Origin of the sequence: Dyadobacter sp. UC 10 (genome assembly GCF_008369915.1) — a bacterium.
Taxonomy (GTDB): domain Bacteria; phylum Bacteroidota; class Bacteroidia; order Cytophagales; family Spirosomataceae; genus Dyadobacter.
This window is the reverse complement of sequence record NZ_VSRN01000001.1, coordinates 1830001-1887671: the sequence shown is the minus strand read 5'-3', so window position 1 is coordinate 1887671 and position 57671 is coordinate 1830001. Positions and strand designations below refer to the sequence as shown.

Here is a 57671-nt window from a genome sequence, read left to right as displayed (position 1 = left end):
GCGAATTGTGATGTAAGCCTGACTTACCACATGAAAGCCAGGGAGTTGCGTTGTCACTATTGCGGACATAAAGAGGAAGTACCGCGAACCTGCCCCAACTGCGGTTCTCCGAAAGTGAGGACGATCGGGTTCGGTACGGAAAAGATCGAGGATGAAATTAACCTGATGTTTCCCGAAGCGCGGGTGCAGCGGATGGATATGGATACTACGCGCGCGAAGAATGCATACCAGCAGATCATTCAGGATTTTGAGGTAGGTGGGATAGATATTTTAGTTGGTACCCAGATGGTCAGCAAGGGTTTGGATTTTGATAATGTAAGTATCGTAGGCATATTCGACGCTGACAGAATGATCCATTTCCCCGAATTCCGTGCGACCGAAAGGGCTTTTCAGATGCTCACGCAAGTGAGCGGGAGAGCGGGCAGGCGGGCCGATAAACCTGGAAAAGTACTGATCCAGACAGCAAATCCGGGGCAGAAGTTGCTGGAAAGGGTCATCCAAAATGATTATGAGGGAATGTACGAATCAGAAATTGCAGAACGTGAAAAATACAATTATCCACCGTTTTCCAGATTGATTAAGGTAACTGTAAAGCATATCGATGAGTCAACTGCAAACCGCGCCGCAAAGGTACTGGCCGAAAAACTGGCTGGAAATCTGGGTTTGAGCCGGGTTTTGGGACCTCAACCGCCACTCGTGGAAAGAGTAAGAAATCTGTTTTTGTTCGACATTCTCATCAAACTTGAGCGAGAAAAGATTAATTTTAAGGCGGCAAAGTCATTTATACAGGAAAAAGTAATTGACACATTGACCGATAAAACTTTGAAAAGCATCCAGGTCGTGATCGACGTGGACTGTTTATAAAAATCATTTCTTACTGCAAAATCCCCTATGTCTTCCAAAAAAACCAGAATTGTTGCAACAGTAGGTCCGGCCTCAGAAACAAAAGAAACTTTATATGCACTAGCAAAAGCCGGAGTAAACGTATTTCGCCTTAATTTTTCTCACGGAACCCACGCCGACCATCTTGCAAGACTAAATACGATCAGGGAGATCAATGAAGAATATGGACTGAATCTCGCGATCCTGCAAGATTTACAGGGACCTAAAATCCGCATTGGTCTCGTGGCTGAAAAGGACGGAGTTTTGATCGAGCCGGGGAAGAAGCTGATACTGTCTAATACAGAAGTATTGGGAACCGCCGAAAAGGTAAGTACTCCTTACGATGGAATGTACAATGATGTCAAAATTGGCGATCGTATCCTGATGGATGATGGAAAGCTGGAAGTGCTGGTAACGGGACTTGATGGGAGCGACGTGGTAACAGAAGTTATTTACGGAGGCTATCTTAAGTCTAAAAAAGGGGTTAACCTGCCAAATACCAGAGTTTCGATGCCTTCTGTAACTACTAAAGACTACGAAGATCTTGATTTTGGACTTGAAAATGATGTGGAGTGGGTTGCCTTATCGTTTGTACGTACTGCGGCGGAGATCATCAAGGTAAAAGAATACATTGCTAATAAAGGCAAAACAGCGCGACTGGTTGCGAAAATTGAAAAGCCGGAAGCGATCGTCAACATCGACGAAATCATTGAAGCGACTGACGCGATCATGGTAGCCCGTGGCGACCTGGGCGTTGAGCTTCCTGCTGAGGAAGTTCCGATGATCCAGAAAATGATCGTGGACAAATGTAATAAAGCCGGTAAACCGGTAATTGTTGCTACTCAAATGCTGGAAAGCATGATCGACAGCCCACGTGCAACCCGCGCCGAGCTGAATGACGTTGCTAACTCGGTATTGGATGGGGCTGACGCAGTGATGTTGAGCGCTGAAACTGCATCAGGTAAATATCCGATCCTTGCGGTTGAAAGCATGACGCGCACGATTGAAAAAGTGGAATCTTCTACCAACAGCATTTATTTCAGACATCACGCATTTGTGAACGAAAGCCCGGGTACTTTCAAGCTGAATGATAATGTGGTGATGAGCGCCTGCCGTTTGGCACGTGATACACAGGCTTCGGCGATTATCGGGATTACCCGGTCGGGCTACACTTCCTTCCGCCTGTCTCACCACCGACCGAAGGCGAGTTTGATCATTTTTACATCCAACAAAGTGTTAATGAACCAACTGGCACTTTATTGGGGTACGAAAGTTTATTTCTACGACCGCGATCAGGACGTTTCAACAGACGATCTGATCGAGGATATCAAGACATTCCTTGTTGAAAAAGGTGAATTACAGAAGGGGGATGTATTTATCAATACCCTCAGTATGCCGGTTTCGAGACAACGCAAAACGAATACTGTGAAACTAAGTGTGGTGGAGTAATCGTTCGAAATTTAATGTGAAGAGACTGCCCTGGACCGGGCAGTCTCTTTTTGTTAGTGTACTTTTGAAAAAGCATCGATCGCGATATAATTATCTGCCCCGTCCCCACTCATTTTATAAATTGTCGTCTCAGGCTCTAAAAGACTAAGAACCAATTTGAGGTAATTGATTGAAATATAGGAACCGGGCAGCAGGAATTTTTTGATTACATTCTCTGTAAATTCTTTATTTAACAAATCCTGTGGGGAAGAAATGACGAAACAAGTTCTGCTGTCGACCAGATAGTGAATCTCCTCTCGGAAATTATTGTGATTTAATATACAGACAGTCCCTTCCTTTGACTTCTTATCCAGCAGGAAGAGATAATAGTTCATTGGCTTTTCAAAAAAGAATAACCGGCAGAGATATTCAGAACATTCCTCGAAAAGCGCATTGTAATCCGCATCAATTCCAGGTCCATGGAAAGCATATTGTGTGCATCCTATATTCAATGCCACTTTCCTTTCATGTTCTGTAATGGGAGTAGCAGGGTAGAACGAGTTGCCGGATGTGTAGAGGTATAGATTTTCAGCGAGGATATTTTGATAGTGGTGTATTTGCATTTGGTGAACGGTTTTGAATTGCTCAATTATGTCGGTGTATGGATATTTGAGAGGGCTCAATTTCATTAAATACGACCTTGCTATTATACAAATTACGATTCACCGCATTCCGGGTATTCTGAGGTAAAGCACGATCCGGGGATAGCTCTATAGCAAACGGATTATTATCCGTTTGCTGCAAAGTACTTCCAAGTTCATTAAAAACAACGCGCACATTGCCGAGATGGTCTTTCAGGAAATAATCAAACCTCAGCGTATCGCCGCTCCGAACTACCTGGCCTTCGGTGGTATGAACGCGTTTGACGACATTATTCTTATCATATTCAAACCGCCCCGCATATTTGATATGCACCGTATCCGCCGCATTTACCGCATAGTATTTGTGCTTCGTTCCGCTGGCGTCGTAATCGTAGAGTTTGCCGGCAACTCGTGTAGTAAAGTGTGATTTTTGACAAGCGCCCCCTGAACCGCATGCAGGAAGTTTCCAAAATCTCCCATGCTGACCGCAGACAGATTTTTTATGGTTATTGATACACTCATTAGGGATTTTAATGCCAAAAGGCAGTATGCCGTATAACAAACCAGGCTCCGGATAGGAGCCTGGTTTGTTAGTTTAGGGGATACAAATTACTTGTCGGTCTCATTTGATAATAACTTCATTTTCATATTTTCCGCTACTTGTTTCCCTTTAAGTGCTAACATTATTCTTGAAGACGGCAAGCCAAAAGGATAGGATTTGTTGTCATTAAAAACTATCGAATACAAATTAAGGTATGGCCTTAGTGGCTTTACTGTCAACAGTTCATCCTTTGGATAGTGTATTTCTCCCATGATATTTTGAATTACTATTTCGCTGGAGTTATATTTTACCGTTGAAAAACGTGACAAAAAATAAGTATTTAACAATCCTATTAATCCAAGGAAAATTTTTACTATGTACTTCTCGTCCTCCCAAAAATATGAAATTATCAATAGTAGGGAACAAATAACTGGAAGGCAAATAGTCAATCTTATTTGCAAAACAGAGCCTTTGGTGCTTATATATTTGTATTTCATGGTTCTTTACTTTGTGGTATTTTAAATTTAATTCCAAAATCGAAAAAGTTTGCATCTACTACTATACCTGCACCCGCTTTATATGACGAATTGATGCCAACTTGAACGGACGATTGTCCAGTAAGTTTATCTGTTTCATACTTACCATAGATTGCGAAAGTGGGAATTGGCAATGCGGCCGCAACTTGAACTTCTGAACTTACTTCGCCTGAAGCTTTGCCACTGGAATTTAGTTGATATTCCATTTTAGCACCACCGCCCACACCTGCCGCATAATCAACGCCATGAGAAACTGTCATTGCCTTTCTGCCTTTTTCATCTGGCTTGGTAACATAATCTAGGCTGACTTTTCCTTTTTCCTTAGTATCATATGAAGCCTCTCCCTTTACCAATCGTATAGAAGCAGCATTCATGTCTCCGCCAACTCCTTCACCTATCTTCAGGGCTACTCTTGACCCTGCCGTAACTTCAACACTACTTTTTCCATATACGCTTGCATTCTTTGTCAAGTAGTTTTTTGTCGCATTAAATAACTTTTTAAAATCATCACAAATAGGGCAATCCCCGTTTGGATCAGAATATCTAATCGGGCTATTCCAGCCATACTGATAAACGCTTAATTGCTCCTGACTTTTTGTGACCGGATCCACTTGCATGAACCTGCCAATAGTCGGATCGTAAAAGCGTCTCGACAGATCAATATACCCAGTTGCAACCTGTGTTTCCTTGCCCAGGAAGTTATAACGATTAACACCATTCCGCGCATTCTGTGGCATGGCCCCATCCCGGGATATCTCCAATCCAAACGGATAATAATCCGTTTTTTGCAAAGTGCTCCCCAGCTCATTAAAAACAACCCTAACATTGCCCAGATGGTCTTTCAGGAAATAATCAAACCGAAATGTATCGTGCGGTGCGGACGACTCTTATTGAAAATTGTTTCTTGTTGTTTTGGCTCGTTGATAAAATGCTCAGCAACAAGAAGTTTAAGGAATTATTTAATCAAAATGTGGTGGCGTTATAAGTACAAGAAGCCCCGGATTGGCTTAACCCGGGGCATGAGACTCAATGCTTCAAAAATTTTAAATCATTTTTCAGGCGAATATGCTTCTGTTAGATAAAATTAGAATGGATTGAAATCTCCATTGGAATAGATATAGACTGCTAGTGTAAGAATAGCAATACAAAGTGACAGCCATTTTAATTGCTTCACTCTTAATGCAATAAATAGAACATGACACAGAATAAAAATAAATACAACGCCTACAATATCGATAATTGTTAACCTCTCCGAAACGGTAAAGTAACCTTGATGAGTCAAAACCAACAAAATCAAATATGAAATTAGCCAAAATGCATTTATTATGACATGAATATATTTTTTCATTTGTTCCAGTTAGCAAAGTTGAAGGCTTTGTAAATTAGGCGTTCTTGTTTTGAAAAATTAAAGGTTGTGGATCCTCTGCTAATATTCCTCCAAGTATCTGTTTGCCTGTTATAGGTCCCTGTTTGTATTGAAGTTCCTAAATAACGCATAGAGCTTGGATCGCCAGATCCCCAAACTCTTTGTGCAGGCAAAATGTCTGTGAAATTCCCCTGCTTAATTAACAAACTGTTCCCGTCATTACTTCTTCCCATTATCATTTGAACATGGTGGGCCCTGCCGGTGCTTTGTTTCACATTCAAAAGCATTGAACCCGTATTTGCATCCTTGGGGTTGACGGAAACGGTATTTTTACCGTTTTGAAAATCTGGGGCTCCGGAAGTTGCTTTTACGTCATGCGAAAAAGTGCTAAAGTCGGAGTATTCGGCTGATGCAGCGTCAAAACTTTTGGATTCAGTCTCCCACTGGAATGGCAGTTGATTATCTTTTGCAAAATCCATTGCCACTGAAAGACCTAAATCATCACAAGTGCACTTATCTTTTCTGGCTTCATATTTTTGAATATAAGATGCCAGCTCTTTAGTAAACTGCTTCATGAATGCCGCATTCCATTGGTTCGTTATTTTCCAGGCACTATCCCCATTCACATCAATGTTGATGACAGGGTTATTTAGTGCATATTGGTAACCAGAAACATTAGCATACTTTTCAGTAAACCTATCGACCGTTGTCATTCTTCCTATTGAAGGGTCATACGTTCTCGCTCCAAAGTCTAAATACCCAGTTTCGGATTGAAGTTCTTTTCCGTTGAATAAGTATCTATTGATGCCGTTTCTTACCGCCTGTGTCTGAATCGGACTATTCCTGTCAATCTCCAACCCAAACGGATAATAATCCGTTTTTTGCAAAGTACTGCCTAGCTCATTAAATACAACCCGCACATTGCCGAGATGGTCTTTCAAAAAATAATCGAAACGCAGCGTGTCGCCGCTCGGGACTAGCTGGCCTTGATACGTGATTTAAATGCCAAAAGGTCATATGCTGTATAACAGAACAGGCTTTGGTTCCGGAGCCTGTTCTGTTATACAATAAGTTTGTAAGTATCAATAGTAAATTACATTATAATGCGTAACTACAATGATCCTATCCATTACTGGGAAGAATATACCAATAGCTTCATCAGACACACTAAACCAAATATCCTCCCAATATTTTAGCAAATAGCTTAGATCAAACTTGTCCATGTCACCAGGATAATTCCAGATAACAAATACCTCTGAGTCATTTTGTAGTGCTAAATCTTGAAAAACAGCCTCTATTTCAAGAGAAGTGTCAACGCCATCATATTCTTTTTTATAGGACAACTTCTTTAGTAAAACTTTAAAGAAATTGCCATTGATGGAGTTATTTATACCATATCGCTGCTCCAAAAAACCATTTAAAAATAGCATTTCGCTATTAGATATTGGTTGACAGGAGATATGAGCGTTATGTTCTTGGAAAAACAGTTCTTTTTTAAAATGTTCCATGACTTTAACCAAATTTATTTAGGATCTACCAAAGGTATAGCACCATATTTGCCACCTCTATCTTTTTTTCCAGCAGTCCAATCCCAATAATTTATATGAGGTACAGATTCATCATGTCCCTTTCGCCTGTCGGGATGACCAGGATCAAGCCTATATCCTTTTTTTGAATTACCAGCAGTTGGACTACCAAATTTCCCTTTTTCCCCTTTTGGTAATGCCCCGGGAATTCCAAGTTCGGCGTAAGCCTTTCGTAAAGCGTCCTTTATATTAGATATTTTGATTTCGCCAGCAACTTGAATTGCATCTTTTCCTGCTTTCGCAACGGTGCTTGTTACAACGGCGTTAGGTGCGGTTTTAGCCACTAGGCTACTGGTAGTTCCACCAGCTGGCGAAACGGCAGACATTGCATTCACCCCATCCAATAAATGTCCTCCGGCATCCTTCAAAAATCCTTGCCGGGGTACTTGCTCCATTGTGGTCTCGTAGCTGTCGCCGACTCTTTTTTCGACTGCCTCCCACTTCATACCCTTTCTGGCAGGAGTAATACCTAATGCGTCACCAGCATTATATGCAAGGGTCCTAATTGAGTTCCCAACGCTCATCACTACTGGTCCAATCATCATGCCGATTTGACCGGCTTCGTCATCACATTCAGGACAATCCCCGTTTGGGTCACTCCGCAAGATAGGATTATTCCAGCCGTATTGGTATGTAGAGTAGTTTTCCTGACCAGCAATAACAGGGTCAACACTGGTGAACCTGCCAATGGCCGGATCATAGAACCGCTTCATCAAATCCATATACCCCGTTTCCGGCTGGCTCTCACGGCCCAAGAAGTTGTAGCGGTTGACAGAATTTCTTGCGTTCTGAGGCTGTACCGGATTATTCCTATCAATCTCCAACCCAAACGGATAATAATCCGTTTTTTGCAAAGTACTTCCAAGTTCATTAAATACAATCCGCACATTGCCAAGATGATCTTTCAGGAAATAATCAAACCTCAGCGTATCGCCGCTCCGAACTACCTGGCCTTCGGTGGTATGAACGCGTTTTACTGTGTTGTTCTTGTCATATTCAAACCGCCCGGCATACTTGATGAGAACGGTGTCTGCTGCATTGACCGCATAATATTTATGCTTCGTGCCGCTGGCATCGTAATCGTAGCGATATGCCTTGCCGGCTACGGTGACGGTTCTGGGCAGGTTCAGATAACTGTAGGTGAGGGTGGCGGCGTGGGTTTCGTCCGTAGTCGTGTTCCCGTTTGCATCATAAATGTAATTGCTTGTCCCTGTCTTCACGCCTGCGGCTGTTCCCGCATCTGCTACCGAGCTCAGCCTGTTACCTGTGTAATTGTAAGTCAGGTTATCGATGGTTGCGCCGGCTGCATCCTTGCGGGTCAGCTTTTTGATATTGCCGTTCAGGTCGTACTGGATGCCCGATTCGGTTTCTTTATACGTGCCGATCCCTGTCGAGCCGAGCAGCCGGTTGGCGCCGTCGTAGGAAAACGTGAGGCCTTTGGTAAACGCAGCCTCATCCCTGCCTTTCCAGGACATGGAAGTGATATTACCATTGGTATAAATAGTCCCGCTCAGGTAATCGACCGTGAAAGCAAAAAATGGCAAATCGGGCCCTTCCAGTTTCTTTCGATACACATTGGCGCCGTCGGTAAGCCATCCCCTGATGTTGCTGGTGTAATCTGTGCGGGTTCGGTAGGCAAGCCCGTTGCTGGCGGGGTAAGCGTGGAACCACTTGCTTTTCAGCGCTCCCAAAGGCGTGTAGCGCTGCGCCAGGGTGTAGGCTTCTTTGGTTTTCGCACCAATGGTAACTTTTTCTTTGACCAACAGCAGCCGGTCGGCATGGTCGTACGTATAAATGGCCGTATGTGCATTGGCGACTACGCCTGCGGGCGCCTGCTCCGTCTTTTGTTCGGCGATCACCGGCGCCAGGTCATATTTGTATTGGGTGGATAACCGCTCAAATGCATTGGCCCCCAGGTCGTGCAGCTGCCTTGTTACCTGTATCTGCCGGTATTCGGGGTCGTAATAGGTCACGCTGGTGAGCCAGCCTCCCGCGCTGCCGTCACCGGGCAATACGCGCACCCGCCCGCCGGTGGTCTGGCCTTTCACATTCGCATTGTTGGAAGTATAGTAGGCCGCTACGTAATTCAGCTGCGCTGGCTTAGAAAATGTATAATTGTCGTAAAAAGTGATCGTCAGCAAATGCGCCTCCGTGGTCGAAGCGGGCGCCGTCAGGTTAAGCGAGTATCCGGCGGTCACGGCATTGTTCCGGTTTTCGTGGTGCTGCGCGCCGATATCCACTTTCGCGGCCCAGTCGGAACGCAGTTCGCTGCCGGGGATTTCCCCGGTTGCGACCGGCCGGTTGAGCGCATCGTATTTGGTAAAACCCCATACATTCCGCGACAGCTGGTTGGCATCGCGCGTGAGCGCCGGCCGGTCATACTGATCGTATACGATTTCGATTTTGCCCCCGCCAGGGATATTTTTTACGATCACCCGCCCACGCGCATCGTAGTCATAGGTAAAAGCCTGGTTGGCCAGCGAATTTTCAGATTGAAACCCGGGCTGTAAAACTGCGCGAAGCAAGCCGATGTTGTCGTAAACATAATAAGTGAACAAGGTAACATTCCCTGGACCAGGCGCCGGATCGACCAGCTGCTGGCGGCAGATCAGCCTGCCCGACAAATCGTAGTATTCTTTGGTTTGTTTATAATTCTCATCAGTTTTGAAAATATAGGTGACTGTTCCGGGAGCATACCCGCCATTTTCTACAATGGTATTACCCGCCTTGTTGTAATCGTACCTTTTCAGCTCACCGCAGCAGTTAGTCTTGTACTTGATGACTGCGGTATTGCTTCTGGCTCCCGGAGCCTGGTCGCCGATCACCCGGCTGAGAGGCGATGTTTCGAATGTAAAGTCGTTCTGCGGAGCGCTGACGTCCAAAAGTCCGTAGTTAGTCAATCCTGCGGGATTTGAAGGGTCAGCATACCAGGCGGCAGCGTCCGCGACCGCGTTGCTTTTGAATGCTCCGTTGCCACCTGCGACATAAGACAAAAATTGGGCAGGCTGCCTGCCCGCCGCGTCAAATGCGATGGGCTGTATCAGGTCCGTACCAGCCGGGCTTTGCCCGACGGCTACATTCTGAAGCGGCCTGCCCAGCCCGTCCAGATACCGGACCTGCGTGGTCACTTTACTCACATCATTCGCATTGGCACCAGCTTGTTTATAGGTTCTTGAAATAATGTAGTTTCTGGCATTTGTCTGCTGCCCGTGTGCTCCGCTCGGGATAGTGAGCATTGTTAGGAAAAATAGGACGATCTGTTTCATTTCAGAAAAGATAATTTTAGACTAATGTGTGATAATTACTGTTTTACAACCCGATGCGTGCTGACGCTTCCATCCAGAAAAGTGATTTGCATGATGTAGAGGCCGGGGATAAGCCGGTCTGTATCGATTGTGCGGGCCACGGGGGATTGCAAAACCATCTTGCCGGCACTATCAAAAAATTGAATACTGCGCACCGTGCCCAGGTCGCCGATCGTCAGGTTCAGTTTCTTTCCTACACTCACTGGGTTGGGGTAAATCTCTGCTTCACTGTCGCTGAACACCAGGCTGCGTATCTGGCTATACGCAAAGGTGTCGTCACGGTCCACCATTTTAAGCCTGTAAAGGTTTTCTCCTTTTAGGGGCTTGCTGTCATCAAATGAATAGGTATGATCGTCTGTACTTTCTCCGGCAGCCATGACGATCCCGAGTTGTTTCCAGGTTTTGCCATTTTCACTATGCTCGATTTCAAACCTGTCCGCATTGGTTTCGAAAGAGGTGGTCCAGGTCAGCACAGCTATGGCTTCCTTTTTTACTGCCTCGAAACGGATCAATGTAACAGGCAGCGGCAACTCGCTCGCGATGAGCACCAGGCTGGACGCCGCAATGCTTCCCGTCGGTGCAAGGGCTGTGCAAGGAGTAGGCTGACCGGCGTAATTGTAGCAGTAAGAGGCCCGCACCACGCCGCCGGCATTATTGTCCCGGATATTGGCAAGCCTGCCCAACTCGTCATATTCATAGAACGTTGCCTTGGAATTCGGGTCGGTGATGCTTTGGATGCCCGCCAGGGTTTTGTGATCGTAGCTCACCGCCTGAGCCTCTGCCGCTCCGTCAGAAACGGTCCTTTTCTTCAAAAGGTCGGTTTTCCCTACATCAGCCGGGCCAAAATATTCCAGCTTGGTGTTCATCCCGTTTCTTTCCTTGTAAGTAAGCAGGTTGCCCCGTATGTCATAAGTTAAAAAGTCGATATCGCTGCTCAATGTGACCGGCAGCACCGTGCCGACGCCGGAAGAGACCTTTTTGGGTAAATAAAAACCATTAAATAATCCAAAGTCCACCTGTTGCTGCCTGAGCGTGACAGGCGCGTTGTCTGGTCCGGTATAAGTCAATGTTGAACTGGCTGTGCCAATCTGATTCCGGGACGTCATCGCCACATGGACCGCATCCGGGAAATTCGGCGGGTACTGGTAGCGCGTTTTGATCTCTTCCCCGCGACTGTCTGTTTCACTTTGTATATGCAGTTGCCCATTCGGCCAGTATTTATAGTTTTTGGTAGTCGCCGCACTATATTGAGCAGGATTATCCTGATCATATATCGTATAAACTTCCTGGGAAGGCAGGAATGGACGTACATCGATCAGATAGGCAGTACCTTCATAAACCCGGTGATCACCGTCGCATAAATAGGTGAGCAATGTCCTTTCGGCACGGGCAGAATAGTCCGCAAGCGCTCCGGTTAATGCATATTGGTAAACGTTTTTACTTACCCTGCTTCCATTTGCATGATATTTTTCTTCTGAAAGCTTTTTCCCGCGCTGGTTAGCCGTGCTATTGTAAGGCTGATAAGCTGTAAAACCTGTTTGCAAAGTCCCTGAAGCCTGCGTATCCAGGTATCCGTTGTCGAAATTTGAAAATTTATGGACTGTCCAGCCCCCGGTCGAGGTAGCTTCTACCACTTCCGAATAGCCGATGTGCGATCCGTAACTATTTTCCGAGCCGGGAAGTACCGACTGCGTCGAGAAAATATTTTGGGTATACGTAAAATTGTCATTGGGCTTTGGCGTGTAGCCCGTAAAATAATATTGGGCTTTTCCACCTAAAACCCCGCTGGAAAGCAAAGCAGCATTAGGTATCAACGGATTAAAGCCAGCAACGTAGCTGTATGTTTTTACTACTTCCGATCCGGCGATGTTTGGGTCATAACTTTTGATTTCCCGGACCCGCAAGCCACCCGCCAGCTTGTTGGAAGGATAGGAATCAAGGCCGGTCCACCTCGCCAGTTTTACCTCTTTGGAATACGTATGAGGCTCAAAAACAAAGTCCGTCATGCCTCCGGTCGGGTACTTGATCCTGGTTAGCGAACCTGCTTTTACATATTTGCTGTCGGCATCTGGCGAGCGAAAGGTATCTCCATAGGCGGTATAAAAGTTCGGTATCGAAAAATCAGGGGCGGTGATCGGTTTACCATTATTGAATCCCCAATGATCGGTATGCGAGCGGGCATAAAATGGAAGGGAGACCCCGGGCGAACTGAAATAACTGAATACATAAGGCGGAACCACTTTCGCTCCCGACTTCTCCTGAACGCTTTGCAGCATCAACCGTTCGTTGGGTAAATTATTGTAAGTAAAACCGAATTCTTTAACGGTGACCCCACCTGGTGTCTGGATTTCGATTTTGTCCAGCTTGCGCCATTGCAGCGTGGCCAGCAGATCGGCCAGCGGCGGGTCAGTCTCGACACAGGATGGCGACCTGACCGGATAGTAACAGGAATATAAATACAATAAAATATTGTGTGTCTGATTGTTATTTCCAAGAGGGCTTTTATTCCAATTCACATAGGGAGCAAAAATTGCTTCGTCGTAGCGCAGATCCATACTTTGAGTAGATGTGAATTTAACCTTATAATTTGTCCCGGAAATTTCTTTTAAATAGATAGGAGAGATTAGTTTTCCATTGACAGGGCCATTCACCGGAAAGAGCGAGGGGTTGTTTTCGCATTCGGCATCCAGAAACCCGCCGCCACCGACTTTGTACTGGCCCTGGTAAAGAGAAAAATACATTTGCGCCACCATTGCGCCTCTTTCGTAAGTAAAATTCGTGACCTGGCCGGTGACCTGGGTAATAGATTTGAGATACCAGGCATTGCAATTCCACGTTTCGGCACCTTGAGCGAAAAAGTCTATACCGTACTCGGCAAAAGCATTGCTGCCGCCAAACTCGTATTTATTGCCGGATTCATCCGTTATAATAAACCCTTTCGCATGCAGCCGGTAATTCGGCTCGTTTCGCCAGACGCTAAAATAGTTGGCAGTGATATGTGTGTTGGAAGGGGGAATAAATGGGGGCGCGGTGTCGATAACATTGGAACTCAGTTTGACTTTGACGGGCCTGTCACAGAGTACTTTGAATTTTCCGTCGTGGCCCCAATAAAATTTCCCCGAAATGCCGGGCAGGTTAAATGCAAATTCATCCGGTTCCAGGTCACGGCCGAGAAAGCTGTTGTCTACGATGGATTTGATGCCGGCAGATGTATTCCAGTTATTATCATTAACAAGGCCGGCTGCAAGAAAATACCCCAATTTCCCCCGGCTATCCTGGTATGGGCAATCATCCGGCCCATCCCTGATGGTGCGGGTTACCGCGTAATGTGTTGACAAGTTGAAATTCAGTCCGACCCAACCTGGATGTGCATCCGGTCGCACGCCGGAAGCATCGTAGTTTAATGCGATCGGAATTTCCAGCTTGTGGTCGGTAATCGTATGCAGGTTGACATTGATATCGGGCTTTCCCGTGAAAAGGGAAACCGGAATGTCTCCATGAGTGCTAAATGCAGCGGCTGCCGGACTTTGGAGGGTTTTGGGCGCGGCCGGAATTTGTGCCAGAATGGATGGTGAAATGCTAATAACCGCCAGGAAAACAAGCAACTTGCGAGACCTTCGAGAAAGGGTAAATGTGTCCATTTGAAAAGTTTTGCCATTTAGACGTAGGCTTTTCGGATTGGTCACATATTTTTTGAAATTTTTTATGACTGGTAAATCGAATCTCGCATCCAGAAAACAAAAAGAGCAGCAAGCCCCGGAAGAAACAAAATGTGCCCATTTGGAAAGTTCTTGTCGCTTGGACATAAACTTTCAAATGGACACATTTTTTTAACCTATGATAACTTACTTACAGCCTCTAAAGGCGACAGGCTGTGGCTAAGTATAGAAATGTCAATCTTTCATGTTGCCGGATTGCGCTTAGCTTCCGCAAGCCTCACAGCCCTCCGGATCATCCAGTGAACATTGCATGTCAGAACGATTGTCACGCGGCATCACAGGTTTCGCATGCTCTTCCGCATACTGAATATAGTTCAGTTCTTTTTCTGTAACAACCTCAGTCGCAGGTTCCAGGAGTACTTCTGCCTGCTTGCTTACGGTGAACTGAACCGGATCAGAAGCAGCACGTGTACGTAAATAATACATTCCTGTTTTAAGTCCTTTTTTCCAGGCATAGAAATGCATGGAGGTAAGCTTACCAAAGTTTGCCTCCTCCATAAAGATGTTCAGCGACTGTGACTGGCAAATGTATGCACCACGATCCGCTGACATGTCCAGCAGGCTTCGCTGCTTGATCTCCCAGGCCGTTTTATAAAGTTCTTTGATGTTCTGGGGGATGTTTGGAATTGCCTGCACTGATCCGCTTGCACGTACCAGGTTGTTTTTCATTTCTTCATTCCAAAGATTCAGCCGCACCAGATCTTTTAACAAATATTTATTCACTACTACAAATTCACCCGAAAGAACCCTTCTTACATAAATGTTAGAGGTGAACGGCTCGAAGCATTCATTATTACCCAGGATCTGGCTGGTGGAAGCAGTCGGCATAGGTGCCAATAACAATGAGTTGCGAACACCATACTTGATGACATCCTTTCTCATTTTACCCCAATCCCAGCGGTTGCTGTCCGGAGTAACATTCCACATATCAAATTGGAAAATACCTTTCGAAATCGGGCTGCCTGCCCAGGTTTCGTACGGACCATGCTGGATCGCGAGCTCCATGGATGCTTCCATTGATCCGAAATAAATGGTCTCGAAAATATCCTTGTTCAACTGACGTGCTTCATCCGAATCAAATGGCATACGCATCAAACAGAATGCATCTGCCAGACCTTGCACGCCGATACCGATCGGTCTGTGTCTTTTATTGCTTTTTTCAGCTTCCGGAATAGGATAGTAGTTCAGATCAATGATTTTGTTCAGGTTGCGTGTGATCACTTTCGTGATTTCATACAATTTCTGGTGATCGAACCGCATATAACCATCTGCACCTTGCTCAACGAATTTGGGCAACGCAATGGAAGCAAGGTTACAAACCGCTACCTCGTCCGGTGCGGTATATTCAATAATTTCAGTACAAAGGTTGGAAGACTTGATCGTACCCAGGTTTTGCTGGTTGGATTTGCTGTTTGCGTGATCTTTGTACAACATATAAGGAGTACCTGTCTCGATCTGCGATTCCATGATTGCAAACCAAAGGTCTTGCGCTTTAATCGTTTTACGCGCCTTTCCTTCCAGTTCGTATTGCTCATACAGCTTTTCAAACTCTTCACTGTGCGTATCGGAAAGCCCGGGGCATTCGTGCGGGTCAAACAGGGACCAGGTATCATTGGCCTCGACGCGTTTCATAAACAAATCGGGAATCCAGAGCGCATAGAAAAGGTCGCGTGCACGCTGTTCTTCCTTGCCATGATTTTTCTTAAGATCAAGGAAATCGAAAATATCGGCATGCCAGGGTTCCATATATATTGCAAAGGAGCCTTTGCGCTTCCCGCCGCCCTGATCTACATATCTCGCAGTATCATTGAAAACCCGGAGCATAGGGACAATACCATTTGATTGTCCATTTGTTCCTTTAATATAAGAACCGGTTGCACGCACATCATGTATGCTCAATCCAATGCCACCGGCAGACTGAGAGATCAACGCACAATTTTTGAGGGTATCATATATTCCGCTGATACTGTCTTCCTTCATGGTCAGAAGAAAGCACGAAGACATTTGGGGCTTCGGAGTTCCAGCATTGAATAGGGTAGGTGTTGCGTGCGTAAACCATTTTTCAGAAAGCAAATGGTACGTTTCGATCGCAGCCTGCACATCTTCCTGATGAATACCGACAGCCACACGCATCAGCATATGCTGCGGACGCTCTACAATTTTTCCGTCAACTTTCAGTAAATATGATTTCTCCAGGGTTTTATAGCCAAAATAGTCATAGGCATAATCCCGGTCATATATGATAGTAGAATCAAAAAGGGAAGCATTCTGACGGATTACCTCATAAACATCCTTGGAAATAAGTGATGCGTTTTCGCCAGTCTTCGAATCAATGTATGTAAACAAGCGCTTCATTGTCGCCGAAAACGACTTCAATGTGTTCTTATGAAGATTTGAGATAGCGACGCGGGCAGCAAGGATAGCGTAATCCGGGTGCTTGGTTGTCATGGAAGCAGCTGTTTCAGCAGCCAGGTTGTCCAGCTCCGCAGTGGTTACGCCATCGTAAATGCCGGACACAACCTTCTTAGCAACCTCTACCGGCTGAATGTACTTGGTGTCCAGGCCGTAGCTCAGTTTTTCAATGCGGGCTGTCACTTTGTCGAATTTTACGGATTCGCGGCGACCGTCTCGCTTAATTACATACATTGACATAGTAATGTGGTGTTTTAAAGGACGTTAGTGATGAAAAATCGGGGGACTGTCTTGGAAGATTATTCTTAAAAATCTCTTGAAATAACATTAAATTAATCACAATCACAACCTGCTTTTTACTCAAAAATCGCGCCTTACCGGCATAGTACAAATTATAAAATTGTTAAGAATCTTATAACTAGTTATTTAACTCCCGATCGGACTTGGGAGAGTCAATGAAAAAAAATCATATAAATAATGATCGCAAAATTTGTAAACTTTTTTCCGGTCATCAGTTCAAGATTAATTCGAATATATCAATACCCAATCTGAAAATCAATGATTTATGACAAGAAGATTCTTTATACATAATCTAAATTTGTAAACTTTTATTTTTCTAAGTCAATTTAGCATTCAATTTTTTAAAACATATAAACAAAAAAACCTGTCAATATGAGCGAAAAAGTAGATCAAGCTACCAGAAGAACTTTCCTGAAACGGACTTCCGGGGTATTTGCAGGAATGGCGGCGGGATCGGTGTTTCCGGAAGCATTTGCGATGCACGGAACAAAGCCAGAATATATGATCCCGCTGGGCGTTTATGCCGCATACAACAAAGCCAACTTTCTGAAAGAATCGGGGTGCTCTTATATAGAGGAGTCTGTTACAGGCTTTCTGATTCCTGAAAAAGGCGACGAGCAATACGAAAAGAATTTGGAGCAGCTCAAACATGAGAACTTTCCGATCAAATCCTATGTGATCCTTTTGCCGGCAGCATTGAAGACACTTGGCCCTGATGCCAATCACGAGGCTATTCTTCAAAGGACCGAACTTGTTTTGAAAAGAGCGAAGGAGTGTAAATCTCAGTATGTGGTGTTTGGAAGCGGCGCCTCCCGGATCATCCCGGAAGGTTTCGACCGGGCCACTGCCAAAGCACAGCACATCGACCTGACCAAAAAAATGGCCCCGCTGGCTGAAAAATATGGCGTCACCATCGCCGTAGAGCCACTTAATAAAGGTGAAACCAATTTTATTAACAGCCTCGCGGAAGGCGTGGAGATCATCGATGCAGTCAAAAGTCCGTCGATCAAGCTGCTTTGTGACATATATCATATGTTAAAGGAAGACGAACCCGCGACTGAGATCGTGAAATATGGTAAGCATATTGTGCATTGCCACATCGCGGAAAAAGAGAGCCGCACACCTCCCGGGGTCAAAGGCGACGATTTCAGGCCTTACCTGGGCGCATTAAAAAAGATCAATTACAAAGGCGGGCTTTCGATTGAGTGCTTTGTGTATAACGATTTTCATAAAGAGGCCAAGAAAGGGATCGAGGTTCTGAAAAAGCAACTGAGCGAGGTTTAGTGCTGAAAACGTTCGTATGGTATTAATATTTAAAAAGATACAGTTTTAAAACTTGGTTTGAAAAATTAGAATACTTACTTTTGCAATCCTTTTTGAGAATTGTACAGAAACAAATAATACCATATACCAATGAAAAAAGATATTCATCCCAAATACAGAGAGGTAGTTTTCTGGGATCTGTCGAGCGATTATAAATTCATTACACGTTCTACGATCGAAACCACTGAAAACATCACTTGGGAAGACGGTAAATCTTATCCTGTTTATAAAGTAGAGGTTTCTTCTCAGTCACACCCTTTCTATACCGGTAAAAATGTGCTGGTTGATACTGCGGGACGTGTTGACAAGTTCAGAAAACGTTACGGACAGAAAGAAGCATAACAAGCACTTCGCTTTTTGCTTTAAAATAATTATTGAAGCAGTCTCCTGACAAATGCACAGGAGACTGCTTCTTTTTTTGTCCTAACCAATAAAATGACCGAACTTTGATCATACATACTGAACAAATATGCCCGCTGTAATTCTATTTGATGATCCGGTACTTCGTACGCAGCTATTACCACTTACATACACCAGGCCGACCAGCCAAATCCGTTGCGGTATTTTAACGATTGCAGAAAAGTGGTCAGGCTGCCTGGATTCGCAGGTTTCTTTCCAAACTGTCCCGTATTTAAGTACGAGGTTCCCTTCCGTTACTTCGCAGGATAATCTGTTTATCAATGGCAGCCTCTGTCCCGACGATCAGCTTATAACGTCAATAAAAAATCTGGAAATCAATTCTGTTTTAATATCGGATAGTAGTGAAATATTGGCGTTACGAACAGACAAACCGTGGGCAACTACCCAGGGATTCGAGCGGTTGAATGCCATAACCTATTCCAGATCATTTACGTTAATCCGGAATGTATGGGACATATTTACTTTCAATGGAGCGCAGATTAGTGCTGATTTTGAGAGTATTACCAGGAACAGAACTTCTGAGCCTGTTTCCGACCCTTTTACGCATTGCTATAACCAGGGTCAGATTTTCATAGAGAAAGGCGCAGTTATTAAAGCTGCCATTTTGAATGCGGAAAACGGCCCTATTTATATCGGCAAAAATGCGCTTATCCAGGAAGGTTCAATGGTGCAGGGACCATTTGCGATCGGTGAGAATTCCACGTTGGCACAGGGTACTAAAATCAGGCCCAATACTACTATCGGGCCATTCTGTAAAGCTGGCGGCGAAATCAGTAACAGTATATTAACAGGATACAGCAACAAAGGCCATGACGGTTATCTTGGCAATTCCGTTTTAGGGGAATGGTGCAACCTTGGCGCAAATACCAATAATTCGAATTTGAAAAATGACCATAGTATTGTAAAGCTACATAGCTACGCGACAAATCAGCTGGAGAATACCGGACTCACAAACTGTGGCCTGATCATGGGCGACTATTCCAAAGCAGGTATTTCGACCATGTTCAACACCGGAACGGTTGTTGGCGTAAGTGTGAATGTATTCGGTAGCGGCTTTCAGCAAAAACATATTCCGTCATTTTCCTGGGGGGGGGCTCTCGAAGGGTTTTGCGAATATCGTTTGCAAAAGGCAGCGGCCGTCGCAGCTGATACCGTAGGCAGGCGTAATGTAGTTTTTGACGATGTGGATCATTCCATTTTGCAAACCTTATTCGAACTTACACGGAACCAGCGTAACTACTAACTACACACTCCGATTGTAAAAAGATTAACTCCGATTTACCGTGCTTTTCAAAGATATTCCGGGTCTCGAACCGATCAAATCCACGCTGAGGCGCTCGGTGAAAAATAGTCACCTGGCCCATGCCCAGTTGTTCGACTTTCCCGCAGGCGGAGGCGGGCTGGCGATGGCACTCGCTTTTTCGACCTATATCAATTGTGAAAATAAGCAGGAAGAGGATGCGTGCGGGACTTGCGCCTCCTGCTTCAAAATGAGCAAACTGATCCACCCGGATTTTCATTTCATCTTTCCAATCGCAACCTCGAAGAAAACGGATGGTAAAAACAGCGAAGCCTTTCTCCCGCTCTGGCGCTCGTTTTTGCTTGAAAATCCTTACAGAATACTGCCCGACTGGCTCGATTTTATCAGTGCGGAAAATAAACAGGGCAATATATCGGTCGAAGAAGCAAGAGGCATTCTTCGTAAGCTCTCTGTGAAGGCTTATGAAGGTGAATACAAAATCCTGCTGATCTGGAAGCCGGATATTATGAATGCCGCTTCTTCCAATGCAATACTAAAAATTTTGGAAGAGCCGCCGGAAAAAACACTTTTCCTGCTGGTAAGTGACCAGACGGACAAGTTGCTGACGACCATCATATCCCGAACACAGCGCATTACAATTCCGGCCTTTTCCGACGATGAAATTCGCAGCTATCTAAAAAAGCAGGAAGTCAGTGAAAATATCGTCAACCAGGTTACCTATTTGAGCGACGGCAATTTGTCGGAAGCATTAAAATTGGTTCAGGAAGACGAAGACGATCGCTCGGGCTGGTTTGCCGGCTGGATGCGTTCCTGCTACAAATACGACGTTTCGCACCTTGTTAAGCTGGCTGACGGATACGACGTAATGTCCAAAGAGCGGCAAAAAGGTTTACTGGAATATGCATTAAGGCTTTTCAGAGATATGCTGATATGGAGTAACGGGGCCGGGGAGTTACTGAGGGTACCGCAGGAAGAGCTCACATTTGTCCAGAATTTCTCCAAAACCGTCAATTTTGATTCTCTCGAAAAGATGATCGGCGAGGTTAATACCGCTCATTATCATATTGAGCGCAACGTGCGGGCCAAAATGGTTTTCCTGGATCTTTCATTAACCATCGCCCATTTCTTCCAGCGTAAATGAAACATGCAATACAAGTAATCGGGGCCACTGATTTGGTTGATCTCCCAGAACTGGGCTGGCTGAATGTACCTGTAAGGATCGATTCCGGTGCCGCTACCTCTGCTATTCACTGTTCCAGGGTTCGGTTGATCAAAGACGGAGAGCAAACTTTTTTGCAGTTTTATCTCGACAAAAAGAAAGGTGCCCCGCAACAGTCTTTTATCGTCGAAGATTTCAAGGAAACCGTAATAAGAAATTCATCGGGTAAAGAAGAGAAACGGTACGTAATCAAGACAAAAGTCCGGATTTTTGGCAAAAAGATCCGGACAGAATTTTCTCTCGCCAACCGCCGGAAAATGCAGTATCCCATCTTAATAGGTCGGAAATTGCTGAAAAACCGGTTTATCATCGATGTTTCTCAAAAAAACCTGTCTGCCGCCAGGCATTCATTGGCACCAAACCGTTTAAAGTCTGACGACTAATTCCCTCACAAGCTGTGCTAATTTTTCCTGTTATATGAAAATCGCCGTTTTATCCACCAATGCAGACCTTTATTCGACGCGACGTTTGGTGGAGGCAATCAAGCAAAAAGGCCATCAACCTATTGTTATTGACCATACTAAATGCTTTGTGATGATCGAGGGCGGCAAGCCTTCCATTGTATATAAAGGAAAACCGGTTCCGGAAATTGACGCAGCCATTCCAAGGATCGGCACGTCGGTAAGTGCATTTGGCTGCGCGGTAGTGCGCCAGCTTGAACTGATGAAAATTTTTACTACCGTCAAATCGCAGGCGATATTGCGTTCCCGGGATAAGCTCCGAAGTATGCAGGTCCTGGCGAAGGCCGGTATCGATATTCCAAAGACTGTTTTTGCAAAAAATCCCTCACAGGTCAATGAACTGATTCATATGGTAGGCGGGCCGCCGGTGGTGATCAAACTGCTGGAAGGAACCCAGGGCGTGGGAGTGGTTCTGGCCGAGACGATCAAAGCAGCCAAATCTACGATTGAGGCCTTTTACGGGCTAAGGGCTAATTTTTTGATACAGGAATATGTCGCCGAATCCAAAGGTGCGGATATTCGTGCATTTGTAATCGGGAACAAAGTAATCGCCGCAATGCGCCGCCAGGGTGCGGACGGAGATTTCAGAAGTAACCTGCACCGGGGAGGCCAGGGGAGCCTGGTCGAACTTACTCCGGAGGAAGAGGAAACTGCTGTAGCCGCCGCAAAAGCGCTGGGCGTCAAGATTGCCGGAGTTGACATGCTGCAATCCGATCGCGGCCCGCTCGTGATGGAAGTTAACTCATCACCTGGTCTTAGGGGCATTGAAGAAATCAGCGGAATTGACATTGCGGCATTGATTGTTAGTTATATTGAAGACAAGATTGTTACCGACGAAGGAGATACTGTTGGAGTTTAAAATAGATTACATATTATCATGCATATAAAAATAGGAACGCGCGGAAGCAAGCTGGCTCTTTGGCAGGCATATTATGTCAGAGATCTTTTGCAGGCCGGTGGAATAGCCTCGGAAATAGTAATTATTGAAACAAAAGGAGATAAGATCCTCGACCGGTCTTTATCAAAAATAGGCAGCAAAGGCGTCTTCACAGAGGAACTGGAAGATCAATTAAGGACAGGTGAAATAGATATTGCTGTCCACAGCGCGAAAGACCTGCAATCTCAGCTCGACGATGCATTCGAAATCATCGCATTCACCGAACGCGAAAAAGCGAACGATGTGCTGGTAAGCCACAATACGGCATTGTCACTGAAGACCGGCGAACCATTTGTCGTCGGAACCTCTTCTACAAGACGCATTGCTATTTTAAAACACTTTTATCCGCAGATTAAGACCGTCGATATGCGCGGAAACCTGCAGACGCGGCTAAGAAAGCTGGAAGAAGGACAATGCGATGCATTATTGCTGGCTTATGCAGGTGTGCACAGAATGGAATATGACGACAAGATCGCAGAGCATTTATTACTAGACGAATTTACGCCGGCAGTGGGGCAGGGGAGTGTGGCGATTGAATGCGCTGTTGCGCTGGACGAAACGAAAAAGAGCATTTTGAAAGATCTGCTGAATCACAAAGAAACCGAGATCTGCCTGCTGGCTGAACGCGCCTTCCTGAAAAGATTACAAGGCGGGTGCAGCATTCCGGTTTTTGCAATGGCAACTTTGAATGGTGAACAAATCCATATTACCGGCGGTATCGTCAGCCTCGATGGATCGGAACTTATCCGAAAAACCCAAACCGGTGCCCAGGTGTTCCCTGAAGAGCTCGGCCTGGCCCTCGCCGACGAACTTCTTGAAGCCGGTGCCGACAGGATATTGCAATCGATCCGGTCCCAAAGTGGAAATTCTTAAAAGCAAAAGCCCGGCACTGAGTCCGGGCTTTACTTCGGTTAACGGGTTTTATATTACTCTTTCTTCGGCAGTGAATCTGCCGGAACTGCGGGTTTCGCAGGAATTGAATCTGATCTCACAGGAAGTTCAGTACTGTCAGGTTTCATCGTCGAATCTGCGGGAACTACCGCAGGACGTTGTGTGGAATCCGGCCGCATCGTCGAGTCGCGCTTTATGGTAGAATCTGGCGTGGTACCTTGCTGCACTGGCATTCCCTGACGAGCCGGTCTTGCGGTACTATCGCTGGCTGGACGTGCGCCTTGTGGCCTGCCAGCTGCGCCTCCTCTTGCCGGAGAAACTGCCGGAGCCGATATTGCCGGTGCAGCTTGTCCGCCGCCGCCGCCATCCATTCCGCCTCCATCGCTTTTCTGGTCATCGTTATTAACCGATTTTCTTCTACGCGTCCTCTGTTCAACAAACGTCATTTTACCCAAACGGTAAGAGAAATTCAGCCTGAACCCTCTGTTGAAAAGATAGTTGGTGTTGGTTTGCGTAAATGTATTCGATTCAAGACTTGTGCGCATTTTGAAGGACGGCGCCAGGAAGTTTTCCATTCCGAAACCGATGCTTCCGCGTTTATTCTTGAAATCCTTCCTGATACCCAGGTCATACATTCTGAAACCTGCCTGCGTACCCTGCAGCTGAACTTCTCGGCCACGTGCAAAACCGCCTGCCTGCAATCCCCAGCCATTTTTAATGTTCAAACTTGTCCGGAAACGACCGCTTACAACAATGCCACTGTTATTGGATTGAAGCGAAGGATCGATGCTGTTGTTTTTCAGATTGGCATAATAGGCATCAAATCCACCGCCGATCTGCCATCTTTTAAAGAGTGTAATGTTTCCGAAAACATTCACACCATAGTTTTTCTTCTCACCGATATTGCCGAAAGTAGTTGAGATCACGCCAGAAGTATCCGTTGTCCGAATACTTTCAATTGAATTATTGGTAAAACGTGCAAATCCCGAAACGTTCACGTAAAGTGAATTTTTGAAAAAGCTCGTTCCCACTTCCACCTGATCAGTAAGTTCCGGATCAAGGTTAGGATTGCCAAAGGTTACATTCTTAGGATTGGAAGAGTTAACATTCGGGTTTAGGAATTGAATGCCGGGACGCTGCAAACGACGGTTGTAGCCCAGTTTGATAGTCTGCCCTTTGCCGAATGTTTGTGACAGGTTGAGGCTTGGTACCAGGTTACTGTAAGCCGGCAGGATCAATTTACCCTGCTCTCCCAGGGTGGCATCGATACTGGTATACTCATATCGCGTGCCCGCTTTGATCGTAAATCTGCTTTTGGTTGTGTAGGTATAAGACAAATAGCCTGCTCCTACATTCTGATCATAGTTCAATGCACTCACCGGGCGTGTTGCGATGAGACCGCCATATTCGATATTGCTAACTACCTGACGGAAAATGCCTTTTCCTCCGAATTCCAGCATTTGGTTGTCTTTGATCGGAGTTTGATAATCTACCTGAACCGTGCTTTCCTGATTGTGGCTGTTGTTGTCGTTCAGTTCCTGGCCCAGAAATTCGCGGGTACTTGTGCCGCTCCATGAAAATACATCGGCTGTGTAATCATTCGTCCGGTTGTTCCGGCTGAATTGTGTGGAAATACTTAGTTCCTGCTGTGGTTTCGTCAGCGTTTTGATATAATCTACATTGACATCCCAGGTACCGGACAAATCCTTCGAGGTAACATCCCTAAAACCGTTCCGGAGAGGGCCGGAGCTGGGTGTGTCAAATGTGGAAAGCTGTTGCGAGTTTCTCATATTCCGCATTCCGTACCGGACATTCGCCGATAAGGAGGTCTTTGAATCGATCTCGTAGTCCCAGCCAAAATTGTATGAACCGAAAGACATTTTATTGTCTGATTCGCTGGTCTGACGGATCGAGAAATTTTCGGTTTTACCGATCTGCAGGTTCTCGGATTTGCCGGGCATATTATAGTTAAACCTACCAAAGCCACCCAGACTGAATCCCATTTTGCCCACCCGGTAATTTCCTCTCAATCCCAGATTAGATCCCCGGTTTCCAATACCTGTATCCAGGTTCAGTGTTCCACCCTGGATCGTACTTTTCTTGGTAACAATATTTATTATACCTGCCGAACCCTCCGCATCATATTTCGCAGAAGGGGAGGTAATAACCTCGACGGACTTGATCATATCCGCAGGAATCTGGCGTAATGCGTCAGCGACGCTGGTAGCGATAATGGTTGAAGGCTTATTATTAATTAAAACCCGCACATTAGAACTTCCTCTCAGAGAAACGTTCCCGTCCAGATCGACCGTTAGCATCGGGACTTTCTTCATCACATCCGAAGCGTCGCCGCCTTTGCTGGTAATGTCTTTTTCGGCATTGTAAACAAGCCTGTCAACTTTTTCTTCCACCAGCTGCGCCATTCCTACCACCTCCACTTCATTCAGCTGCACTACGTCCGGGGCGAGGTCGATCGAGCCCAGGTTAATGTCCGATTTTCGATCAATCTTGATGTCGCTGATCGTTTTCGTTTTATAACCGATAAAAGAAATAAGGATCTTGAAATTCCCGGAAGCAACTTTCGACATGTTGAATTCCCCTTTTTCGTCGGTAGTAGTACCGTCTATCGGATTATTCGTTTTAATATCAACAAGCGACAATGCGGCAAATTCAACAGGTTTCTTGCTGACAGAATCGACAAGAATACCTTTTATTTTTCCACTTCCGCTGCGGGTGTCCTCCGCAGTACCGGGGATAACCGTCTGACGCTGCCTGTCACCACCTCCGCGGAAATCTCCGCCTCCACCGCCGGGCCTGCCGCCGCCCCCGCCAAATTGGGCATTGGCTCCAAATGTGATTCCGGACAAAAGCGCCAGAAATGTTAATCGTATACTAAGATTCATGGTTGGGTTTGAATATTATAAGTGATGTTCTACTTCGAATTTCAAAATAAGTACCTAATGCCGGCTGAAAAAAGAGGAATAGATAGAAACAGGTAATGTACCGATCAAAGGGGCGTTTCAAACGATCAAGTCGCGCGGTATTGCCGATGAAAAAAGTCGACTGGCGGTCACAAAATGCACTGGTTCAGCTCAATCCGACAACAAATAACCCATCATCCTGCGTTTTCGGTTAATAGATTCTGCATGCGGATCAGTCGGCATTCATCGCGCGTTGATCGATTGAAATAGGGTATTTGATAATTTCCCTGTAAGATTGTGTTGTATGTCGGGATGATTGACATAAACCTAACCGATTGAAAATGGATACGCGCGCAGCCAGAAAATTCCCTCCACTCCTCCTGCACCTGCTGGGATGGGGCTTTCTGGCCATGTTCCTGATGTGGCAGCCACTTAGCTGGCAAATTCAGTTTCCGGTAGCATTTTGGGTGAAGCAGGCCGTGCTGTTTACATTGCTGGTGACTATCTTTTATATTAATTATTACTTCTGGTTTCCCCGGTATCTTGCCAAAAACAAATATGTAAAATTCATCCTACTGAATGTCGCGTCGGTCTTTGTCATGGCTTTCGCCATGGAGCAGGTGAAGAATTATATTGGTTTCGGAGGCCAGATGGAAAGTGCGTTTCGATTGGCACGGGAAGCAAACGGACCTAAAAAGCGGGCTGAGAAACTGGACAATTTTGCCATGATCACTGCATTGATGGTCATCGGATTAAGTACCAGTATTGCGGCTGTGCGGGGGGCGCAAATGGACAAGCAGTATCGCCAGAACCTGGAAAAGGAGAAGATCAACTCCGAGCTCTCATTTCTGAAAGCACAGATTAACCCGCACTTTTTCTTTAATACCTTAAACAACATTTACGCATTAACGGTAATAGACGTGGAAGCTGCGCGGGAAGCGCTGCACAAGCTTTCCAGGATGATGCGCTATGTATTGTATGAAACACAGCACGGTACGGTATTGCTGAGCCAGGAAATTGCATTCGCGCAGGATTACATTCAACTGATGCAGTTGCGACTGACAGACAAGGTAACCGTCCACCTGGACCCGCCGAATCCATTGCACGATGTGTCGATCGCGCCTATGTTGTTTTTGCCTTTTATTGAGAATGCATTCAAGCATGGAGTAAGCGCAGTTCAGCCGAGCCAGATCGATATCCGGATCAGCCAGGGCGATAATAAGATATTTGTAGAAGTAAAAAATACGCTTTTCCCAGACAAAAGGGCAATCCTTGACGAAAGTAACGGCATCGGACTAGCCAATACGCAGCGACGCCTTGACTTGCTATACCCTGGGAAATACCAGTTGGAAGTGAACGAGAATAAGGCCGGAAAAGAATTTGAAGTACATCTGGAATTGCAAACGGCATGAACGTATTAAAATGTATTGCCGTAGACGATGAGCCGCTGGCACTCGGTTTAGTTTGCGCATTTATCGAAAAAACACCGTTCCTGTCTCTTACAGGTAGATATTCCAGTGCCGTGGAGGCGCTGCAGATCATCCACAATCAGCAGATTGACCTGATATTCCTGGATATTCAAATGCCAGATCTTACCGGAATCGAACTGGCCCGGGTCATTGAAAAGGCGGGTGGAAGAGCTCCCAGGATCATATTTACAACCGCTTTTAACCAATATGCCCTCGATGGCTTTCGGGTCGACGCTATTGACTATCTCCTAAAACCCTTTAATTATGAAGAGTTCCTCCGTGCTGCATCAAAAGCGCAGGCTTATGCCGAACTTTTGCAAAAAGCATCGTCGGCAGGCTCCGTGGAAAACAAGGATGAGTACTTGTTTTTGAAAGTTGAATACCAGCTTGTACGGATTGCTTACGATGAAATTTTGTACATGGAGGGACTCAAAGATTATGTGAAGGTCCACCTCAAATCGGATCCGAAACCCACTTTGTCACTCACGAGCCTGAAAGCTTTGGAAGAAAAACTTCCGGCTTCCAGGTTCATGCGCGTACACCGGTCTTTCATTGTCAATCTCGATAAGATCAGCGCAGTGACCAAGAATACGATCCAGATCGGAGCGATTACCATCCCTGTCAGCGACCAGTACAAAGAGAATTTCAACCAGTTTTTAAGTAAATGGATGTAGCTATTTGAGCTCTTCTTTCAGGAAATGCCCTGTAAAACTCCCTTTCACTTTCGCCACTTTTTCGGGAGTGCCTTCTGCAATAATGCGTCCGCCTTTTGCACCACCTTCCGGACCGACATCTATAATATGATCAGCGACCTTAATTACATCCAGGTTATGTTCAATGATCAAAACAGTGTTTCCCTTTTCGACCAGTTTATTCAAAACATTCAGCAAATGCCGGATATCCTGAAAATGCAGACCGGTGGTGGGTTCATCGAGGATATAAAGCGTTTTTCCTGTGTCGCGTTTCGACAATTCCTCAGATAGTTTCACACGCTGCGCCTCGCCTCCCGAAAGTGTAGTCGCATGCTGCCCGAGGGTAATATAGCCGAGCCCTACATCATTCAGGGTCTGCACTTTGCGGAGTAATCTTGGCATATTCTCGAAAAACTCCAATGCAGTTTCTACAGTCATATCCAGAATATCTGCAATCGATTTTCCCTTGAACCTCACTTCCAAAGTTTCCCGGTTGAAGCGTTTTCCTTTGCAGGTTTCACAGTTGATATGCACATCGGGCAGAAAATCCATTTCAATCTTCTTCATTCCGGCACCTTCACAGTCTTCACAGCGCCCGCCTTTTACATTGAATGAAAACCGGCCCGGCTTATACCCCCGGATTTTGGACTCCGGAAGTTCCGCGAAAAGTGTGCGGATATCTGTAAAAAGATTGGTATAGGTAGCAGGATTTGAACGCGGAGTCCGCCCGATCGGCGATTGGTCTACTTCAATTACCTTGTCAATATGCTCCAATCCTTCCACCGATTTGTAAGGCAGAGGTTCTCTTCTTGACTTATAAAAATGGGCGTTTAAAAGCGGGAAGAGCGTTTCATGAACCAGCGAGGATTTTCCGCTTCCGCTTACACCTGTCACACATATCATCGTACCCAGCGGAAACGACATATTCACGTTTTTAAGATTATGTCCTGTGCAGCCTTTCAACGAAATCGACTGTCCAGAACCTTTCCTGCGCTTTCGTGGAACTTCAATAGCCTCCCGGCCGCTCAGGTATTCAGCTGTAAGTGATCCGTTTTTCAAAAAAACTTCCGGCGAGCCGGCGCCTACCACACTTCCGCCGTGACGGCCAGCGCCTGGTCCAATATCCAGAATGTAGTCAGAAGCGAGCATCATATCTTTGTCATGCTCCACGACCAAAACCGTATTGCCAAGGTCACGCAGGCTTTTCAGGGAATTGATAAGCCGCACATTATCACGCTGGTGCAGCCCGATACTCGGCTCGTCCATAATGTAAAGAACTCCGGTAAGTTGCGTACCGATTTGCGTTGCCAACCTGATCCGCTGCGCTTCTCCTCCGGATAAAGTTCTCAGTGCCCGGTTTAAAGTGAGGTAGTCCAATCCTACATCCAGCAAAAAACCAACTCGTTTCCTGATCTCCTTCAGTACTTCGTGCCCGATCACTTTTTGTCTTTCTTCGAGCCGGTCTTCCAGGTTCACCAGCCAGTCAGCCAGTTCACGTACGTCGCTATTCGATAATTCCGAAATGTCCTTTCCGTCGATCCTGAAATGCAGCGATTCTTTTTTTAGCCTTTTTCCATCGCATTCCGGACAAGTGCGGATCGACATAAAGTCTTTCAGCCAATCCTGTATCTTATCATTCCCGCTTTCCTGCTGCCTTTTCAGAAAATTGATAATACCGTCAAACTTCGTCTCCCATTCGGTCCCCGGGTACTTTTTCGAAGGTACAGGCACAGCATCTTCACTTCCATAGAGAACCAGCTTAACTGCTTCTTCGGGAAATTTATTAAGTGGAGTTTGCAGCGTGATTTTGTAAGGTTTAAGTAATACCTCAAGTTGTTTGAATATCCAGGCTTCCCGGTATTCACCCATTGGTGCAATTCCGCCTTTACTGATACTCAAAGCTTTATCGGGGATTATAGATTCTTCTGTAATCTCCTCGATCATTCCCAGGCCCTGGCAGGTAGGGCACCAGCCGTAAGGTGAATTGAAAGAAAATGCATTAGGTGCCGGATCGTCGTAACTGATACCCGATTCGGGATCCATCAGGTTTTGAGAGAAATAGTAAGTTGCCCCTTTTTCATCCAAAACCATCAATGCCCCTTTTCCCTGCTTGATCGCAGTTGCTACCGACTGGCTTAGCCGGTACCGTGACTGGCTGTCTTCCGATTCGTTCTTCGGAATAATCCGGTCGATCACAATTTCGATATCGTGTACCTTGTAGCGGTCAAGCTGCATTTTGGGCGTAATATCCAGCACTTCACCGTCGACGCGCACCTTCGTATAGCCTAGACGGGTAATCTGGACAAATAGCTCCCGGTAATGTCCTTTCCTGCCTTTCACGACCGGAGCCAGCAGTACTATCTTTTTATTTACAAACTGGGATAAAAGCTGGTTGACAATCTGATCCTGAGACTGTTTGATCATCCTTCTTCCAGTTACATACGAATATGCCTCACCAGCCCGGGCATACAAAAGGCGCAGAAAATCATAGATTTCGGTAACTGTGCCAACCGTAGAGCGCGGATTTCGCGAGGTGGTTTTCTGTTCAATGCTGATAACCGGCGAAAGCCCGCTGATCTTGTCCACATCGGGACGCTCCATTTCACCTATAAAACCTCTTGCATAAGAAGAAAAACTCTCCATATAACGCCGCTGGCCTTCGGCATAAATGGTATCAAAAGCCAGGGAAGACTTCCCGCTGCCACTTATTCCTGTCACAACCACCAGTTTATTGCGGGGGATGTTGACGTCAATATTTTTGAGATTATGCTCGCGGGCGCCCTCTACTTCAATGAGATCCTGCCCTGCAAGTTCTGTCGCATTCAGATGTTCCAATACTTTAGTTGATGGTGATGAATAAATATTTTCTGCGGGTCGCGTCTATGGACTAACCACAAAAATACACCTTGAGTTGCATAAATTTTATAACATTCCTATTAGTATTCGACATTTAGATTATTGAAATATTCTGTGATTTTCTATTGTAATGCAAACGTTGCCAATTAGGATATTAACCGGAAATCGGGTATTTGTAACCATGTGTATATTACAATTTATTCATTGTTATATACCAAAACATACCTTGTAATGTCTTTTTGATTTGTATTTTTGATATTATATTGACTATTAGTAATACATATTTAACATTCAAACATCCCTATTTTATGAAACAAAATTTACGAGTCTTTTTGACTTCCGTAACCTTATTGCTATGGACATTGCTGAACAGCAGCACGGTTTATGCGCAAGACAAACAGGTCACCGGAAAAGTCTCCTCTTCTGTCGACGGTGCCGGGATTCCGGGAGTAAATGTGCAGCTACAGGGTTCCAACACCGGAACCGTGACCGATTCCGAAGGAAAGTATGCGATCCAGGTCAATGCCGCCAATGCAGTTTTGGTTTATTCTTCTATCGGCTACATTAAACAGGAGATTACCGTTGGTTCGAAATCGGTGATCGATGTAAGTCTGGCCGATGACATCAAAAGCCTGACAGAGGTGGTTGTAACCGGTTACGCCTCACAGCGTAAGCAGGATATTACCGGGGCTGTCACGGTTATCAATCCAAAAGAACTGACTGCCGTACCGACAGCCAGTGTTACTCAAATGCTGCAAGGGCGTGCGGCTGGGGTAACAGTCGGAAATGATAACTCTCCGGGAGGTGGAACAATGGTACGTATCCGTGGGTTTGGCTCGATCAACAACAACAGTCCGCTTTATGTGATTGACGGGGTACCGACACAAGGCACGCTCAACCAGCTGAACCCGAACGATATTGAATCCATGCAGGTATTAAAAGATGCCTCTGCTGCTTCGATCTATGGTGCGCGGGCAGCGAACGGTGTTGTGATCATTACAACGAAAAAAGGAAAGCCAGGCGAGCCGAGCATTACTTTCGATTTTTACACCGGCACGCAGCGTCCTGGCAAAATGCTGGATCTGCTCAATACCAGAGAACTGGGTGAATATCTTTATCAGGCTGATCTCGGCGCGGGAAAAAATCCGACCGCGACTTCTCCTTCGGTACAATATAAATTCGGTCCAAATGGAGAGCAGACCATCGCCGACTACATTTATCCAAACGTTTTTGGAACCCTGCCTGAAAATTATACTTACACCAATGATATCGCAGATCCAAACCTTGGCAAGACAGCGTTCAACTTCACAAAGGCAAACAAGGAGGGAACTGACTGGCAGGACGTGATCTTCGACCCGGCCCCTATTTCCAACTATCAGATCGGTGCATCAGGTGGCTCTAAATCAGCCAAGTATGCAATTTCGGCCAACTATTTCAAGCAGGATGGTATTTTAAGATATACCAACTACAAACGTTATTCGATCCGTGCAAACACCGAATTCACAAAAGGAAAAGTGACCGTAGGAGAAAACCTGACTTTCTCTTATGATGAAAGGCAGGGAATTACGAACAACGACGAAGGTAACCCGATCATGTTCGCGATCCGCGTCCATCCGATTATTCCGGTTTTTGACGTAACAGGCGGTCCTGCTGCACTGGGAGGTAATAATACTTCAGATTATAACGGATTTGCCGGTAGCCGTGGAAGCAACCTGGGCAATGCCCCGAACCCGCTGGCGCGCTTGTATCGTGAAAAAGACAACATTACCAAAGGCACGCACGTGTTCGGTAATATGTATGCGCAGGTAGACATTTTGCCTGGTCTTGTTGCCCGTACCAGCTTTGGTCTGGAATACAATCAATCGAACCGCTCGGAGTATTTCCACCGGGATATCGAGGCTGCTGAGGCACGTAATTCAAATAGTATGAACGTCATTAATGACCTGGACCGGTCGATCACCTGGTTTAACACATTGAACTATGGCAAGATTTTCGGTTCGCATAATTTGAACGTACTTCTTGGAACTGAGGCGGTAAAAACTTACTCTGCACGTTTTCAGGCTAGCAGAAGTGGTTTTGCATTCGACGATCTTGACTACCGCTATCTGGACGCAGGTTCAGCTGCAGGCTTGGCTAATGCAGGTGCAGGAGCCACACGAAGCGCATTATTTTCGCAGTTTGGTAAGATTAACTACGGTTTCAAAGATTTGTTCCTGGCAGACTTTACATTGCGCCGCGACGGATCTTCCCGTTTTTCCGAAACATACCGTTACGGTATCTTCCCTGCATTCTCTGTGGGGTTGCGTATGACAGAGCTGAACTTTATGAAGCCTACCAAAAAGGTATTGGACGATCTGAAAATTCGTTTCGGATGGGGTAAAACGGGTAACCAGCTCATCCCGAATGTGTACAACGCATATACTCTTTATGCGCCTGATCCTCAGAACAATGCGTATGATATCAATGGAACGGGAACGTCGATCGTCGGCGGGTTTGACCTGGTTCAGTTCGGAAACGCAAATGGTAAATGGGAAACCAATACTTCTACCAACATTGGTTTGGATGCGGTTTTGCTGAACAATAAAATGGAAGTCGTGCTCGACTTGTACAATCGTGTAACAAGCGATATGTTAACTCAGATCGCGATTCCAAGAACTGCAGGTACAGGTACTATTCCTTATACCAATATCGGTGAAGTTCGTAACAGAGGCTTTGATGTCGGTGTGAATTTCCGCGATAAAAAAGGCGACTTCTATTATATGGTCGGCGTAAATTTTGGGCACTACAAAAACGAAGTGATCAAGCTGAACAACAACCCTAGCGCTACAATTTTTGGATTTGCAACCCGGCTTCCCGCGATGTCGGCCACAAGGGCGGGTTCTCCTATCGCCAGTTACTATGGTTATTATGTTGACGGCGTAATTAAGGATAAAGCGGAAGCAGATGCAGCGCCTAAGTTTGGTTCGTATACGCGTGAAGGTACTTTCAAATTCCGCGATACAAATGGTGACGGAATCATTACAGCCGCCGACAGAACGATAATCGGAAATCCTCACCCGGATTTCAACTATGGTGTGAATTTGAATGTGGGCTATAAAGCTTTTGACCTGACTGTATTCGGACAGGGTGTGCAGGGCAATGAGATCTTCAACTATGTGAGATACTGGACTGATTTCAACGTATTCCAGGGCAACAGATCCAAGGATATGCTTTACAACTCCTGGAAAAAACCGGGTGATGATGCGAAATTACCAAGGCTGAATTCCAGCGATGCGACCAGCCAGCAGGTTTCTTCTTACTTCCTGGAAGACGGTTCTTACTTCCGTATCAAGAATATCCAGCTGACTTACACGCTACCTTCCGTGCTTCTGAAAAAGATAAAGATCAATTCGGCACAAGTTTATGTGCAGGGACAGAACCTTTTCACATTCACAAAATATACTGGTCTTGACCCTGACATTAACCTTAGAAGATCCAGTAATGATAACGAAGACAAGCACATGGGTGTGGATGAAGGCGCTTATCCGGTTTCCAAATCCTACCTGGTGGGCTTACGTTTCGGTTTCTAATCCTCTTTGACATTCACATAATTTCATATTTGAAAGATGAAAAAAATAACATTACTAGTCTTTTTGATCGGCCTGAGCTTTTCCTGCTCAGATAGCTTTTTCGATCTGAAACCCCAGGGACGTGCATCCAGAGAGCAGCTGAGTAACAAAAACGGGGTAAATGCACTTTTAATAGGTGCTTACTCTTTGCTGGACGGCGTTGGTTCCGGAAATACCGGCCGACAGTCAACAATATCCAACTATGTTTTCGGTGGAATTTCCAGCGACGATGCGGTGAAAGGTACTGATGCGGGTGACCAGCCGGAACAATCCTTCATTGAGCAATATAACTGGCTGGCCGATAATACCTATTTCCTTGGAAAATGGTGGCATCAATATGATGGGGTGGGGCGCTGCAACGAAGTAATACAGGTTGCAACGAGCGATTTAGTAAAGGATATGTCCGATGCCGAAATAGAGCAGGTAGTTGCAGAGGCTCGTTTCTTACGAGGTTTCTATCATTTTGAAGCCAAAAAAATGTGGAATATGGTGCCTTACATCGACGACAAAATTTATGTAGCGTCGGATCCTAATTCTACTAAAATCCCTAATTCTGAGGATATCTGGCCAAAAATCGAAGAAGACTTCAAATTCGCGGCTGAAAAACTTCCTGCTACACAGGCTCAGAAAGGGAGAGCAACGCAATGGGCTGCAAAATCGCACCTGGCAAAAGTGCTTGTATTTCAGAAGAAATGGGCTGAGGCAAAAACTTTGCTTGTTGACGTAGTTCAAAATTCAGGCAAAAAACTGGTTGCCAACTACCACGACAATTACAGAACTACCGGCAACAATAATAGCGAATCAATCTTCGAAGTGCAGTTTTCAGTGAATGATGGTACCAATGGAAACAATGGTAATGCGGGAGACAACCTGAACTGGCCTTACTCCGCGAACGCACCCGGGCGAGGATGCTGCGGTTTTTATCAGCCATCTCACAATCTCGTGAATGCATTTAAAACAGAGAACGGTTTGCCTATGATCGGTGCGGCTGCTGATGGTTCACTAGACACTTACAATAAAGTAGACCTGCCTAATGACCAGGGAATTATAGCCTCAGCTGCTTTCACATTGGACAAAACGATCCCCGTTGATCCACGCCTGGATTGGACAGTAGGCCGCCGTGGCGTTAATTTCCTCGACTGGGGGCCGATGCCTGGCTCTTCCTGGATACGTGACCAGGCTTACGCAGGCCCTTTCCTTGGTAAAAAGTGGATGTATTATCTGGCAGAGGAGAACAGTACTACCCACTCTACGAGCAAGAGGAATGTGAACAACAACTTCCGCCTCATCAAACTATCGCATGTTTTGCTTTGGTTGGCTGAATGTGAAGTTGAGCTTGGTAATCTGGCTGCCGCAGAAGGCTACGTGAACCAAATTCGCGTGCGTGCCAAAACAGGGTCCGTGCAGGATGCAAGCGTTACCTATAAAGTTGAGCCATATCCGGCAGGTACATTTGCAAGCAAAGGAGCGGAATATGCCAGAAATGCTGTCCGTATGGAGCAAAGACTTGAATTTGCAATGGAGGGTCACCGTTTCTTCGACCTGGTTCGCTGGGGTATTGCGGAAAAAGTGCTGAACAAATATTCAGTAGAGGAGGCAGCTGCGGGCAAAGAGCCTTCAGGACGTACTTTCAGCAAGAGAGGTTACATGGCCGGAAAGACCTTTACCGCTAAAAACCTGTACTATCCGCTCCCTCAGGACGAAATTCTGAACAGCCAGCTGGACGGAAAAACGATTCTGGTACAAAACCCCGGATATTAATACCTGATACATATAACCTGACTAAACGCAAGGACCTGCTTCGGCGGGTCTTTTGCGTTTCATTCATTATAGATATCTTTAAACCCTGAAGATTTAAAAAAGATGATCATTAAAAACGAAACTGACTACGAAAAAGCTTCGGAAAGAGCGGACGAAATTTTTGGAGCAAAAAAAGGCACACCTGAAGAGAAAGAGTTACAGGAATTGCTGAAAGCGCTGAAAGCTTACGAAGATGATTTTGTAAAAATGCTGAAAGACAACGAATAGTTAGCTCAGTGTCAATTTCAGCCCGTCGACCTTCTGAGAGCGGCTGACAAAAACCTCCGTAGCCGAAACGCGGACTTCGACGATCATGCTGCATTCCATTTCAAATTGCTGGTCCAACACAGGAAGCTCCATTTCCTTTACAATCCGCATTGCTTCATTCATTTGCGGATACTGAAACTCCATTTTATATCTGTTGATAAAATGCCTGGTAACCACCACGGCCGAATCCAGCGCACTTTCAGTCGCAGTTTTATAGGCACTGATCAATCCCGGCACACCAAGCAATGTCCCGCCGAAATACCTGACAACCACGATGAGAACATTTGTTACATCCCTGGAATATAAAGTATTGAGAATGGGCCTGCCCGCTGTGCCCGACGGTTCGCCATCGTCGCTTATGCGGTAACTCATTTTGTCGGTACCCAGCCGGTAAGCGTAGCAATGATGCACTGCCTTTGGATGCAGTTCTTTCAACATGCCAAGATGCTCTTTTGCGTCAGCTTCGGCAGAGATCGGGAATGCGTAGGATAGGAATTTGCTGCCTTTGTCCTTAAAAAAACCTTCCGAAGGCTGGGCTATTGTTTGAAAAGTATCGTCAAATAGCACGTGGGCTTCCTTTTTTGTTTTTATAAATGAATAAGGTGTAAATCAGCGCTGCGATGGCAAATCCACCCATACTGAAAAACACAAGCGGAAGGTTCTGGATTTTATTGGCAAATAAAGCGGCTGATAGAAACGCCCCGATACCAATACCCGCTTCCAGACAAATATACATCGTCGCCAAAGCCCTTCCGCGGTTGATATCGCTGCTCAGGTCGACGGTCCAGGCGGATAATACCGGGGATAAGATACCCACTGCAATCCCATAAACAGCGCCCCCGGCCAAAAATAGCACGATTGTATTGGCATAGCCTGTGATAATCATTGAAACAATCAAAATGATACAGCCTACAATTGTAACAGGAATACGTCCATGCTGATCGGAGATTCTCCCGGCGAAAAGGCGAATCAAAATCGACGAAACTGTGAAGATCATAAAATAATACCCTTTGTTCTGCAAGCCAAGATAATCGCTGAAATCCGGTGTGATGGTAGCCACGGCTCCGAATGTGAAGTAGCATAAAAAGGTGATCAAAGCCGGGCTGAATACATCCGGCTCAAAAATATCCCGCCAACCAATCCTGAATGCATCGACAGACAAAGGACGCTTTTCCTTTAAGGTTTCCTTCATATTCATCAGAATAGCGATCGACAATAATGCGAACACGGAGGATGTGTAGAACAAACCGTTCAACGAAAATGACTGACTGATCATACTCCCCACCGCGGGCCCGAATGCAGACCCGACGCCCATGCACATCCCATGAATGCCCATTGCCTCACCGCGGCGCTCGGCCGGTACAATGTCCGCGACGTAGGCGGCAGTACCCGTCGGCTTGAAGCCGGTGGAAAATCCGTGAACCAGCCTCAGCAACAAAAAAGGCATGACAGTTGTGAAGATCGGGTACATCAACCCGCAGACAAAACAGACCAGCGAGCCAAAAGCCATCACCGGCACGCGGCCGACCCTGTCTGTCAAACGTCCACTAAATGGTCTTGATAAACCCGCTGTAAGCGTAAATAAGCCGATAATGGCGCCTTTGTAATCGGCCCCACCCATCGATGAAAGATACCCAGGCAGCTCGGGTATCAGCATATTGAAGCTGGAAGAAAAGAGAAAAGAACTAAGGCCTAACAACCAGAACTGCGTCGTGAAAATGCTGCGTGGAGCTGAACTTTGCATTTTGCAAAATTACAGGATTACTTAAATCAAGTCTGATCCTTAGAATAAATTAAATCCGGCCTTCCTAAGTCTTGCAATTGTCTGCTTAGCCTCCTCAACTTTCTTCACAACAAAAGGATCCGATCTGTGGCTTTTCAAATCAGGGTCAACGGTGACCTTCTGTTTAGCGCCCGACTTGTTTGCTATTATTTTCATGTGTTCTTTAATTTTATAACGAATGCCTCAAAAGCAATACCGGCTTGGAAAGTAAGGACATCTTCACCACAGACTCCATACACAATAAATTTATCCTGCCAATTACAATACTCTCTATTTAATACAATCTGATATAATCTTGTTCGTGAGGTTGTGCTACCTTTAATATAGACTGAATTGTTCGGGTGAGCATCGAAAAAAATTAATACTGCTTCGATAACGCTGGCTAAAACTTCTTTGGTATCCATATTATCAGATACAACAAGATCATTCAGATAACCATCAATCTCAACATCTCCAAATGCCAGATTGTAAACTTGATCATCAATCTGGACAAATTCAATTAGTTTAGCGATTACGCGATGGTTTGAAATGCTTTCAAAGCTAAATGTCAGGCTATCTTGCGAGATCCTCAGCGGATAGTGATTATGCTTCATTCGTGTGTGTTTTCCAAAGTTAAAGATATCTTTTTTGAGATCATCTCAACCCCTTTTAAAGATAATTTCCCAACTTTAAAACATGGTACGCATATTTTACAAAGAAGGGCGTTTGATCAAACGTGAAAATGATGTCCGGGAGCTGGGCAAGGTGAAACACCTGGTTTGGGTCGATCTGCAATCGCCTTCGGCTGAGGAGGAAGAATGGGTTGAGAACAAATGCAATATCAGCTTTCAAACTCCACAGGAAATCGTTGAGATTGAAAGCAGCTCGCGGTTTTTTGAACAAAACGATACCATTAATGCCAACTCCAACTTCCTGAAAATCGACCGTGACGGCTACGAAACCTACCCCGTTTCCTTCCTGCTGAATCACAATGTACTTTTTACCTATCGCAGGGGCGACTCCAAGACTTTCGCCGATGTGGTCAAAAAAATGAAAGTGAGCCCGGAAGGAATTCAGGACGGTGTGGATTTTATGCTTCTGCTGCTCGAAACGCGCATTGAAACGGACGCGGATTCGCTGGAAGGAATTTCAAGAGATATTTCCGCGATCAGTAAGGATCTTACCCACGAACAAAAAGCCCGTCAGGAAGTGCTGATCCGGATCAGTGGCTTGCAGGAGATTACGATGATGCTGCGTGAAACCAGTATCGATAAACAGCGCGTATTGTCCGGGATATTAAGAAGTCAGTATTTCCCTGAGGATCGTAAAGAGCATTTACGCATTATTTTAAAAGATATCAGCTCGCTGCTTGAATATACTACTTTCAACTTCGAGCGACTGGAATATTTGCAGAATACCTTCATGGGTTTGATCAACCTGGAACAAAGTCAGGTGATCAAAATCTTCACAGTTGTGACGATCATATTCATGCCGCCGACATTGATTGCAGGTATTTTCGGTATGAACTACGATCATATCCCGTCTGCCGGCCAGCCCTGGGGATTTGGGCTTTCACTGTTTCTGATGGTTTTATCGTCGCTGATCGTGCTCTGGTTTTTCCGAAGAAAAAGGTGGATCTAATACTTATTTCCCGTTTGGCAGCGCATAGAAATTGAACATTTTCCACTTGTTCATATCCTTTGCTTCAACCACTTTCACTACTTCGGCATTTTCGCAAAAATCAGAAAAATAGTAGAGATCGTACCCTAGCTCTGACACGATCCGGAATAGCTCAGCCCGCTCCTGCACAGTTGATTTGGGAAAGCATTCGGCGATCAATACCGGGCGAAATTCGCGGATCAGATTTGATATTGAAACGATTACCTCCTTATCTGCACCTTCTACATCCACTTTTATGAAAGAAAGCTTCGGCAGCATCGATGCATAATTTTTGCGAAGAAAATCTTCTAACCGAATGCCTTTGATCTTTGAAGAAAGTTGAAATGCACCGTGATCCTCAACGATTTCATTGGCAATACCTCCATTTCCAAAAGAAGCTTCGGAAGAAGCATAGCTGAATTCTCCTTCTACCTTGGTAATCGCGTAAGGCAGCGGGACAATGTTGGTTTTATCTTTATTTAAAGAAGCATTGATCTCTAAGATCTTAAAAACATAAGGATTAGGATCAAAGCCCAGGGTAGTGCCTGCGTTGCCGGCAGCCAGCGCCATCGGAACGGTTGTGTCACCGATATTGGTCCCGATATCAATGCAAAGACTACCTTTTTTTATAAACTGCTTAAAAAAATTGACTTCCCCCTGTGAGATTGTTTTAGGTTTGATCAGCGGATTTTTCCAATTGGCAAAGGATATCATGCCCTCTTCCACTAGTTGAAATGTGTCAATCACATGAGCATATTCACTGAACTGACGCCTCGCCCTTCTCCGTGTCAACCATTTTTCCAAGTATTCTAACATTGCAATTTTCCAAAGTGAGTAAATAGTCGTAACGAACAAATATAAGTCTCAATTTTAAATGACTTATAATTGACAGCCGATTATCGAACCGTATACTAGTTACCTTTCATAGATTGCAAATCTTCCGTTAAAGTAGGTTAATTTGTAAAACGGTATCTTTTTTGTGCCGGCTTTCGGGTAGTAGGATTCCGGCCTGAATGCATAATCCATTAATATAAAACCCACATTATTCTTGCGCGCCCAGCTGGCCATGTGGTGTGTGGTCATGTTCTTTTTCCCCGATTGCAATTCATAGTTCTCATGCGTCAATAAACGCGCATATTCCTCGTATTCATCGAAAAAAAAAGTCAACGGGACGAATCCGGTGTCACTATCGTCAATCCTGGGACGCAGCTTTTCGTAGGAAACCGGCAGATATTCCATATTAAAATTAGTATAAATGATCTGGCACATTCCGAATGCCCCAATGATAAAATAGGCGGCAATCACAAGGCGAAAGGCTACATTCTGGAAGGGCCGCAGCTTGTAGAGTTCGTAAACCAATACCAGCATGAAAGGAATGAATATCAGCATATACAATCCCACATTCGCTTTCGTAATGGTCCAGAAAGACAGAAATAGCACCAGTGCGTATACTCTTGGCTTTACAGGAAGGTTTTTGAGCAAGCCTCGCTGACTCCACAGCAGAAATATCAAAAGGAGCGACAATGCTATTTGCTCGGGGGACTTGAAAAACAGCACAGGATAAGTAAGCACCTGAATCAGTTTGGCCGTTCCCGTTAATGCAGCAACGGTTTGCGGGTCACCTGCAAACTGGGCTAGCCAGAGGTCAAACCCATTTTTTTTAGACAAAACGTCGGTGAAATAGGTCAAACTGGTTAATGTGCCGGTAATTGCAAAGCAGACCGCTGTTTTATAAGATTTCAGATAAATGAGTGTTATGAATCCCGCTATCAAAAAGATCACCCCGTTCATATGGCACAAAAAAGCCAGGCCTGCCAAAAATCCAGCCGCCGCGGCTTGCCCAAAAGTAACTTTTTGACGGAGAATGCACAGGAATGAGCCAAAACCGAGCGCAGCCACCATCATTTCAGGCCGATTCTCAAAACTCATTTTGATCAGCAGCCTGTTGGAAAACACTAAAATCAGCAGTGCAAGGATATAAGTGGAATTAAAGCTACCCTCGCGCTTTCCGACATAGTAGATCAATTCACAAATTAACAAGACAAAAAATATCAGCCCTACAAATTGTAAAACAGGCAATTCGTAGCCGAACAGCCGGATCATCATGGCGCCGAAAACCACGAAAAGCTTGTGACAAACAAAAATCTGCTTTTCACATCCTACTAAACCCCTGAAAAATTCGGATCGGATAATTCCGCCCTTTTCCAGCCAAAAAGCCTGTTCGCCGAGCCAGGCATCATCGCCGGTAGGGTATCTGTAAAAGTAGGTGGTTAAAGCAAGGGCCACGAATAGGGCCAGAACAACAGTCAGCTGCTTTTTGGGGACTTCCAACATTTATCTCGGGGTGGTGACAATTTCCTGATAAACATACTGATTTATTGCAGTAATTAACGAGGAGCAGGAAGTTTTCAGAGAGATGCTTTGGGAAGAAATAATTCAGTTTTAGATAAACCGGTAATTCCGGAATTCGAACAGCCGCCGCCCGGTCCTTTTTTCGTACCAATATAATAGCGCATCTTTCAATCTGAACTTCTTATTAGAAATGTCCAGCTCGACTTTCCAGGTTTGCGCTCCAATGCGGTTTTGCATCACTGCCGGGTGTGTTCCATCAAAGCGGCGAATGGAATCAAACTCCTCATAATTAAAAAAATCTTCCGATTGCAGGATCTTTTCCCACTCGCTATCCGCATTCCAGAACCGGCTCACATTCTTCATTTTCGTCTTCATCTGCACCGGACTTTTCACCCAACCGTAATGATATACAGCAGCACCCGAGTGCTTCACATTCAATTTCGTGCGGCCGCGACGGAAACCCTGGGCATCACGAAATGCGGAGATCGGGACTTCCTTCGGCTGCTTTTCATTGCGGATAATGCGGATTTCGCGGCGGTACCATTTGCGGCTGTCGCCCACGTAATCGTAAGTCCCATAAAAGTGCAGATAGTCAAAAACCAACCCTTCAACTTCTACATCATTTAAATATTTTTCGCAGGATTCAAGAATTGCGGGATGATACTTTTCGTGCACTACTTCGTCGCCCTGAATATAAAATGCCCAGTCGCTGTCAGGCGAAATCTGTCTCAATGCTTTATCCGTTTCCACCGCCAGCACTTTTCCTCCGGCACGCAGTGACATATCCCATTCCGACTCGACGATTCGGATTTTATCAGACGGAATAGACTTGATCAGGTCCAGGGTATTGTCTTCGCTAAGTCCCACACTCACAAGCATTTCGTCCACTACCGGAAGAATGGAAGTAATTGCTTCAACAATGGGGTAATCGTTGATAACCGCATTTCTGATGATGGTAAATCCGGAAATCTTCAACAGTATATAGGTTTAAATGGATTGACAGGCCGCAGTTTTCTGACCATCGATTAACATATTGGGAGCAACAAAGTTAAGGCATTACTAACAAGAATTTCTCTAAATAACTCTTCCGGTTTGATCCTTTTATCCTTGAGTTTTCGGGCCAAAGCGTGTAGATTTGTTATTCCCGGCTGTTGCTATTTCTGGCCAGCGAAACACAACGGGCTGTTCAAAATTTATCCCCGTATTTACTCAAACTAATTATGTCACAAGAACTTGCGCGTCAGGAGCCCCTGTTGATAGAAGACCCATTGCGGTTTGTTTTGTTTCCTATCAAACATTCCGATATCTGGGAAATGTACAAAAGACACGAGGCTTCGTTCTGGACTGCCGAGGAGATTGATCTTTCGCAGGATATGAAGGATTGGGATAACCTTTCTGACGGTGAGCGGCATTTTATCTCGCACGTACTTGCATTTTTCGCTGCATCTGATGGTATTGTAAATGAAAATCTGGCGGTCAACTTTCTAAGCGAAGTACAATATGCGGAGGCCAAATGTTTTTACGGTTTCCAGATCGCGATGGAGAATATCCATTCTGAAACTTACTCGCTCCTGATCGACACTTACATCAAAGACCCTTCTGAGAAAGACCATTTGCTTCGCGCCATTGAAACAGTTCCTTGTGTGGGTAAAAAGGCGGATTGGGCTTTAAAGTGGATTAACAGTCCGGTTTTCGCTGAAAGGATCATTGCATTTGCGGCAGTAGAAGGTATCTTCTTTTCAGGTTCATTCTGTTCTATTTTCTGGTTGAAAAAACGCGGCTTAATGCCAGGACTTTCATTCTCCAACGAATTGATATCCAGAGACGAAGGCTTGCACTGTGAATTTGCTTGCTTGCTTTACACGCAGCATATTGTGAACCAACTGCCACAGGAACGCGTAATCGAAATCATGCTCGATGCGGTTGAAATCGAAAAAGAATTTATCACCGAAGCATTACCCGTTTCCCTGATCGGAATGAATGCGGAATTGATGAAACAGTATATCGAATACATCGCCGATTTCTGGCTGGAAAGACTGGGTTGCGAAAAGCAGTTCGGTTCAGCTAACCCATTCGATTTCATGGAGTTGATCTCGCTTCCGGGGAAAACCAATTTCTTCGAAAAACGTGTAGGAGAATATCAGAAAGCCGGCGTGATGAGCGGCGTGAAGGACAAAGATTCAGGTCACAAAATTTCGTTTGACTCGGATTTTTGAAAGCCGTTGCAGGTGTTGTCACCTGCAACCGTATAGAAGAGGACGATACTAGACATCGCCCAATTCCTTCCAAACCAACTCACTTTCATACCCTTTGGCCAGAGCATATCTGGCCAATTTTTGTTTTAAAACCAGCGGATTTGTTTCGGTTCTTTCCAGTAATGCTTTCTTTTTTTCAAGAAGCTGTTTCAAAGTGGCAATGTAAGTCTCATCCTTGATCTCAGCCATTCCCTGATCGAGGCTGTATTTACTGATCCCCCGCCGCTGCAATTCCTGCTTGATCTTTATCCTACCCCAGTTTTTTACGCGGAACTTGCCGCCTGCGAAAGTCTTCGCAAAACGCTCTTCACTCAGGTAGTTCTGTGAGATCAGTTCTGCAATGATCTCGTCTGCCTCATCGCCCCATACATTCCACTTTCGTAGCCGCTGGCGCACTTCCTCCTGCGTCCGTTCCTGATAGACGCAATAGGAAGCTGCTTTTTGAAGAATGAGGCGGTCCATTTAATGTGAAATGTGGGAAGTGTTAAATGTTTATTATGGGTGCAAGAATAGTGAAAATATCGGCCGGCAATAACTATTTTTGAAACAAATACCACCCCGAACACTTACCAAACCCGCTACCCATGAAATTTCAAAGACGGTCATTTCTGAAACTTGTTCCAGCTCTTTCTGCATTTCCCTTACTGGCAAACAACGCAAAGGCGGACCCGAAAGCGCGCATTGCATTGCGTTTCGTCGTCGCTTCCGACGGGCATTACGGCCAGCCCAATACCGAATTTCAGAAATTTCATAGCGACTTGATAAGTTGGGTAAACCGTGAAAAAATGCAGAAAGGGGTAGATTTCCTTTTCATCAACGGCGACCTGATCCACGACGAGCCTACGCTTCTGTACGATTTCAAAAAAACCATTTCCGGGCTGAGCGTACCTTTTTACGTAAGTCGCGGAAACCATGATAAAGTCGGTCTGGACGTCTGGGAAAGTACCTGGGGCTACCCGACTAACCACAGTTTTGCCAAAGGTGAATACGCATTCGTGGTGGGTGACACTTCCAATGAAAAAGGGGAATACGTTTGTCCGGACGTAAACTGGCTGCGCACTGAAATCGCTAAATACAAAGAGAAAAAAGGCATTTTCATCTTCCTGCACATTACCCCAGCCAAATGGACGGTGAATGGAATTGAATGCAAAGAAGTAATTGAACTCTTCGAAAATACCCCAAACGTAAAAGCCATATTCAACGGCCACGATCACGACCAGGACAGCACTAAAATCTACGGCAAAAAACCCTACTTCTTCGACGGCCACTTCGGCGGCAACTGGGGCACAGCTTATAAAGGTTACCGGATTGTGGAGGTTTATGAAGATAACTCGTGGCAGTCGTATCAGTACAATCCGACGGCGGCTCCGGTTTTGAATACGTTTTCGGGGAAGGGGTGAGGGCATTACTTCAATTCATTAAAGTCAGTTCTAACCATTTGACGGCCCGCAAATTTTGATAAATTTGACTTCACCTTACAGTTAACACAGACACTAATAGATCGTTATGGCCCATACCCTCACTATTGAAACGAAGAACGAAGCAGACTTCGCACTCGTAAAAGAGCTTGCAAACCGTCTTGGTCTTGCTACAAAAGAATCACATCAAAAACATCTCACGAAAGCTGAATCATTAGCATTATTAGACAAAGTCGCCGGAAGCTGGGAAGGTCCTGAAACCGGTGATGAAATCAATGCGATGATTTACAATTCCCGTTACAGCGGGGATCGGGACCTTGAGTTATGAGTCGATTTTTACTCGACACCAATATTTGCGTGCATTTGCTAAAAAACGAATACGATGTCAAAGAAAAAATCAGCGACGTCGGAGTAGAATCGTGCTATCTCTCGGAGATTACATTAGCTGAGTTGTTGTACGGGATTGAAAACAGCGCCCCACAGCAACGCCAAAAAAACCTGGAACGGTTTGTATGGTTGGAGACCCTATTCCGGGAAAGGACAATTTCTATAAGTGCCGCACTTCACGAGTTCGGCAAGCAAAAGGCGCATTTGAGACGAATTGGCCGACCGGTCGGCGATTTCGACATTCTAATTGGAGCAACAGCCGTTATCAATGACTTTACACTAATCACCCACAACACACGTGATTTTAGAAATCTGCATCAGATTCGGATGTTTGATTGGATTAGTTGAATATGACAACAGCCCAAAATGATGTTCGAGCGACATCAGGCTTTCCACCTCACCGCAGTCTCTCCCAGCTTCGTTATCAATGTCACCACCCGAAGTTGATTGGCAATATGCACCCGCATTTCAGGAGTTACATTTTCTATCTCTTCTGTAAACAAAAAAGTTTCTACCAACGTGTTCAGGGAATCTACAATTTCTGCGCTGCCATCCCTTTTGAAAAATTCGCTTACTAATTCGTGCTGCTTATAAAGCATTTGAGCTTCGGCATCAGTGAATGTGTTAGATTCATTGTTTAGTTTGGATCTGATAATCATTTGATAGTGGTTTATAGTAAAATTTATTTCTGAAATTCATACAAAATTTGATTAAAAAAATTTACTTTTTATAAGTCACTGAAATGTTCACGTCGAAGCCAAATCGCTTCAAGATCGAAATCATTTTTTTCTGAGATATGCCCTGTTTATGAGTGAAATTGCGCCAAGCGATCACTAACTCGCCCTTCTTTTCATCAGGCGGCAAGTTCTTATAGATGTTTTCCAAAAACCAGGCGAATGCCTCATCAATAGAGTTAAATGACTTTGACATTCAAATATAAATATTTTGTATGAAAAGCAGTCAAGCGAATTTGAATTTATTTCCAAATCTAAAAAACGTTTAGGAAACCCCTACAAAAAAAGGAGGCTCCTACCGGAGCCCCATATAACATCTCAATCTAATTTTCTATAAACAGGATGTTTCGCTGGAACAATATGCATAACAATCTCACACACTGGAACTATCTAAATTCTCAATATCGCGCAGATCCTGTGGCCTCCCCACCGCTTTTTTATTTTCGATTAATTGCCTTAAACCAATAAAGTTAACGGAAGTGTTCCGAATTTGAAGCACTTTACGGTTAGCATAACATTCCTCAAATGTAACCCCTTTCGTTCCAGTCATAAGATCAATGCGATTGTCGTATCTACTAAAACACAAATAGTTAGGTACTTTGGTGAAATCAGATTCCTCAAACTCATCATTGGTGTAGCCGAAGCGATGCAATGCTCTTAATAATCGCTGCGCGTTCTCAGAAGTTGAATTAACGAAAATGTCAATATCTCCCGTTGTGCGAACAAATCCGTGGGCAATAACGGCATGACCGCCAAGAACCACATATTCAACCTTCTCCTCGTTGAATAGGCTGATCAGATTTAAGTATTCTGGCTCCATAACCTAGCGGCTTATTCTTGGGGTTTGCATAATATATCTCTCTTGCTGAGCGCGTTAGCTTCAATGCTGCTTCCAAGCGTTCTTCCGGAGTCTTCGACCACCAATATTCTTTGTCATAGCCGGGAAGCTCTTCGAAATTCGATGTTTTAATAATTTTGTTCATAACGCATCGGTCTTAAACTTCCTTAATATACCAAATTGGAGCGCTACACCACCCGCACCAAATGATTCTTCTTCCCCTTCGAAATCAGTAAAAACCTATCCTGCAACAATGAAAACTCGCTCAAAGCCTGCGCTTCCGAGGTAACCTTCACTTTATTGACACTCACTGCATTCTGCTGAATTGCTCTTCTGGCTTCTCCTTTTGATGGATAAATTTCGGCTTTGGTAACTGTCGAAATCAGATCCAGAATATTTGCTGCTCCATCCCATTCTTCGCGCGTAATTTCCGTTTGCGGCACCCCGCTGAAAATCGTGTCAAATTCATCCGCTTCAATGCTTTGCAAAGTTTCCAGCGTTGCTTTTCCGAACAATACTTCTGATGCTTTGATTACAGTTAGATATGCTTTTTCAGAGTGAATGCGGGTGGTTAGTTCGGCGGCGAGGGATTTTTGCATGATGCGCAAGTGCGGCTCGGCGGCGTGGCTGGTTTCCAGGGCTTCGATTTCCTCGCGGCCTTTTAATGAAAATACGCGCAAGTATCTTGGCAGATCTTCGTCGGCCTGATTTAGCCAGAACTGGTAGAACTCGTAGGGAGAAGTTTTTTCAGCATCGAGCCAGATATTGCCGCCTTCACTTTTCCCGAATTTCGAACCGTCGGATTTCGTCAAAAGCGGCGTTGTGAGCGCGTAGGCTTTGAAATACCCTTCTTCGTCACCTTCTTTTCTGCGGATGATTTCGGTGCCGGTCGTGATATTGCCCCACTGATCCGAACCGCCCATTTGCAGGCGCACATTTTTGTTTTTATATAAATGGTAAAAATCGTAACCCTGCAAAAGCTGGTATGAAAATTCAGTAAATGAAATTCCGGTTTCCAGGCGCTTTCTTACAGAATCCTTCGACATCATATAATTGACACTTAGGAACTTACCTGCTTCCCGCAAGAACTGCAAAAACCCGATTTCTTTGAACCAATCATAGTTATTAACCATTTCGGCTGAGTTATCACCGCAGTTAAAATCGAGGAATTGCTCCAACTGTTTTTTGATACCTTCCTGGTTAAAACGAAGGGTGTCTTCATCCAGAAACGAACGTTCGGCAGCTTTAAATGAAGGATCGCCGATCATACCCGTAGCCCCGCCCACCAATGCAAAAGGCTTGTGGCCAGCGCGTTGGAAATGGACGAGGAGCATTATCGTCGCCAGGTTACCTATATGGAGAGAGGAAGCCGTGGGATCGAAACCGATGTAGCCAGAAGTCATTTCCTTTTTCAGTTGTTCCTGTGTTCCCGGCATCACGTCGTGAAGCATTCCGCGCCAGCGCAGTTCCTCGATAAAATCTATTTCCATTGTGAGTTCAAATACTTTTTCAAATCAAAGCGCAAAGGTAAAAGTTATCGCTTTGAAATGCTGTTCTGCAACAAGGTTTTGAAAATGGTGCCTCACATTTCGATATAAATGAGCTATTTTGGTATTACAAAAAGATTTTAATGTATGATACCTGTATGAATAAATACTTCAAACTCACACTATTAACATGCTGCCTTTTTTCCCTGGCAGCATTTCCCTCCATCGCGCAGACTACCTACTGCAACCCGATGGATATCGATTACAAATACAACTTTGAGCAACTCAACGAAAACATCAGCTACCGATCAGGCGCCGATCCGGTGATAATCAATCATAAAGGCGAATATTTCCTATTCGTCACGATTTCCGGCGGCTACTGGCATTCGAAAGATATGCTGAACTGGAAGTACCTCATTGCCAATCGCTGGCCATTTGAAGATATGTGCGCACCGGCAGCTGTCTCGGTGAGGGATACTTTGTTTTTATTTCAATCCACATTCGAGTCGCGGCCCATTTTATATTCCGTAGTGCCTGAAAAAGGCATTTGGGAGTTCTACAATCGCTGGACGCCACGACTGCCCAAAGACATCGGCCCGTGGGACCCGGCACTTTTTCATGATCCTGATACCGATAAATGGTATATGTACTGGGGTTCCTCAAATGTGTACCCGATTTTCGGCTCCGAGCTGGATTATTCTAAAAGACTTGCGTTCAAGGGAGATTACAAGGCGATGTTTTGGTTAAATCAATACGATCACGGCTGGGAGCGTTTTGGGCCAAACCATTCGGATCCTTTCAAACCATTCACAGAAGGCGCGTGGATGACGAAGCACAAGGGCAAATATTACCTCCAATACGGCGCGCCCGGCACGGAATACAATGTATACGCGAATGGTACCTACGTGAGCGACGATCCGCTCGGCCCATTTACGTATGCGCCCTACAATCCTGTTTCTTACAAACCAGGTGGATTTGCAACAGGCGCGGGTCACGGGAATACATTTCAGGATAATTTCGGAAATTACTGGAACACCGGCACAACGTGGATCGGGCTGAACTGGGGAATGGAGCGGCGGATTGTGATGTATCCGGCCGGCTTCGATAAAGACGGACAAATGTTTGCAAACACCCGTTTCGGCGATTTCCCGCACAAAATGACGACCAAAACGTGGACCGGAAAAGGCGACGAGCAGTTTACCGGCTGGATGCTTTTATCGTATAAAAAGCCTGTAACTGCTTCATCTACACTGGATACAATGGCTGCGGCTAAAATTACAGACGAAAATCCCAGAACTTTCTGGGCCGCAAAGCAAAATAAGCCCGGCGAAACTTTAACAATCGACCTGCAAACAGAGCAGGAAATCAAAGCAGTACAAGTCAATTATTCTGATTACAAATCCGACATTTTTGACAACAAACCCGAAAAAATTTACACCCAATTCAAGGTCCTTACTTCCAAAGATGGCAAGAAATGGGAGCTGGCCGCAGATCTTTCCAACCAACCAAAACGCGACCGGCCAGCTGCTTATATTGAATTATCTAAACCTGTAAAAGCCAGATATGTACGCTACGAACATATTTACGTAGCCTCGCCCAATCTGGCGATCAGCGAATTCCGCGTTTTTGGAAATGGTTTTGGAAAAGCGCCGGCTACTCCGAAAAGCTTTACCGCAGTCAGACAAAAAGACGCCCGGAATGTGGATTTAAAATGGGAAAAAGTGCCTGGCGCGATTGGTTACAATGTGCTCTGGGGCATCGCGCCGGACAAATTATATCAGACTTACCAGTTTTGGAACGATGAGCCAAATGCATTCGAGCTCCGCGCATTAAATGTGGGCGTGCCTTATTATTTCAAGATTGAGGCTTTTAATGAGAATGGAGTTTCGCAGGTGAGTGAAGTGGTTGGGATTAAGTAATTGGAAACTTTATAATGTGCGGCAAATGGTATTACTAGTAAATACCCGATATTCGGGCAAGCAAATATTTAGAGCAATTTGCGGAGTTTTACATAAATTTCTTTACTTTTGAAATGAAGACCTTTTCTTCTGTATCTGAGGCATTTGACTGGTGGGTTAAAAATTTGTATCCGGAATTAAGCCCTGATCAAAAGAAGGGGAAAGCGGTTCAGGCAATGCAAGACTATATTTACGGAAGAGGAATTTCAGAAAAGAGAATGCGCCAGATTTTAATGGAGTATGGTCATTTTGAGATTGAAACCGTAGTCAGATATAAGCCTTGACCGGCTTTTTATTTATCCAGAATTTACGCAAAACTCCGTAAATTTTCTTTCAATTAAACTATTTTAAAACTATGAACACACTGAAACCGATTTGGCAAATCAAGCGCTTACTGAGCAAGATGAAACTATCAAAGCATTCTTTCGAACCGATGGTGCCAGTGAAATGGTCGAATCGCTGCATTACATGGTCGAGAGTTTTTTGTTTAGTACAGATCTGGAAAATATTACTCCTGAAATGCGGGTACATATTGTAAACCAGCTAGGAGTTGCCACGCTGCTTGCCAAACTTGGAAAGTAAGGACGCGACAAGTAATAGGAGGCTCCTCTGGAGTCCGTATAAAGAGAGGTGAATGTTATTTCTATAAACAGGATGTTCCTACCGGAACGAGTTTGCGAGTTGGCGAATGTGTTGGCTCCGTAGGAGCTTCCTGTTTATAGAAAAATATGTATGAATTTCAGCCTCGGCTCCTGCGGAGCCTCCTAAGTGAGAACCCGATCAATTTCTACTCTTCAGGTAGCGTCTTCTCTTCCGGACCCCAAAACTTGATGTTCTCGTAAATCGCCGACAGAAGAATCTCAAATTTCAGCGGCTCAAACACAATCTTGTCAACCGGATTTTCAAAACTCTGATAATTCCATAAATTTCCATGGATGGAGCGGCTGTATAATTCTACATAGAATTCATTTTGAGAAACCAGCAGATAATATTGTAGAGAAGGTATTTGCTTGTACATTCTTAACTTGAATCCTCTATCCTTTGAAATGGATGTTTTGGAAAGGACTTCAACCAGGATCGTGGGATTTTTAACAATATAAACTCCATCTCTATCCTCGGCTGAACATGTCAGAATCAGATCGGGATATGCATAACAAAGATCCGGGGTGACTTCGGCTTTGACATTTTCTGTAAATACATCACATCCATCGGGCTGAAACCGTTTCTCAAAAATCGCCCGCAGTTTGCCAACAATGCGGTTATGATTCATCGACGTGCCGGCCATAGCAAACACCTCTCCGTCATAATATTCATGACGGACTTCGCTTTCCTCTTCCAGTTTGAGGTATTCGGATACGGTATATCTCGGCTCGACCATAAGTGCAAATCCCATGTGTGTAAAGTGTTTGAAGCGTGATCCAACAATTTACATAAACACAATTTAGCGATTCAAATCCGATTATCCTGCGGCATTTTAAGAACAGCGGGCTATCTGCGCAGGTCAGACAACCCATATTCGGGGCTGGCACACTTTTCATGATTTCTGGATCATGCCAGCACAGCCGCTACTTCAATTTACCGGAAAAAGCATTTACTGCTCCGTCGCAGACGCGCACATTGATCCCTGGATCCCTGTCGATAAAGCGATTATCACGCACGCTCATAGCGACCACGCGCGCTGGGGAAGTAAGCATTATCTCGCACACAAAGACAGTGAGCCCATTTTGAGGCTTCGGTTAGGTCAGGATATTTCTTTGCAAACTGTCGAATACGGAGAGAAATTCGTGATCAATGGTGTCACTTTTTCGCTCCATCCGGCCGGACATATTATCGGCTCGGCGCAAATCAGGGTGGAATACAAAGGTGAAGTTTGGGTTGCGAGCGGAGATTATAAGCTGGAAGACGACCATTTCGCAGTGCCTTACGAACCTGTCAAATGCAATGTATTTATTACAGAATCAACATTTGGTCTGCCCGTTTACAAGTGGCAGCCGCAGCATGAAGTGATGAGCGAAATCGATACCTGGTTGGCCCAAAATAAAGTCGAAGGAAAAGCCAGCGTTTTAATGGGCTATTCTTTGGGTAAAATGCAGCGTATTTTGAAGAATATTCAACTGCCCGACGAACCTATCTACGCCCACGGCGCCATATTTACATTAAACGACAGACTTCGCCAGGCCGGTCACGACTTGCCTGAGCTGACATTGGTTACCAAAGAAACTGACCGAAAACTGTTCAAAGGTGCATTAGTATTAGCCCCACCTTCGGTGGATAGCAGCACGTGGATCAAAAAATTCAATCCCTATTCTCTCGGCTACTGTTCCGGCTGGATGGCGTTGCGCGGTGCCAAGAACCGTCGCGCCGTGGATCAGGGTTTCGTTTTGAGCGACCACGTCGACTGGCCTGATTTAAACCGCGCCGTGAAAGAAACAGAAGCTGAAAAAGTATATGTAACCCACGGCTATACCAGTATTTTCTCCCGCTGGCTGAATGAAAACGGCATCGAAGCCGGCGAGGTGCACACCATGTACGGAAACGAAGATGAAAATGAGGAAGAAGAAGTAGTGCAGGACGCCGCAGTAGCAACTGAAAGTTACGAGCAACACAAAGCCTCCCTCGACGTTAAAAAGTCCCCTCTAGGGGATTTAGGGGAAGGGGATTTAGGGGAGAAAGGAGGCCGCGAACTATGAAACAATTCGCAGAACTCTTCATGAACCTTGACCGTACCAACAAAACCAATGCAAAGGTGGAGCTGCTGAAACAGTATTTTCTGTCGGCTTCGGACGAGGATAAGATATGGGCATTAACCCTTTTTACCGGCAGGCGGCCTTCTTTTAAAGTAAACCGGACAATGGTAAAAGAATGGGCGGCCGAGGAAGCACAGATTCCAATGTGGCTTTTTCAGGAGAGTTATCATAGTGTAGGTGATTTGGGAGAAACCATCTCTTTGATTTTACCGAAAAATCAAACATTTGACTCCGATAAATCACTGACCGACTGGTTTTACTATTTAGGGCTGCTACCAAAAATGACTGACCAGGAAAAGCGCGACCATATTATTCAGGCGTGGATGCAGCTTTCGCAACATGAAATCTTTGTTTTCAATAAACTTTTAATGGGCAGTTTCCGCATTGGCGTTTCGCAAACGCTGGTCGTGCGGGCATTGGCAGAGGCGACGGAAATAGATTCGAATGTGATCGCGCACCGGGTAATGGGACAGTGGGAACCGGCGGATACTACCTTTGAAAAACTGATACTGGATAAGGGCGAAAATGACAATGCGTCGCGACCCTATCCTTATTATTTAGCGTATCAAATCGAGGGAGATGTTTCAGATCTAGGTGAACCGAAAGACTGGTTTGCAGAATGGAAATGGGACGGGATCCGCTCGCAGATTATACACAGGAACAACGAGCTTTTCATCTGGACCAGGGGAGAAGAACTTTCTACCGAAAAATTCCCCGAGCTGCATTTCTTAGCGGATGTTTTGCCAAATGGTACCGTGCTCGACGGTGAAATTGTGACCTATCAGGAAGGAAAACCAATGCCTTTTAATGTTTTACAAACGCGCATTGGTCGAAAAAATCTATCCAAAAAAGTCCTCGAAGAAGCGCCTATTGCATTCCTCGGCTACGATATGCTGGAAGAAAATGGCGTGGATATTCGTGGTTTGACCCAGGAACAGCGCCGCGCTGAGTTAGAATTACTGCACAGCCAGGTCGCAGGACAAACTGTATTTTATCTCTCGCCACTAATCGATTTCAAAGATTGGCAAGACCTGCGCGATTTGCATTCTACTTCGCGTGAACAGAATGCAGAAGGTTTTATGATCAAACGCAAAGCGGGCACCTATCAGGTCGGCCGGAAAAAGGGCGATTGGTGGAAATGGAAAGTGGATCCGCTCAGTGTAGATGCAGTTTTAATCTATGCGCAGAAGGGCTCAGGAAGGAGAGCTGAATTGTTTACGGATTACACTTTTGCAGTCTGGGGAGAAGATGGAAAACTAGTCCCTGTTGCAAAAGCCTATTCAGGATTAACAGACCAGGAGATCGGGCAGGTAGATTATTTTATCAAAAGAAATATCCTCGAAAAATTCGGACCGGTGCGGACTGTGAAGCCCGAGCTGGTCTTTGAAATTGGCTTTGAGGGTATTAATGAATCATCCCGCCATAAGTCAGGGATTGCAGTGCGCTTTCCAAGGATTTTGAGGTGGCGGAAGGATAAGAAAGCAGCCGAAGCTGATACTTTGGAGAATTTGAAAGGAATTTTAGCATTGTATCATTGAGTTCGTTAATTGATCTCAGACTATTTTTAATCACTATTAAGTGTATAATCCATTTAACCCGTAACACCCTTGACCAAATCCCGCGGACATACTATTGCTGAACAATGGTTTAAAAACAAGGGATGGAAATGGGCCGCATTTCAGAAAGAAGCGGCTGCTGCGTACCTCGCTGGGAAGAGTGGCCTGGTGAACGCGCCTACCGGCAGCGGAAAGACCTATTCACTATGGGTCCCGATCCTGATCCGGCACATTAATTCGCTTCCTGCAAAAGAACCGAAAGCCAGCTCAAAAGAACCGAAAGCTAAATCAAAAGAATCTAAGGCAAAAAAAGGGTTACAGGTACTTTGGATCACGCCTCTGCGCGCATTATCCAAAGATCTGTTCCGCAATATGGAATTGGCTGCACTGGAAATGAACCTGACCTGGCGAGTCGGAATGCGAACGGGCGATACCAATGCCAAAGACCGCAGCGACCAGAAGAAGCAAATGCCAGATGCATTGATCATTACCCCGGAAAGTCTTCATATTTTGTTTGCGCAAAAAAACAATTCGGAGCTGTTCAAAAACCTGCATACAGTTGTAGTCGATGAGTGGCACGAATTAATGGGTAGCAAACGCGGCACACAGACCGAACTCGCGATTGCAAGGCTCCGGCATATGAATCCAAACCTGCAAACCTGGGGAATATCCGCGACCATCGGTAACCTGAACGAAGCCAAACAGGTGCTGCTGGGAATGCGTTTTCCGGAGGAAAATTCGGTGATCGTCAAAGCGAATACAGACAAGAAGATTTTGGTGGAAAGCATTATCCCTGAGCGGGTTGAGACACTTCCATGGTCGGGATATATGGGTACGCGTTTGGTGGATCAGGTGGTTCAAATCGTGAACCAGAGCAGTACTACGCTGCTTTTTACCAATACAAGGTCGGGTACCGAGATCTGGTACCGGACTATCATTGAAAAATATCCTGAGTTCGCTGGCATTATGGCACTCCACCACGCTTCGCTCGACCGCGAAATCCGCGATTGGGTGGAAGAAGCCTTGCACGATGAAAGATTAAAACTCGTCATCTGCACAGCCAGTCTTGACTTAGGCGTCGATTTCCGGCCCGTAGACACGGTTATTCAGGTAGGCAGCCCGAAGAGTATTGCGCGGTTTATCCAGCGGGCCGGAAGGAGCGGCCACCGGCCGGGTGTAGATAGCAAGATTTATTTTTGCCCAACCAATGCGTTGGAATTGATCGAGGCGGTTTCGCTTCGGGAAGGAGTTGCCAGGAATATACTGGAAGACCGGCCGCCGGTAGCTCACGCATTTGATGTGCTGGCTCAATGGATGATGACGCTGGCAGTCGGAGAAGGTTTTGACGAAGCAGAATTGTTCGAGGAAGTGCGCGATAGCTATGGATATCAATACCTGAACCGGCAGGAATGGGAGTGGCTCTTGGGTTATATTACGACGGGCAGTTCTTCGCTTACGGTATATGATGAATATAAAAAAGTGGAGCGTGTCAATGGGCGCTATGTAGTTACCAGCCGGCGCATCGCATTGCGCCACCGGCTCAGTATGGGAACGATCGTTTCGGAAACGGGGATAAAAGTGAAGCTGCAAAGCGGAAAATACCTGGGTACCGTCGAGGAATCTTTTGTAACCTGGATGAAGCCGGGCGACGTTTTTACATTCGCAGGTATGACCGTT

Annotated in this window: 47 protein-coding genes (2 of these 47 only partly in view); 25 read left to right on the top strand and 22 right to left on the bottom strand. The window is 45.3% G+C overall.

Features of this window, described 5'->3' with window-relative positions; translation table 11 throughout:
* Together priA and pyk are read left to right on the top strand one after the other, a co-directional pair.
* Positions 1 to 864 carry the 3' end of a replication restart helicase PriA gene (gene priA, locus FXO21_RS07525; RefSeq protein ID WP_149639516.1) on the top strand. 1632 nt of this gene lie to the left of the window's left edge, so the window shows 864 of its 2496 coding nt (coding positions 1633–2496); its start codon lies beyond the left edge, outside the window; the stop codon is at positions 862 to 864.
* Positions 865 to 891: 27 nt separating this feature from the next.
* Positions 892 to 2331, top strand: coding sequence for a pyruvate kinase (gene pyk / locus FXO21_RS07520; protein WP_149639515.1), 1440 nt, complete (start codon positions 892 to 894; stop codon positions 2329 to 2331).
* Positions 2332 to 2384: 53 nt separating this feature from the next.
* On the opposite strand, the gene FXO21_RS07515 is transcribed toward pyk, so the two are convergent.
* From FXO21_RS07515 to FXO21_RS07480, 8 genes are all read right to left on the bottom strand, one after another.
* The gene (locus tag FXO21_RS07515; protein WP_149639514.1) at positions 2385 to 2933 is read right to left on the bottom strand and encodes a hypothetical protein; all 549 of its coding nucleotides are present in this window, start codon (positions 2931 to 2933) and stop codon (positions 2385 to 2387) included.
* 22 nt (positions 2934 to 2955) lie between these two features.
* The gene (locus FXO21_RS07510; protein WP_149639513.1) at positions 2956 to 3513 is read right to left on the bottom strand and encodes a hypothetical protein; all 558 of its coding nucleotides are present in this window, start codon (positions 3511 to 3513) and stop codon (positions 2956 to 2958) included.
* Positions 3514 to 3985: 472 nt separating this feature from the next.
* Positions 3986 to 4819 carry an RHS repeat-associated core domain-containing protein gene (locus FXO21_RS07505; protein WP_149639512.1) on the bottom strand — a complete coding sequence of 278 codons (834 nt, stop codon included), beginning with the start codon at positions 4817 to 4819 and terminating at the stop codon, positions 3986 to 3988.
* A gap of 553 nt (positions 4820 to 5372) precedes the next feature.
* Entirely contained in the window at positions 5373 to 6335 is a 963-nt protein-coding gene (locus tag FXO21_RS07500) for an RHS repeat domain-containing protein (RefSeq protein WP_192579183.1), read from the bottom strand.
* 141 nt (positions 6336 to 6476) lie between these two features.
* Complete coding sequence (locus FXO21_RS07495) at positions 6477 to 6902, bottom strand: hypothetical protein (protein WP_149639510.1); 426 nt, start codon at positions 6900 to 6902, stop codon at positions 6477 to 6479.
* Positions 6903 to 6916: 14 nt separating this feature from the next.
* Complete coding sequence (locus FXO21_RS07490) at positions 6917 to 10246, bottom strand: DUF6443 domain-containing protein (protein WP_149639509.1); 3330 nt, start codon at positions 10244 to 10246, stop codon at positions 6917 to 6919.
* Positions 10247 to 10281: 35 nt separating this feature from the next.
* A complete protein-coding gene (locus tag FXO21_RS07485) occupies positions 10282 to 13926 on the bottom strand; it encodes a T9SS type A sorting domain-containing protein (protein WP_192579182.1) in 3645 nt (1214 codons plus the stop codon).
* A 279-nt stretch (positions 13927 to 14205) separates the two neighbouring features.
* Positions 14206 to 16650, bottom strand: a complete 2445-nt coding sequence (locus tag FXO21_RS07480; protein WP_149643407.1) for a ribonucleoside-diphosphate reductase subunit alpha — start codon at positions 16648 to 16650, stop codon at positions 14206 to 14208.
* A 438-nt stretch (positions 16651 to 17088) separates the two neighbouring features.
* Between FXO21_RS07480 and FXO21_RS07475 the strand changes: the two genes are divergently transcribed.
* The 7 genes from FXO21_RS07475 to hemC all read left to right on the top strand — a co-directional run bounded on the left by FXO21_RS07475 (position 17089) and on the right by hemC (position 23210).
* Positions 17089 to 18000, top strand: a complete 912-nt coding sequence (locus FXO21_RS07475; RefSeq protein WP_149639507.1) for a sugar phosphate isomerase/epimerase family protein — start codon at positions 17089 to 17091, stop codon at positions 17998 to 18000.
* Positions 18001 to 18129: 129 nt separating this feature from the next.
* The gene (locus FXO21_RS07470) at positions 18130 to 18381 is read left to right on the top strand and encodes a type B 50S ribosomal protein L31 (RefSeq protein WP_149639506.1); all 252 of its coding nucleotides are present in this window, start codon (positions 18130 to 18132) and stop codon (positions 18379 to 18381) included.
* 127 nt (positions 18382 to 18508) lie between these two features.
* A complete protein-coding gene (locus tag FXO21_RS07465; protein WP_149639505.1) occupies positions 18509 to 19702 on the top strand; it encodes a putative sugar nucleotidyl transferase in 1194 nt (397 codons plus the stop codon).
* Between the two features lie 40 nt (positions 19703 to 19742).
* Positions 19743 to 20861 carry a DNA polymerase III subunit gene (locus FXO21_RS07460; protein ID WP_149639504.1) on the top strand — a complete coding sequence of 373 codons (1119 nt, stop codon included), beginning with the start codon at positions 19743 to 19745 and terminating at the stop codon, positions 20859 to 20861.
* Positions 20858 to 21322: an ATP-dependent zinc protease family protein gene (locus FXO21_RS07455; RefSeq protein WP_149639503.1), complete on the top strand. Its 465-nt coding sequence runs from the start codon at positions 20858 to 20860 to the stop codon at positions 21320 to 21322. The genes FXO21_RS07460 and FXO21_RS07455 overlap by 4 nt, the downstream gene beginning before the upstream one ends.
* Positions 21323 to 21356: 34 nt before the next feature.
* The gene (gene rimK, locus FXO21_RS07450; protein ID WP_149639502.1) at positions 21357 to 22259 is read left to right on the top strand and encodes a 30S ribosomal protein S6--L-glutamate ligase; all 903 of its coding nucleotides are present in this window, start codon (positions 21357 to 21359) and stop codon (positions 22257 to 22259) included.
* Positions 22260 to 22277: 18 nt separating this feature from the next.
* Positions 22278 to 23210: a hydroxymethylbilane synthase gene (gene hemC, locus FXO21_RS07445; protein WP_149639501.1), complete on the top strand. Its 933-nt coding sequence runs from the start codon at positions 22278 to 22280 to the stop codon at positions 23208 to 23210.
* A 53-nt stretch (positions 23211 to 23263) separates the two neighbouring features.
* On the opposite strand, the gene FXO21_RS07440 is transcribed toward hemC, so the two are convergent.
* Entirely contained in the window at positions 23264 to 26131 is a 2868-nt protein-coding gene (locus tag FXO21_RS07440) for an outer membrane beta-barrel family protein (RefSeq protein WP_149639500.1), read from the bottom strand.
* A gap of 359 nt (positions 26132 to 26490) precedes the next feature.
* On the opposite strand from FXO21_RS07440, the gene FXO21_RS07435 reads away from it, so the two are divergent.
* Together FXO21_RS07435 and FXO21_RS07430 are read left to right on the top strand one after the other, a co-directional pair.
* Positions 26491 to 27561, top strand: a complete 1071-nt coding sequence (locus tag FXO21_RS07435) for a sensor histidine kinase (protein ID WP_149639499.1) — start codon at positions 26491 to 26493, stop codon at positions 27559 to 27561.
* Positions 27558 to 28292, top strand: a complete 735-nt coding sequence (locus tag FXO21_RS07430) for a LytR/AlgR family response regulator transcription factor (RefSeq protein WP_149639498.1) — start codon at positions 27558 to 27560, stop codon at positions 28290 to 28292. Before FXO21_RS07435 ends, FXO21_RS07430 begins: the two co-directional genes overlap by 4 nt.
* Here FXO21_RS07430 and uvrA read toward each other — a convergent pair whose 3' ends face one another.
* The gene (uvrA, locus tag FXO21_RS07425; protein WP_149639497.1) at positions 28293 to 31145 is read right to left on the bottom strand and encodes an excinuclease ABC subunit UvrA; all 2853 of its coding nucleotides are present in this window, start codon (positions 31143 to 31145) and stop codon (positions 28293 to 28295) included.
* Positions 31146 to 31474: 329 nt separating this feature from the next.
* Between uvrA and FXO21_RS07420 the strand changes: the two genes are divergently transcribed.
* The 3 genes from FXO21_RS07420 to FXO21_RS28725 all read left to right on the top strand — a co-directional run bounded on the left by FXO21_RS07420 (position 31475) and on the right by FXO21_RS28725 (position 36802).
* Entirely contained in the window at positions 31475 to 34735 is a 3261-nt protein-coding gene (locus tag FXO21_RS07420) for a SusC/RagA family TonB-linked outer membrane protein (protein WP_149639496.1), read from the top strand.
* 36 nt (positions 34736 to 34771) lie between these two features.
* Positions 34772 to 36535 (top strand): RagB/SusD family nutrient uptake outer membrane protein, encoded by a 1764-nt coding sequence (locus FXO21_RS07415; protein ID WP_149639495.1) that lies wholly within the window; start codon positions 34772 to 34774, stop codon positions 36533 to 36535.
* A 102-nt stretch (positions 36536 to 36637) separates the two neighbouring features.
* Positions 36638 to 36802: a hypothetical protein gene (locus tag FXO21_RS28725; protein WP_192579181.1), complete on the top strand. Its 165-nt coding sequence runs from the start codon at positions 36638 to 36640 to the stop codon at positions 36800 to 36802.
* Here FXO21_RS28725 and FXO21_RS07410 read toward each other — a convergent pair whose 3' ends face one another.
* The 4 genes from FXO21_RS07410 to FXO21_RS07400 are packed head-to-tail and all read right to left on the bottom strand — an operon-like array spanning position 36803 to position 39217.
* Positions 36803 to 37408, bottom strand: coding sequence for an IMPACT family protein (locus tag FXO21_RS07410; protein ID WP_149639494.1), 606 nt, complete (start codon positions 37406 to 37408; stop codon positions 36803 to 36805).
* Positions 37398 to 38585, bottom strand: coding sequence for an MFS transporter (locus FXO21_RS07405; protein WP_149639493.1), 1188 nt, complete (start codon positions 38583 to 38585; stop codon positions 37398 to 37400). The genes FXO21_RS07410 and FXO21_RS07405 overlap by 11 nt, the downstream gene beginning before the upstream one ends.
* A gap of 39 nt (positions 38586 to 38624) precedes the next feature.
* Positions 38625 to 38780, bottom strand: coding sequence for a hypothetical protein (locus tag FXO21_RS28720; RefSeq protein ID WP_192579180.1), 156 nt, complete (start codon positions 38778 to 38780; stop codon positions 38625 to 38627).
* Complete coding sequence (locus FXO21_RS07400) at positions 38777 to 39217, bottom strand: DUF6934 family protein (RefSeq protein WP_149639492.1); 441 nt, start codon at positions 39215 to 39217, stop codon at positions 38777 to 38779. The genes FXO21_RS28720 and FXO21_RS07400 overlap by 4 nt, the downstream gene beginning before the upstream one ends.
* A gap of 82 nt (positions 39218 to 39299) precedes the next feature.
* Between FXO21_RS07400 and corA the strand changes: the two genes are divergently transcribed.
* A complete protein-coding gene (corA, locus tag FXO21_RS07395) occupies positions 39300 to 40244 on the top strand; it encodes a magnesium/cobalt transporter CorA (protein WP_149639491.1) in 945 nt (314 codons plus the stop codon).
* Between the two features lie 3 nt (positions 40245 to 40247).
* Here the strand turns inward: corA and FXO21_RS07390 are convergent, their stop codons facing one another.
* From FXO21_RS07390 to FXO21_RS07380, 3 genes are all read right to left on the bottom strand, one after another.
* Positions 40248 to 41078 (bottom strand): FkbM family methyltransferase, encoded by an 831-nt coding sequence (locus tag FXO21_RS07390; protein ID WP_149639490.1) that lies wholly within the window; start codon positions 41076 to 41078, stop codon positions 40248 to 40250.
* A gap of 99 nt (positions 41079 to 41177) precedes the next feature.
* A complete protein-coding gene (locus tag FXO21_RS07385; protein WP_149639489.1) occupies positions 41178 to 42596 on the bottom strand; it encodes a hypothetical protein in 1419 nt (472 codons plus the stop codon).
* Between the two features lie 108 nt (positions 42597 to 42704).
* Positions 42705 to 43589 carry a glycosyltransferase family protein gene (locus FXO21_RS07380; protein ID WP_149639488.1) on the bottom strand — a complete coding sequence of 295 codons (885 nt, stop codon included), beginning with the start codon at positions 43587 to 43589 and terminating at the stop codon, positions 42705 to 42707.
* A 245-nt stretch (positions 43590 to 43834) separates the two neighbouring features.
* On the opposite strand from FXO21_RS07380, the gene FXO21_RS07375 reads away from it, so the two are divergent.
* Complete coding sequence (locus tag FXO21_RS07375) at positions 43835 to 44830, top strand: ribonucleoside-diphosphate reductase small subunit (protein WP_149639487.1); 996 nt, start codon at positions 43835 to 43837, stop codon at positions 44828 to 44830.
* A 48-nt stretch (positions 44831 to 44878) separates the two neighbouring features.
* Here the strand turns inward: FXO21_RS07375 and FXO21_RS07370 are convergent, their stop codons facing one another.
* Positions 44879 to 45331: a regulatory protein RecX gene (locus FXO21_RS07370; protein WP_149639486.1), complete on the bottom strand. Its 453-nt coding sequence runs from the start codon at positions 45329 to 45331 to the stop codon at positions 44879 to 44881.
* A gap of 122 nt (positions 45332 to 45453) precedes the next feature.
* Between FXO21_RS07370 and FXO21_RS07365 the strand changes: the two genes are divergently transcribed.
* The 3 genes from FXO21_RS07365 to FXO21_RS07355 all read left to right on the top strand — a co-directional run bounded on the left by FXO21_RS07365 (position 45454) and on the right by FXO21_RS07355 (position 47022).
* Positions 45454 to 46269, top strand: coding sequence for a metallophosphoesterase family protein (locus tag FXO21_RS07365; protein ID WP_149639485.1), 816 nt, complete (start codon positions 45454 to 45456; stop codon positions 46267 to 46269).
* A gap of 106 nt (positions 46270 to 46375) precedes the next feature.
* Positions 46376 to 46615 (top strand): hypothetical protein, encoded by a 240-nt coding sequence (locus FXO21_RS07360; protein WP_149639484.1) that lies wholly within the window; start codon positions 46376 to 46378, stop codon positions 46613 to 46615.
* Positions 46612 to 47022, top strand: coding sequence for a PIN domain-containing protein (locus tag FXO21_RS07355; RefSeq protein WP_149639483.1), 411 nt, complete (start codon positions 46612 to 46614; stop codon positions 47020 to 47022). The genes FXO21_RS07360 and FXO21_RS07355 overlap by 4 nt, the downstream gene beginning before the upstream one ends.
* A 35-nt stretch (positions 47023 to 47057) precedes the next feature.
* Here FXO21_RS07355 and FXO21_RS07350 read toward each other — a convergent pair whose 3' ends face one another.
* The 3 genes from FXO21_RS07350 to tyrS all read right to left on the bottom strand — a co-directional run bounded on the left by FXO21_RS07350 (position 47058) and on the right by tyrS (position 49730).
* Positions 47058 to 47333, bottom strand: coding sequence for a hypothetical protein (locus tag FXO21_RS07350; protein WP_149639482.1), 276 nt, complete (start codon positions 47331 to 47333; stop codon positions 47058 to 47060).
* A 448-nt stretch (positions 47334 to 47781) separates the two neighbouring features.
* Complete coding sequence (locus FXO21_RS07340) at positions 47782 to 48228, bottom strand: DUF6036 family nucleotidyltransferase (RefSeq protein WP_149639480.1); 447 nt, start codon at positions 48226 to 48228, stop codon at positions 47782 to 47784.
* Between the two features lie 206 nt (positions 48229 to 48434).
* Complete coding sequence (tyrS, locus tag FXO21_RS07330) at positions 48435 to 49730, bottom strand: tyrosine--tRNA ligase (protein ID WP_149643406.1); 1296 nt, start codon at positions 49728 to 49730, stop codon at positions 48435 to 48437.
* Positions 49731 to 49891: 161 nt separating this feature from the next.
* Here tyrS and FXO21_RS07325 point away from each other — a divergent pair, with 161 nt between their 5' ends.
* From FXO21_RS07325 to FXO21_RS07315, 3 genes are all read left to right on the top strand, one after another.
* The gene (locus tag FXO21_RS07325) at positions 49892 to 51652 is read left to right on the top strand and encodes a discoidin domain-containing protein (protein WP_192579179.1); all 1761 of its coding nucleotides are present in this window, start codon (positions 49892 to 49894) and stop codon (positions 51650 to 51652) included.
* Positions 51653 to 51765: 113 nt separating this feature from the next.
* Entirely contained in the window at positions 51766 to 51975 is a 210-nt protein-coding gene (locus FXO21_RS07320) for a hypothetical protein (protein WP_149639477.1), read from the top strand.
* A gap of 91 nt (positions 51976 to 52066) precedes the next feature.
* Positions 52067 to 52273, top strand: coding sequence for a hypothetical protein (locus FXO21_RS07315; protein WP_149639476.1), 207 nt, complete (start codon positions 52067 to 52069; stop codon positions 52271 to 52273).
* Between the two features lie 205 nt (positions 52274 to 52478).
* Here FXO21_RS07315 and FXO21_RS07310 read toward each other — a convergent pair whose 3' ends face one another.
* Entirely contained in the window at positions 52479 to 53084 is a 606-nt protein-coding gene (locus FXO21_RS07310) for a Uma2 family endonuclease (RefSeq protein ID WP_149639475.1), read from the bottom strand.
* 157 nt (positions 53085 to 53241) lie between these two features.
* On the opposite strand from FXO21_RS07310, the gene FXO21_RS07305 reads away from it, so the two are divergent.
* From FXO21_RS07305 to FXO21_RS07295, 3 genes are all read left to right on the top strand, one after another.
* Positions 53242 to 54381 (top strand): ligase-associated DNA damage response exonuclease, encoded by a 1140-nt coding sequence (locus FXO21_RS07305; protein ID WP_149639474.1) that lies wholly within the window; start codon positions 53242 to 53244, stop codon positions 54379 to 54381.
* Positions 54378 to 55976: an ATP-dependent DNA ligase gene (locus tag FXO21_RS07300; protein ID WP_149639473.1), complete on the top strand. Its 1599-nt coding sequence runs from the start codon at positions 54378 to 54380 to the stop codon at positions 55974 to 55976. Before FXO21_RS07305 ends, FXO21_RS07300 begins: the two co-directional genes overlap by 4 nt.
* Before the next feature lie 69 nt (positions 55977 to 56045).
* Positions 56046 to 57671, top strand: the 5' portion of a protein-coding gene (locus tag FXO21_RS07295) for a ligase-associated DNA damage response DEXH box helicase (protein ID WP_149639472.1). Its footprint extends 879 nt past the window's final position; the window shows 1626 of its 2505 coding nt (coding positions 1–1626); it begins with the start codon at positions 56046 to 56048; its stop codon lies beyond the right edge, outside the window.

Coding starts and splice junctions, on each gene's coding strand:
- corA (WP_149639491.1), top strand. CDS start 39,300: ATGGTACGCATATTTTACAAAGAAGGGCGTTTGATCAAACGTGAAAAT.
- FXO21_RS07360 (WP_149639484.1), top strand. CDS start 46,376: ATGGCCCATACCCTCACTATTGAAACGAAGAACGAAGCAGACTTCGCA.
- FXO21_RS07325 (WP_192579179.1), top strand. CDS start 49,892: ATGAATAAATACTTCAAACTCACACTATTAACATGCTGCCTTTTTTCC.
- FXO21_RS07300 (WP_149639473.1), top strand. CDS start 54,378: ATGAAACAATTCGCAGAACTCTTCATGAACCTTGACCGTACCAACAAA.
- FXO21_RS07365 (WP_149639485.1), top strand. CDS start 45,454: ATGAAATTTCAAAGACGGTCATTTCTGAAACTTGTTCCAGCTCTTTCT.
- FXO21_RS28725 (WP_192579181.1), top strand. CDS start 36,638: ATGATCATTAAAAACGAAACTGACTACGAAAAAGCTTCGGAAAGAGCG.
- FXO21_RS07370 (WP_149639486.1), bottom strand. CDS start 45,331: ATGGACCGCCTCATTCTTCAAAAAGCAGCTTCCTATTGCGTCTATCAG.
- FXO21_RS07495 (WP_149639510.1), bottom strand. CDS start 6,902: ATGGAACATTTTAAAAAAGAACTGTTTTTCCAAGAACATAACGCTCAT.
- FXO21_RS07385 (WP_149639489.1), bottom strand. CDS start 42,596: ATGTTGGAAGTCCCCAAAAAGCAGCTGACTGTTGTTCTGGCCCTATTC.
- FXO21_RS07390 (WP_149639490.1), bottom strand. CDS start 41,078: ATGTTAGAATACTTGGAAAAATGGTTGACACGGAGAAGGGCGAGGCGT.
- FXO21_RS07440 (WP_149639500.1), bottom strand. CDS start 26,131: ATGAATCTTAGTATACGATTAACATTTCTGGCGCTTTTGTCCGGAATC.
- FXO21_RS07470 (WP_149639506.1), top strand. CDS start 18,130: ATGAAAAAAGATATTCATCCCAAATACAGAGAGGTAGTTTTCTGGGAT.
- FXO21_RS07480 (WP_149643407.1), bottom strand. CDS start 16,650: ATGTATGTAATTAAGCGAGACGGTCGCCGCGAATCCGTAAAATTCGAC.
- FXO21_RS07415 (WP_149639495.1), top strand. CDS start 34,772: ATGAAAAAAATAACATTACTAGTCTTTTTGATCGGCCTGAGCTTTTCC.
- rimK (WP_149639502.1), top strand. CDS start 21,357: ATGAAAATCGCCGTTTTATCCACCAATGCAGACCTTTATTCGACGCGA.
- FXO21_RS07420 (WP_149639496.1), top strand. CDS start 31,475: ATGAAACAAAATTTACGAGTCTTTTTGACTTCCGTAACCTTATTGCTA.
- hemC (WP_149639501.1), top strand. CDS start 22,278: ATGCATATAAAAATAGGAACGCGCGGAAGCAAGCTGGCTCTTTGGCAG.
- FXO21_RS07475 (WP_149639507.1), top strand. CDS start 17,089: ATGAGCGAAAAAGTAGATCAAGCTACCAGAAGAACTTTCCTGAAACGG.
- FXO21_RS07430 (WP_149639498.1), top strand. CDS start 27,558: ATGAACGTATTAAAATGTATTGCCGTAGACGATGAGCCGCTGGCACTC.
- FXO21_RS07375 (WP_149639487.1), top strand. CDS start 43,835: ATGTCACAAGAACTTGCGCGTCAGGAGCCCCTGTTGATAGAAGACCCA.
- FXO21_RS07340 (WP_149639480.1), bottom strand. CDS start 48,228: ATGGAGCCAGAATACTTAAATCTGATCAGCCTATTCAACGAGGAGAAG.
- FXO21_RS07455 (WP_149639503.1), top strand. CDS start 20,858: ATGAAACATGCAATACAAGTAATCGGGGCCACTGATTTGGTTGATCTC.
- FXO21_RS07310 (WP_149639475.1), bottom strand. CDS start 53,084: ATGGGATTTGCACTTATGGTCGAGCCGAGATATACCGTATCCGAATAC.
- FXO21_RS28720 (WP_192579180.1), bottom strand. CDS start 38,780: ATGAAAATAATAGCAAACAAGTCGGGCGCTAAACAGAAGGTCACCGTT.
- FXO21_RS07435 (WP_149639499.1), top strand. CDS start 26,491: ATGGATACGCGCGCAGCCAGAAAATTCCCTCCACTCCTCCTGCACCTG.
- FXO21_RS07350 (WP_149639482.1), bottom strand. CDS start 47,333: ATGATTATCAGATCCAAACTAAACAATGAATCTAACACATTCACTGAT.
- FXO21_RS07405 (WP_149639493.1), bottom strand. CDS start 38,585: ATGCAAAGTTCAGCTCCACGCAGCATTTTCACGACGCAGTTCTGGTTG.
- FXO21_RS07465 (WP_149639505.1), top strand. CDS start 18,509: ATGCCCGCTGTAATTCTATTTGATGATCCGGTACTTCGTACGCAGCTA.
- FXO21_RS07485 (WP_192579182.1), bottom strand. CDS start 13,926: ATGGACACATTTACCCTTTCTCGAAGGTCTCGCAAGTTGCTTGTTTTC.
- FXO21_RS07515 (WP_149639514.1), bottom strand. CDS start 2,933: ATGCAAATACACCACTATCAAAATATCCTCGCTGAAAATCTATACCTC.
- FXO21_RS07400 (WP_149639492.1), bottom strand. CDS start 39,217: ATGAAGCATAATCACTATCCGCTGAGGATCTCGCAAGATAGCCTGACA.
- pyk (WP_149639515.1), top strand. CDS start 892: ATGTCTTCCAAAAAAACCAGAATTGTTGCAACAGTAGGTCCGGCCTCA.
- FXO21_RS07320 (WP_149639477.1), top strand. CDS start 51,766: ATGAAGACCTTTTCTTCTGTATCTGAGGCATTTGACTGGTGGGTTAAA.
- FXO21_RS07305 (WP_149639474.1), top strand. CDS start 53,242: ATGCCAGCACAGCCGCTACTTCAATTTACCGGAAAAAGCATTTACTGC.
- FXO21_RS07490 (WP_149639509.1), bottom strand. CDS start 10,246: ATGAAACAGATCGTCCTATTTTTCCTAACAATGCTCACTATCCCGAGC.
- FXO21_RS07355 (WP_149639483.1), top strand. CDS start 46,612: ATGAGTCGATTTTTACTCGACACCAATATTTGCGTGCATTTGCTAAAA.